This is a genomic window from Kitasatospora sp. NPDC001664 (genome assembly GCF_053596675.1).
On the sequence record NZ_JBSFGS010000003.1, the window covers coordinates 57,449 to 112,676 of the forward strand.

Annotated in this window: 53 protein-coding genes and 1 tRNA gene (2 of these 54 cut by a window edge); 27 read left to right on the forward strand and 27 right to left on the reverse strand. The window is 73.9% G+C overall.

Annotation, left to right across the window (positions count from 1 at the left end; translation table 11 throughout):
* Window positions 1-195: the 5' portion of a carbohydrate binding domain-containing protein gene (locus ACWCYY_RS05045; protein WP_449795144.1), read on the reverse strand. It extends 1,470 nt beyond the left edge of the window; 195 of the gene's 1,665 nt are visible here — the first part of the coding sequence; the start codon lies at window positions 193-195; the stop codon falls past the left edge of the window.
* Between the two features lie 252 nt (window positions 196-447).
* Between ACWCYY_RS05045 and ACWCYY_RS05050 the strand changes: the two genes are divergently transcribed.
* The 3 genes from ACWCYY_RS05050 (at window position 448) to ACWCYY_RS05060 (ending at window position 4,945) form a co-directional block, all read left to right on the forward strand.
* On the forward strand, window positions 448-2,730 hold the full coding sequence (locus ACWCYY_RS05050) for a glycosyl hydrolase family 18 protein (RefSeq protein ID WP_449795145.1): 2,283 nt from the start codon (window positions 448-450) through the stop codon (window positions 2,728-2,730).
* 119 nt (window positions 2,731-2,849) lie between these two features.
* A complete protein-coding gene (locus ACWCYY_RS05055) occupies window positions 2,850-3,422 on the forward strand; it encodes a LemA family protein (protein ID WP_345281074.1) in 573 nt (190 codons plus the stop codon).
* Complete coding sequence (locus ACWCYY_RS05060) at window positions 3,419-4,945, forward strand: DUF2207 family protein (RefSeq protein ID WP_449795146.1); 1,527 nt, start codon at window positions 3,419-3,421, stop codon at window positions 4,943-4,945. Before ACWCYY_RS05055 ends, ACWCYY_RS05060 begins: the two co-directional genes overlap by 4 nt.
* A gap of 60 nt (window positions 4,946-5,005) precedes the next feature.
* Here the strand turns inward: ACWCYY_RS05060 and ACWCYY_RS05065 are convergent, their stop codons facing one another.
* Window positions 5,006-5,893 (reverse strand): ATP-grasp domain-containing protein, encoded by an 888-nt coding sequence (locus tag ACWCYY_RS05065; RefSeq protein WP_345281078.1) that lies wholly within the window; start codon window positions 5,891-5,893, stop codon window positions 5,006-5,008.
* Window positions 5,894-6,113: 220 nt separating this feature from the next.
* Between ACWCYY_RS05065 and ACWCYY_RS05070 the strand changes: the two genes are divergently transcribed.
* Both ACWCYY_RS05070 and ACWCYY_RS05075 read left to right on the forward strand, forming a co-directional pair.
* Window positions 6,114-8,684, forward strand: coding sequence for a collagenase (locus ACWCYY_RS05070; protein ID WP_449795147.1), 2,571 nt, complete (start codon window positions 6,114-6,116; stop codon window positions 8,682-8,684).
* A 150-nt stretch (window positions 8,685-8,834) separates the two neighbouring features.
* The gene (locus tag ACWCYY_RS05075) at window positions 8,835-10,133 is read left to right on the forward strand and encodes a YhgE/Pip domain-containing protein (protein ID WP_345281082.1); all 1,299 of its coding nucleotides are present in this window, start codon (window positions 8,835-8,837) and stop codon (window positions 10,131-10,133) included.
* Window positions 10,134-10,168: 35 nt separating this feature from the next.
* On the opposite strand, the gene ACWCYY_RS05080 is transcribed toward ACWCYY_RS05075, so the two are convergent.
* The 4 genes from ACWCYY_RS05080 to ACWCYY_RS05095 all read right to left on the reverse strand — a co-directional run bounded on the left by ACWCYY_RS05080 (window position 10,169) and on the right by ACWCYY_RS05095 (window position 13,889).
* Window positions 10,169-11,320 (reverse strand): DUF5685 family protein, encoded by a 1,152-nt coding sequence (locus tag ACWCYY_RS05080; RefSeq protein ID WP_345281083.1) that lies wholly within the window; start codon window positions 11,318-11,320, stop codon window positions 10,169-10,171.
* Window positions 11,321-11,370: 50 nt separating this feature from the next.
* On the reverse strand, window positions 11,371-11,739 hold the full coding sequence (locus ACWCYY_RS05085) for a DUF6188 family protein (RefSeq protein WP_345281085.1): 369 nt from the start codon (window positions 11,737-11,739) through the stop codon (window positions 11,371-11,373).
* Between the two features lie 128 nt (window positions 11,740-11,867).
* On the reverse strand, window positions 11,868-12,341 hold the full coding sequence (locus ACWCYY_RS05090) for an N-acetyltransferase family protein (RefSeq protein ID WP_449795148.1): 474 nt from the start codon (window positions 12,339-12,341) through the stop codon (window positions 11,868-11,870).
* Window positions 12,342-12,482: 141 nt separating this feature from the next.
* Complete coding sequence (locus tag ACWCYY_RS05095) at window positions 12,483-13,889, reverse strand: NAD(P)/FAD-dependent oxidoreductase (protein ID WP_345281089.1); 1,407 nt, start codon at window positions 13,887-13,889, stop codon at window positions 12,483-12,485.
* A 239-nt stretch (window positions 13,890-14,128) separates the two neighbouring features.
* On the opposite strand from ACWCYY_RS05095, the gene ACWCYY_RS05100 reads away from it, so the two are divergent.
* Window positions 14,129-14,905 (forward strand): hypothetical protein, encoded by a 777-nt coding sequence (locus ACWCYY_RS05100; RefSeq protein ID WP_345281091.1) that lies wholly within the window; start codon window positions 14,129-14,131, stop codon window positions 14,903-14,905.
* Between the two features lie 51 nt (window positions 14,906-14,956).
* On the opposite strand, the gene ACWCYY_RS05105 is transcribed toward ACWCYY_RS05100, so the two are convergent.
* On the reverse strand, window positions 14,957-16,282 hold the full coding sequence (locus tag ACWCYY_RS05105) for a UDP-glucose dehydrogenase family protein (RefSeq protein WP_449795149.1): 1,326 nt from the start codon (window positions 16,280-16,282) through the stop codon (window positions 14,957-14,959).
* A 305-nt stretch (window positions 16,283-16,587) separates the two neighbouring features.
* Here ACWCYY_RS05105 and ACWCYY_RS05110 point away from each other — a divergent pair, with 305 nt between their 5' ends.
* The 3 genes from ACWCYY_RS05110 (at window position 16,588) to ACWCYY_RS05120 (ending at window position 19,490) form a co-directional block, all read left to right on the forward strand.
* A complete protein-coding gene (locus ACWCYY_RS05110) occupies window positions 16,588-18,006 on the forward strand; it encodes a sporulation protein (RefSeq protein WP_449795150.1) in 1,419 nt (472 codons plus the stop codon).
* 102 nt (window positions 18,007-18,108) lie between these two features.
* Window positions 18,109-19,158: a terpene synthase family protein gene (locus ACWCYY_RS05115; protein ID WP_345281094.1), complete on the forward strand. Its 1,050-nt coding sequence runs from the start codon at window positions 18,109-18,111 to the stop codon at window positions 19,156-19,158.
* Window positions 19,140-19,490 (forward strand): hypothetical protein, encoded by a 351-nt coding sequence (locus ACWCYY_RS05120; protein WP_345281096.1) that lies wholly within the window; start codon window positions 19,140-19,142, stop codon window positions 19,488-19,490. The genes ACWCYY_RS05115 and ACWCYY_RS05120 overlap by 19 nt, the downstream gene beginning before the upstream one ends.
* Before the next feature lie 28 nt (window positions 19,491-19,518).
* On the opposite strand, the gene ACWCYY_RS05125 is transcribed toward ACWCYY_RS05120, so the two are convergent.
* A tRNA-Lys gene (locus ACWCYY_RS05125) sits at window positions 19,519-19,590 on the reverse strand.
* 97 nt (window positions 19,591-19,687) lie between these two features.
* Between ACWCYY_RS05125 and ACWCYY_RS05130 the strand changes: the two genes are divergently transcribed.
* Window positions 19,688-20,506: a hypothetical protein gene (locus ACWCYY_RS05130; protein WP_449795151.1), complete on the forward strand. Its 819-nt coding sequence runs from the start codon at window positions 19,688-19,690 to the stop codon at window positions 20,504-20,506.
* A 50-nt stretch (window positions 20,507-20,556) separates the two neighbouring features.
* On the opposite strand, the gene ACWCYY_RS05135 is transcribed toward ACWCYY_RS05130, so the two are convergent.
* Complete coding sequence (locus tag ACWCYY_RS05135) at window positions 20,557-21,063, reverse strand: SgcJ/EcaC family oxidoreductase (RefSeq protein ID WP_449795152.1); 507 nt, start codon at window positions 21,061-21,063, stop codon at window positions 20,557-20,559.
* 321 nt (window positions 21,064-21,384) lie between these two features.
* On the opposite strand from ACWCYY_RS05135, the gene ACWCYY_RS05140 reads away from it, so the two are divergent.
* Both ACWCYY_RS05140 and ACWCYY_RS05145 read left to right on the forward strand, forming a co-directional pair.
* Window positions 21,385-22,068 carry a Type 1 glutamine amidotransferase-like domain-containing protein gene (locus ACWCYY_RS05140; RefSeq protein WP_449795153.1) on the forward strand — a complete coding sequence of 228 codons (684 nt, stop codon included), beginning with the start codon at window positions 21,385-21,387 and terminating at the stop codon, window positions 22,066-22,068.
* Between the two features lie 144 nt (window positions 22,069-22,212).
* Window positions 22,213-23,265: a S1 family peptidase gene (locus tag ACWCYY_RS05145; protein ID WP_449795154.1), complete on the forward strand. Its 1,053-nt coding sequence runs from the start codon at window positions 22,213-22,215 to the stop codon at window positions 23,263-23,265.
* A gap of 70 nt (window positions 23,266-23,335) precedes the next feature.
* Here the strand turns inward: ACWCYY_RS05145 and ACWCYY_RS05150 are convergent, their stop codons facing one another.
* Together ACWCYY_RS05150 and ACWCYY_RS05155 are read right to left on the reverse strand one after the other, a co-directional pair.
* A complete protein-coding gene (locus ACWCYY_RS05150) occupies window positions 23,336-23,530 on the reverse strand; it encodes a YegP family protein (protein WP_449795155.1) in 195 nt (64 codons plus the stop codon).
* A 161-nt stretch (window positions 23,531-23,691) separates the two neighbouring features.
* Window positions 23,692-24,228: a hypothetical protein gene (locus tag ACWCYY_RS05155; RefSeq protein WP_449795156.1), complete on the reverse strand. Its 537-nt coding sequence runs from the start codon at window positions 24,226-24,228 to the stop codon at window positions 23,692-23,694.
* 566 nt (window positions 24,229-24,794) lie between these two features.
* Between ACWCYY_RS05155 and ACWCYY_RS05160 the strand changes: the two genes are divergently transcribed.
* Together ACWCYY_RS05160 and ACWCYY_RS05165 are read left to right on the forward strand one after the other, a co-directional pair.
* Entirely contained in the window at window positions 24,795-25,151 is a 357-nt protein-coding gene (locus tag ACWCYY_RS05160) for a hypothetical protein (RefSeq protein ID WP_345281109.1), read from the forward strand.
* A gap of 49 nt (window positions 25,152-25,200) precedes the next feature.
* Window positions 25,201-25,512: a hypothetical protein gene (locus ACWCYY_RS05165; RefSeq protein ID WP_449795157.1), complete on the forward strand. Its 312-nt coding sequence runs from the start codon at window positions 25,201-25,203 to the stop codon at window positions 25,510-25,512.
* 18 nt (window positions 25,513-25,530) lie between these two features.
* On the opposite strand, the gene ACWCYY_RS05170 is transcribed toward ACWCYY_RS05165, so the two are convergent.
* The 4 genes from ACWCYY_RS05170 to ACWCYY_RS05185 all read right to left on the reverse strand — a co-directional run bounded on the left by ACWCYY_RS05170 (window position 25,531) and on the right by ACWCYY_RS05185 (window position 31,027).
* Entirely contained in the window at window positions 25,531-26,988 is a 1,458-nt protein-coding gene (locus ACWCYY_RS05170; protein ID WP_449795158.1) for a hypothetical protein, read from the reverse strand.
* 25 nt (window positions 26,989-27,013) lie between these two features.
* Window positions 27,014-28,180, reverse strand: a complete 1,167-nt coding sequence (locus tag ACWCYY_RS05175; protein WP_449795159.1) for a winged helix DNA-binding domain-containing protein — start codon at window positions 28,178-28,180, stop codon at window positions 27,014-27,016.
* A gap of 84 nt (window positions 28,181-28,264) precedes the next feature.
* Window positions 28,265-29,416: a hypothetical protein gene (locus ACWCYY_RS05180; RefSeq protein WP_449795160.1), complete on the reverse strand. Its 1,152-nt coding sequence runs from the start codon at window positions 29,414-29,416 to the stop codon at window positions 28,265-28,267.
* Window positions 29,417-29,593: 177 nt separating this feature from the next.
* On the reverse strand, window positions 29,594-31,027 hold the full coding sequence (locus tag ACWCYY_RS05185; protein WP_449795161.1) for an MFS transporter: 1,434 nt from the start codon (window positions 31,025-31,027) through the stop codon (window positions 29,594-29,596).
* Between the two features lie 281 nt (window positions 31,028-31,308).
* Here ACWCYY_RS05185 and ACWCYY_RS05190 point away from each other — a divergent pair, with 281 nt between their 5' ends.
* A complete protein-coding gene (locus ACWCYY_RS05190) occupies window positions 31,309-32,379 on the forward strand; it encodes a polysaccharide deacetylase family protein (protein WP_345288717.1) in 1,071 nt (356 codons plus the stop codon).
* Window positions 32,380-32,391: 12 nt separating this feature from the next.
* On the opposite strand, the gene sph is transcribed toward ACWCYY_RS05190, so the two are convergent.
* Complete coding sequence (gene sph / locus ACWCYY_RS05195) at window positions 32,392-33,369, reverse strand: sphingomyelin phosphodiesterase (RefSeq protein WP_449795162.1); 978 nt, start codon at window positions 33,367-33,369, stop codon at window positions 32,392-32,394.
* 252 nt (window positions 33,370-33,621) lie between these two features.
* Between sph and ACWCYY_RS05200 the strand changes: the two genes are divergently transcribed.
* From ACWCYY_RS05200 to ACWCYY_RS05210, 3 genes are all read left to right on the forward strand, one after another.
* Window positions 33,622-34,161 carry a SigE family RNA polymerase sigma factor gene (locus tag ACWCYY_RS05200; RefSeq protein WP_345288715.1) on the forward strand — a complete coding sequence of 180 codons (540 nt, stop codon included), beginning with the start codon at window positions 33,622-33,624 and terminating at the stop codon, window positions 34,159-34,161.
* Entirely contained in the window at window positions 34,154-34,897 is a 744-nt protein-coding gene (locus ACWCYY_RS05205) for a L,D-transpeptidase (protein ID WP_449795163.1), read from the forward strand. The genes ACWCYY_RS05200 and ACWCYY_RS05205 overlap by 8 nt, the downstream gene beginning before the upstream one ends.
* 235 nt (window positions 34,898-35,132) lie before the next feature.
* Window positions 35,133-36,980, forward strand: coding sequence for a hypothetical protein (locus ACWCYY_RS05210; RefSeq protein WP_380148424.1), 1,848 nt, complete (start codon window positions 35,133-35,135; stop codon window positions 36,978-36,980).
* Between the two features lie 7 nt (window positions 36,981-36,987).
* Here ACWCYY_RS05210 and ACWCYY_RS05215 read toward each other — a convergent pair whose 3' ends face one another.
* The 3 genes from ACWCYY_RS05215 to ACWCYY_RS05225 form a co-directional block, all read right to left on the reverse strand.
* Complete coding sequence (locus ACWCYY_RS05215) at window positions 36,988-38,022, reverse strand: SDR family oxidoreductase (protein WP_449795164.1); 1,035 nt, start codon at window positions 38,020-38,022, stop codon at window positions 36,988-36,990.
* A 113-nt stretch (window positions 38,023-38,135) separates the two neighbouring features.
* Window positions 38,136-38,708, reverse strand: coding sequence for a TetR/AcrR family transcriptional regulator (locus ACWCYY_RS05220; RefSeq protein ID WP_380148427.1), 573 nt, complete (start codon window positions 38,706-38,708; stop codon window positions 38,136-38,138).
* Window positions 38,709-38,909: 201 nt separating this feature from the next.
* Window positions 38,910-40,148, reverse strand: coding sequence for a glycerophosphodiester phosphodiesterase (locus ACWCYY_RS05225; RefSeq protein WP_380148429.1), 1,239 nt, complete (start codon window positions 40,146-40,148; stop codon window positions 38,910-38,912).
* A 315-nt stretch (window positions 40,149-40,463) separates the two neighbouring features.
* On the opposite strand from ACWCYY_RS05225, the gene ACWCYY_RS05230 reads away from it, so the two are divergent.
* The 8 genes from ACWCYY_RS05230 (at window position 40,464) to ACWCYY_RS05265 (ending at window position 48,702) form a co-directional block, all read left to right on the forward strand.
* Window positions 40,464-40,766 (forward strand): urease subunit gamma, encoded by a 303-nt coding sequence (locus ACWCYY_RS05230; protein ID WP_380148431.1) that lies wholly within the window; start codon window positions 40,464-40,466, stop codon window positions 40,764-40,766.
* 53 nt (window positions 40,767-40,819) lie between these two features.
* Window positions 40,820-41,128 carry an urease subunit beta gene (locus ACWCYY_RS05235; RefSeq protein WP_380148679.1) on the forward strand — a complete coding sequence of 103 codons (309 nt, stop codon included), beginning with the start codon at window positions 40,820-40,822 and terminating at the stop codon, window positions 41,126-41,128.
* Window positions 41,125-42,846, forward strand: coding sequence for an urease subunit alpha (locus ACWCYY_RS05240; protein WP_449795165.1), 1,722 nt, complete (start codon window positions 41,125-41,127; stop codon window positions 42,844-42,846). Before ACWCYY_RS05235 ends, ACWCYY_RS05240 begins: the two co-directional genes overlap by 4 nt.
* A 341-nt stretch (window positions 42,847-43,187) precedes the next feature.
* Window positions 43,188-43,892 carry an urease accessory protein UreF gene (locus tag ACWCYY_RS05245; RefSeq protein WP_449795364.1) on the forward strand — a complete coding sequence of 235 codons (705 nt, stop codon included), beginning with the start codon at window positions 43,188-43,190 and terminating at the stop codon, window positions 43,890-43,892.
* Between the two features lie 46 nt (window positions 43,893-43,938).
* Entirely contained in the window at window positions 43,939-44,571 is a 633-nt protein-coding gene (gene ureG / locus ACWCYY_RS05250) for an urease accessory protein UreG (protein WP_380148683.1), read from the forward strand.
* A complete protein-coding gene (locus ACWCYY_RS05255) occupies window positions 44,568-45,317 on the forward strand; it encodes an urease accessory protein UreD (RefSeq protein ID WP_449795166.1) in 750 nt (249 codons plus the stop codon). The genes ureG and ACWCYY_RS05255 overlap by 4 nt, the downstream gene beginning before the upstream one ends.
* Before the next feature lie 79 nt (window positions 45,318-45,396).
* Window positions 45,397-47,325: a protein kinase domain-containing protein gene (locus ACWCYY_RS05260; RefSeq protein ID WP_449795167.1), complete on the forward strand. Its 1,929-nt coding sequence runs from the start codon at window positions 45,397-45,399 to the stop codon at window positions 47,323-47,325.
* Window positions 47,326-47,376: 51 nt separating this feature from the next.
* On the forward strand, window positions 47,377-48,702 hold the full coding sequence (locus tag ACWCYY_RS05265; RefSeq protein WP_449795168.1) for a DUF2254 domain-containing protein: 1,326 nt from the start codon (window positions 47,377-47,379) through the stop codon (window positions 48,700-48,702).
* A gap of 36 nt (window positions 48,703-48,738) precedes the next feature.
* Here the strand turns inward: ACWCYY_RS05265 and ACWCYY_RS05270 are convergent, their stop codons facing one another.
* Window positions 48,739-49,638 carry a hypothetical protein gene (locus ACWCYY_RS05270; RefSeq protein WP_380148440.1) on the reverse strand — a complete coding sequence of 300 codons (900 nt, stop codon included), beginning with the start codon at window positions 49,636-49,638 and terminating at the stop codon, window positions 48,739-48,741.
* A 66-nt stretch (window positions 49,639-49,704) separates the two neighbouring features.
* On the opposite strand from ACWCYY_RS05270, the gene ACWCYY_RS05275 reads away from it, so the two are divergent.
* Window positions 49,705-49,992, forward strand: coding sequence for a hypothetical protein (locus ACWCYY_RS05275; RefSeq protein ID WP_380148442.1), 288 nt, complete (start codon window positions 49,705-49,707; stop codon window positions 49,990-49,992).
* A 39-nt stretch (window positions 49,993-50,031) separates the two neighbouring features.
* Here the strand turns inward: ACWCYY_RS05275 and ACWCYY_RS05280 are convergent, their stop codons facing one another.
* The 7 genes from ACWCYY_RS05280 to ACWCYY_RS05310 form a co-directional block, all read right to left on the reverse strand.
* The gene (locus ACWCYY_RS05280) at window positions 50,032-51,507 is read right to left on the reverse strand and encodes a peptide MFS transporter (RefSeq protein WP_449795169.1); all 1,476 of its coding nucleotides are present in this window, start codon (window positions 51,505-51,507) and stop codon (window positions 50,032-50,034) included.
* The gene (locus tag ACWCYY_RS05285; protein ID WP_449795170.1) at window positions 51,504-52,307 is read right to left on the reverse strand and encodes an SAM-dependent methyltransferase; all 804 of its coding nucleotides are present in this window, start codon (window positions 52,305-52,307) and stop codon (window positions 51,504-51,506) included. The genes ACWCYY_RS05280 and ACWCYY_RS05285 overlap by 4 nt, the downstream gene beginning before the upstream one ends.
* A gap of 48 nt (window positions 52,308-52,355) precedes the next feature.
* On the reverse strand, window positions 52,356-53,609 hold the full coding sequence (locus tag ACWCYY_RS05290; RefSeq protein WP_449795171.1) for a cytochrome P450 family protein: 1,254 nt from the start codon (window positions 53,607-53,609) through the stop codon (window positions 52,356-52,358).
* Window positions 53,606-53,953 (reverse strand): antibiotic biosynthesis monooxygenase family protein, encoded by a 348-nt coding sequence (locus ACWCYY_RS05295; RefSeq protein WP_380148450.1) that lies wholly within the window; start codon window positions 53,951-53,953, stop codon window positions 53,606-53,608. Before ACWCYY_RS05295 ends, ACWCYY_RS05290 begins: the two co-directional genes overlap by 4 nt.
* Complete coding sequence (locus tag ACWCYY_RS05300) at window positions 53,950-54,276, reverse strand: antibiotic biosynthesis monooxygenase family protein (protein ID WP_380148452.1); 327 nt, start codon at window positions 54,274-54,276, stop codon at window positions 53,950-53,952. Before ACWCYY_RS05300 ends, ACWCYY_RS05295 begins: the two co-directional genes overlap by 4 nt.
* Complete coding sequence (locus ACWCYY_RS05305) at window positions 54,276-55,025, reverse strand: SDR family NAD(P)-dependent oxidoreductase (protein ID WP_380148454.1); 750 nt, start codon at window positions 55,023-55,025, stop codon at window positions 54,276-54,278. The genes ACWCYY_RS05300 and ACWCYY_RS05305 overlap by 1 nt, the downstream gene beginning before the upstream one ends.
* Before the next feature lie 79 nt (window positions 55,026-55,104).
* On the reverse strand, window positions 55,105-55,228 hold the final stretch of the coding sequence (locus ACWCYY_RS05310) for an SDR family NAD(P)-dependent oxidoreductase (protein ID WP_380148685.1). It continues 644 nt past the right edge of the window; the window shows 124 of its 768 coding nt (coding positions 645-768); the start codon falls outside the window, past its right edge; it ends in the stop codon at window positions 55,105-55,107.

Sequence of the window (55,228 nt, forward strand, 5' to 3'; positions counted from 1 at the left end):
GGAGCCGCCGTGGACGGGGCTGGAGACCACCGAGCCGAGGCCGCCGGTGCAGGACCAGCCGGAGAGCGTCCCGGTCTCGAAGCCGGGGTTGGTCAACAGGTTGGCCGCCTGGGCGGTGGTCGGCACGGTGAGTGCCGCCGCGGCCGCCAGGATGCCGGCGCCTGCCACGGAGAGCAGGCGGATACGGGTACGCAAGACGAGTACCTCCAGTGGGGGATGGTTGGTACCGAGCGGACGGACCGTCAGGACATGGGGGGCCGGGGCATGGTCGGTGCACGCCCCGGGGCTTGACGGCGTCGCGCAAATGGTATGGACCTGTTGACGCTGTGGTCCAGTCCTCCTACATTCATCCTCACATCGCCCAGTGCGATTCGGCCGTCACCCGACCGGACGGCAAGCACGGTTCTGCAACCCCCTGTACGGAACCCCCACACCCACAGGAGAACCATGCCCACCCATCTCAGGAGCAGGCTGCTCGCGTTGTTGAGCACAGCGCTGCTGCTCCCGGTCGCCCTCCTCGCCACGCTCGCGGCCCCACCCGCGCACGCGGCCGGACGGCTGACCGCCACCTTCACCACGGCCGACAACGGCTCCTGGTGGAAGGGCACCTTCATCGTCCGCAACGCCACCACCACCGCCGTGACCGGCTGGACCCTGGAGTTCGACCTCCCGGCCGGCGTCACCATCAGCGGCAGCTACAACGGCGACGCCACCGTGACGGGCCGTCACGTGGTGGCCAAGAACGCCTACTACAACGCCACCGTCCAGCCGAACGCGACCACCGAGCCGTACAGCTTCTGGTTCGTCGCCAACGGCCCGATCGGCACGCCGACCGGCTGCACCGTCAACGGCGACAAGTGCGACGGCACCCCCGACGTGCCGCCGGGCGCTCCCGGCAAGCCGGTGGTCACCGCGCTGACCACCAAGTCGGCCGCGCTGAGCTGGCCCGCCGCCACCCCCGGCGACTACCCCGTCGCCTCCTACGAGATCCTCAACGGCTCAACCGTGGTGGGGACTTCGACCGGCACCTCGGGCACCGCGACCGGGCTCACCCCGGCCACCGCGTACGGCCTGACCGTCCGGGCCAAGGACACCCGGGGCAACGCCGGACCGGTCAGCCCGGTGGTGCAGTTCACCACGACCGACCCGGCCAGTGACCCCGTGCCGCCCACCGCGCCCACCAACCTCCGTGCCACCACGGTGACTTCGGGGTCGATCGCGCTGGCCTGGAACGCCTCCACCGACAACGTCGGAGTGGTCTCCTACGACGTGTACCGGGACGGTGCGCTCACCCAGAGCGTCACCGGCACCACGGCGACGGTGAGTTCGCTCGCCCCCGCCACCTCGTACACCTTCACGGTGCGGGCCCGGGACGCGGTGGACAACCTCTCCCCGCTCTCCGCCCCGCTCACCGCCACCACCGGTGACCTGGCCGGGCCGGGCAAGTACACCCGGGTCGGCTACTTCACCCAGTGGGGCATCTACGGCCGCCAGTACTTCGTCAAGAACCTCGACACCTCCGGCTCGGCCGCCAAGCTCGACGTCATCAACTACGCCTTCGAGAACATCGACCCGGTCAACCTGACCTGCCTGGCGGGCGTCACCAAGGGCACCACCGCCAACCCGCAGGATCCGGACCAGGGCACCGGCGCGGGCGACGCGGACGCCGATTACGGCCGTCCGTTCAGCGCCGCCCAGTCGGTGGACGGGGTGGCCGACGACGGCTGGGGCAAGCTGCGCGGCAACCTCAACCAGCTGAAGAAGCTCAAGGCCAAGTACCCGCACCTCAAGGTCGTGGTCTCGCTGGGCGGCTGGACCTACTCCAAGTACTTCTCCGACGTGGCGGCCACCGACGCCTCCCGGCAGAAGTTCGTCAAGTCCTGCCTGGACGTCTGGATCAAGGGCGACCTGCCCGCCTACAACGCGGCCGGCGGCCCGGGCGTGGCGGCCGGGATCTTCGACGGCATCGACCTGGACTGGGAGTGGCCGGGCTCGCCGGACGGCCACGCCGGCAACCACTGGAGCGTCAACGACAAGGCCAACAACACCGCGCTGCTGGCCGAGTTCCGCAAGCAGCTGGACGCGCTGGGCGGCTCGCACAAGCTGCTCACCGCCTTCACCCCCGCCGACCCGGCCAAGATCAACCAGGGCTGGGACCTGTCGCAGATCTTCAAGTACCTGGACATCGCCAACGTCCAGGGCTACGACTTCCACGGCGCGGGCAGCGACAACTCCTGGGAGCCCAACCGGGCCGGCCACCAGGCCAACCTCTACGCCGACGCCCAGGACCCGTACCCGGTGAAGTTCTCCACCGACGCGGCGGTCAAGGCCTACCTGGACGCCGGGGTGAACCCGCGCAAGCTCACCATCGGCTTCCCGTTCTACGGCCGGGGCTGGCAGGGCGTCACCGACGGCGGGGTGAAGGGCGAGTGGCAGGCCGCCACCGGCGCGGCGCCGGGGCAGTTCGCCGAGGAGGCCGGCACCCGCGGTTACAACAATCTGGTCACCACCTTCCCGGGGATGACGGTCGTCCACGACGAGCAGTCCGTCTCCACCTTCGGCTACACCGGGGCCGGCGGGCAGTGGTGGACCTTCGACGACGCCTGGTCGATCGGCAAGAAGGCGGCCTACATCAAGAACAAGAACCTGCTCGGCGCGATGATCTGGGAGATGACGGGTGACACCCCGTCGGGCACCCTGATCAACGCGCTCGACAGCGGCCTCAAGTAGCACCGCGCACCGGCCCGGAGGAAACCCCCTTCGGGCCGGTGTCCCCGGCGTGATATCCATGGGATCTTTGCCCGACCTCCACGGAGTGCGAGGTCTCTTCCCCTCTGGAGGTCGACACCGTGGGTGTCCTCATCGGTGTGCTCGTCGCGGTCCTGGTCCTGGTGGTGCTCCCCGTGTGGTGGGTGGTCCGGACCTACAACCGGTTGGTGCGGCTGCGCAACCAGACCAAGGCGTCCTGGGCGCAGATCGACGTCCAGCTGAAGCGCCGTCACGAGCTGATACCGAACCTGGTCGAAGGTGCCCGCGGGTACGCCGCGCACGAGCGCGCCACCTTCGAGGCGGTCATCGCGGCCCGCGGTGCGGCCACCGGCGGCGGCCTCACCGTGGCCGGCCAGGCCGCGGCGGAGGACGTGCTGACCGCCTCGCTGGGCAAGCTGCTGGCCCTCGGCGAGAGCTACCCGCAGCTCAAGGCGGACCGCCAGTTCTCCAACCTCCAGGCGGAGTTGACCGTGTCCGAGGACAAGATCGCCTACGCCCGGCAGTTCTACAACAGCGCCGTGCAGAGCTACCACAACGCCCTGGAGAGCTTCCCGGCCAACCTGGTCGCCGGCATCGGCGGCGCCCACGGCCACCGCGAGTACTTCGAGGCCGGTCCGGTCGCCGACGCGCCCACCGAGGTGAGGTTCGCGTGAGCCTGGAGACCCAGCTCTACTGGGGCGCGCTCGGGCTGGCCGTGCTCTGGTTCGCGGTGCTCGCCGCCGCGCTGGCCGCGACCCGGAACGGCGCCGTGCGGCCCGGCCCCGCCACCCAGGAGTTCGGCGAGGACCCCGAGCGGCCCGCCCTGGTCGCCCTGCTGGCCAACGGCTGGCGCTCCGTGGACAACGCGGCCGCCGCCACCCTGCTCGACCTGGCCGCCCGCGGCCACCTCGAACTGCGCCAGCCCGGCAACGAGCCGGCGCGGACCACCGTCCACCTGACCGGCAAGGCGGCCGAGGACCTCACCCCCTACGAGCGCCGGGTGCTGCTGCGCACCGCCGAGCGGGCCGGTGCCGACGGCGCCCCGATCGGGGCCATCGCCTTCCGGGCCGAGGAGCGTTCCAAGGCGTGGAACGCCGCGCTGCGCAAGGAGATCGTCACCGAGGCCTGGCAGCGCGGGATCTCCCGCCCCCGGTTCGGCCCGGTGCTGATCGGCCTGCTCGGCGTGCTGGCCTGCCTCCCCGGAGCGTCGCTCGCGGGGGCCGGACTGGCCGGTCACCACGGCATCCGCGGCGTGGTCGCCGCCGCCCTGCTCCCGCTGGTCCCGTTCAGCTGGGTGCTCACCCGGGTGCTGGGCCACGAACGCGCCACCCCGCGCGGCCTGGAGCGGGCCGGCCACTGGGCCGGCGTCCAGGGCTGGCTGCGCGCCCACGAGGAGTTCGGCGCCCTGCCGCCCGCCGCCGTCACGGTCTGGGACCGCTACCTCGGCTACGGCGCCGCGCTCGGCGTCACCAGCGACGCGGCCCGGCTGCTGGGTTTCGACTCCGGCGACAAGCGCCGGGTCTGGTCCTCCTACGGCGGCACCTGGCGACCGGTCCGGATCCGCTACCCGAGGCTGCACCCCGGCTTCGGTGCCGGCACCGGCAAGCTGCTCCAACTCGCGGGCGCCACCGCCCTGGTGGTGGTCTGCCTGGTGCTGTTCGCGGCGCTGCGCCGCCCCGAGTGGGCGGTCACCGGGCCGGAGGCGGAGCACTCGCTGCGCCGGGCCGGCCTGCTGCTCACCCTGGGCTGGGTGGCGATCGCCCTGGCCGCGATCGCGGTGGCCGAGAAGTTCGGCCGCTGGACGCTGTTCGCCGCCTTCCTGGCGACCATGCCGGGCAACTTCGCCAGCGGCAACGGCTGGATGGAGCACGCCTTCGAGACGCCGGGCCCGCTGCTCGGCGAGAGCGTGGCGATCGCCGCCTTCTCGCTCCTGACGGTCTGGTACCTGGTGCTCGCCGTCCGGGAGCGGGGCGCTCCGCTGGTGCTCACCGGCGAGGTGCTCCGGGTGGAGCCGCGCAAGGACGAGGACGCCCCGCTGTTCCTGGCCCTGGACACCGGCGACGCCGAGCGCACCACGGCCTGGGCCCTGCCGGCCCGCCGCGCCACCGTCGTCCCCGGCACGGTGGTCCGCCTGACGGTCTCCCCGGCCACCCGCACCATCCGCACCATCGAGGCGGCGGCGCCGGCCGCCGTCTGACCCCGTCCGACGCCGCCGACGCCCGGCTGACGCACCCTCAGCGCCCCGTGACCGCCCCGGTCACGGGGCGCCGTGGTGTGCGAGGGAGGTGACGGCGGCGGCGAAGCGGCCGAGGGCGTCGGGGTGGTGGGCGAGGAAGAGGTTGGGTTCGATCAGCTCCAGCTCCATCACCACCGGGCGGCGGTCGTCGTCCAGCGCGAGGTCGACCCGGGCGAGCAGCGGGGCGCCGGGGGCGGGGACCACCGCCAGTGCGGCGCGGGCGGTGGCGAGCTCCTCGGGGGTGGGCTCGTACGCGCTCACGCCGGGGTGGGCGGTGCGGTCGTTGTCGATGACGTTCGGCTCGGTGAGCACCGGGCCCTTGCGGATCGCGTGGCTGAAGGCGCCGGCGAAGAAGACCAGGGCGCGCTCGCCCTCCTCGATCAGGCGCAGGTAGGGCTGGACCACGGCCGCGCGCCCCTGCCCGGTGAGCATCCGCACGTGCCGCAGGGCGTCCCCGGCCCGCCCGGCCTCGTAGCGCGCGGTGTCCACGGCGCCCGCCGAGACGGCGGGCTTGACCACCACGCCCCGCCCGGTGGGGAGGTCCTCGGGGCCGAACTCCCCGCCCGGCTCGGCGAAGCGGGTGGGTGCGGTCGGCACGCCCCGGGCGGCGAGCTCGGCGAGGTAGTGCTTGTCGCTGTTCCAGCGGACCGTGGCCGCGGGGTTGAGCAGTCGGGTGGCCCGGCCGGCCCGCTCGGTCCAGGAGAGGAAGTCCGCCAGCCGCTCCGAGTAGTCCCAGGTCGAACGGATCACCGCGAGGTCGTACCGCCCCCAGTCCACCGAGGGGTCGTCCCAGATGAGAATTTCCGCGCTCGCGCCGGCCGCCCGCAGGGCCTTCACCACCTCGGGCAGGTCGGCGTCCAGCTCCAGGCCGATTCCGCTGGTCACGACGGCTACGGAGGCTGCGGTCACGGTACTGCTCCCTCGGTCGGGTAAGGGCTGCCCGGTCAGAGCGGCTGTGACCCGAAGCGTACGGGGGTGTCCGTGGAGGGGCCGCGCCGGGGAGGTCCGAGGTATGTCATATGAACTGTGACATTGTTCTATCGCTCCGGTGGTGGCAGGATGCATGCCAATTCCCCCATCAGCCCGCCTGACGTCCCGTGAGTTACCCCCACAAGAAGAGGACTTGGCCGTGCGTCTGCGCATACCCCTGCCCACCCTCGCAGCAGGCCTGGTGGCCGGCTGTATCACGGCGGGCACCCTGATGCCCGCCGTCGCGACCGCCGCGCCCGCCTCGGTCGGCGGCAAGCCGTCGGCCGTCACCGCCCCCGCGACCCCCAAGCCCGCGGGCGCCCTCACCGACACCGTCGAGGCCACCGAGCGCTTCGAGGAGTCGACCGCCCCGCTCTCCCCCGAGGTGCTCAGCCAGCCCAGCGAGCTGAAGAGCACCGGTGCCGTGACCAAGGCCGCCGAGCCCGCGGGCAAGCCGGCCGGCAAGGCCGCCGGGCTGGCGGCCGCCGCCGGTGCCGCGGCCAGCTGCACCCCCGCCGACTTCAGCTCGCGCACCGGCGCCGCCCTGGTCGACTTCGTCCTCAACTCGACCACCGACTGCGTCTCGACGCTCTTCGAGGGCGTCAACGCCACCACCGCGCCCGGCGTCTTCAAGCAGTCCCAGATGCTGCCGGTCGCCGCCGCGTACAAGGAGAAGGCCACCGCCTACAACGGCACCAACGCCAACGGCGTCCAGCAGCTGGTGCTGTTCCTCCGGGCCGGCTACTACGCGCAGTACAACTTCGCGAACGCGGTGGGCAGTTACGACTCCACCCTGACCAACTCGGTCAAGCTCGGCGCGGACGCCTACTTCGCCAACCCGCGCTCGATGGACGTCACCGACGCCAACGCCGACATACTCAAGGAAGCGCTGGTCCTCACCGACAGCATCAACCTGCAGGGCAGCTTCCTCGACGTCTACAAGCGCTACCTGAACGCCTACGACAAGGCGTACGACGCCAGCGTCAAGATGTCGAGCGCGGTCAACACCATCTTCCGCACCCCCACCTGGCGCGGCGCCTCCAACCCGCAGTTCGTCAACGCGCTCACGGCCGACACCAGCCTGCTGGTCACGATGGCCGACTTCGCGGTCAACCACCGCGACCTGTTCGCCGGTGCGAACGGCGCGCTGGCCGCCAACTCGGGCAACAACCTGGCCAAGCTCTCCGGTGCCAACGCCACCATCGCGGCGGTCGCCCGCCCGCAGGTCAAGCGGGTGCTCGACGCCTCCCCGATCCCCGGCCCGTACGGCGCCCTGTGGGTGAAGACCGCCTACCAGATCAGCGTCAGCTGGCCCGGTGACTGCGGCACCTACGGCACCTGCGACCTGCCGGCCGTGATGACCGCCAAGGTCCTGCCCAACCAGCTCACCTGCGACAACCGCATCCTCAAGGCCCAGGCGCTGTCCCGCGCCGAGCTGGACGCGGTCTGCGCCAGCCTGCGCGGCCAGGACGCCTTCTTCCACAACGTGGTCAAGGACAGCGGCGCGATCCCGAACCAGTACGCCAAGACCGTGGTGTTCGGCATCTTCGCCAACAAGGCCGACTACACCACCTACTCGTGGCCGATCTTCAACAACGGCACCGACAACGGCGGCCAGACCGTGATGGACGCCACCGACCCGGCCAACCAGGCCCGGACCGTGATGTACCAGAAGGCCTGGAACGTCAACGACACCGCGCGGGTGTGGAACCTCAACCACGAGTACACCCACTACCTCGACGCGATCTACGACATGAAGGGCAACTTCTCCACCCAGATGTCGGTCCCGACCATCTGGTGGGTCGAGGGCCTGGCCGAGTACACCTCCTACACCTACCGCGGCGCGACCGACGTCGACGCGATGGCGCAGGCGGCCAAGCACACCTACAAGCTGAGCGAGCTCTTCCAGACCACGTACGGCAACGCCGACTCCACCCGGGTCTACCCCTGGGGCTACCTGGCGGTCCGTTACATGCTCGAGAAGCACCCCGCCGACGTGAAGACGATCATGGACCGCTTCCGGGTCGGTGACTACCAGGGCGCCTACGCCTTCTACAACGGTCTCGGCACCTCCTACGACGCCGACTTCACCACCTGGCTGGACGCCTGCGCGGCCGGCGCCTGCTACGCCCCCGGCCCGACCTCGGTGTTCGACCAGACCGTGAACGGCGCCACCGTCTCGCTGACCGACCGCTCGCTGCAGACCGGCTCCGGCCGGATCGTGAAGTGGAGCTGGTTCTTCGGCGACGGCACCCCGGCCTCCGAGGAGCGCAACCCGAGCCACACCTACGCCAAGGCCGGCTCCTACACCGTCGCCCTGACCACCACCGACGACACCGGCCGCTCGGCCACCACGCCGACCACCGTCACCACCCTGGTCGACGGCGGCCCGGTCACCCTGCCGGCCTGCACCCAGGCCCGGCTGGACGAGCTCGGCAAGAACTGCTCCCGGTCCGACCGCGCCCGCACCAAGGGCAACACCGACTACATGTACCTCTACCTGCCGGCCGGCACCACCACGCTGAAGGTCACCACCTCCGGCGGCACCGGCACCGCGGCGCTGTACTACAACGCCGACAACTGGGCTTCGCCGAGCGCCTTCACGGCCTCGTCGACCCAGACCGGCACCACCCAGTCCATCACCGTGAACAACCCGACGGCTGGCTACCGCTACGTCAGCCTCCACGCCGTCACGGACTTCAGCGGCGTCACCGTCAGCGCGCAGTTCTGACCCGACACCCCCTCAGTCCCACCGCGCCCGGCGGTCGGTGCCCCGTGCACCGGCCGCCGGGCGCGGCTGTGTCGTGCCGGGGGAGGGCGGTGGCGGCCGCCTATGGTCGAGGGAAGCGGCGACCGTCGACCTCCGAGCACGTGGAGTGGAATGTCCAGCGCGATCCCCCCGAAGGCCCCCGGACCGCAGGCCACCGCCGGGCGGGTGCTGCGCCGCTGGAAGCTCTGGATCGCCCCCGGGGTGCTGAGCGCGCTGGTCACCCTGCTGCTCTCGCTGCTCTACATGGGCGGCATCCTCACCCCCTCGGAGAGCCTGGACCGGCTGCCGATCGCGCTGGTGAACTCCGACACCGGGGCCCCGCTGCCCGGACAGCAGGCCAACCTCGGCACCCAGGTGACCGCGGCCGTCACCGGCGGCACCCCGGCCGGACAGGTCGACTGGCGGCTGCTCGACCGGGCCCAGGCCCAGGACCAGCTGGACTCGGGCAAGGTCTACGGCGCCCTGGTCGTCCCCACCGACTTCACCGCCACGGTGGCCGGGCTGACGACCGCTCAGGCCACCGCCCGGCCCGCCCTCACCGTGCTGACCAACCCGGGGATGGGCAGCCTCGGCTCCTCGCTGGCCGCCCAGATCACCCAGCGGTCCGCCCACCAGGTGTCGCTGACGGTCGGCAAGCAGCTCACCGCCTCGCCCGCCCTGGCCGGGGCGAGCGCCACCACGCAGCTGCTGCTCGCCGACCCGGTGGAGGTGAGGACCCAGGTCGGCCACCCGATCGGCGCCCACACCGGGCTCGGCCTGAGCGCCTTCTACTACACCCTGCTGCTGGTGCTGGCCGGCTTCCTCTGCGCCAACATCGTGCACAGCGGCGTCGACACCGCGCTCGGCTACGCCGACACCGAGATCGGTCCCTGGCACACCCGCCGCCCGACGGTGCCGATCAGCCGCACCCAGACCCTGGTGCTGAAGATGGCGATGACCGCCGGGCTCTCGGTGCTGACGACCAGTCTGGTCATGCTCGCCACCATCGCGATCCTCGGCATGGACGCCCCGCACGGGGTGCTGCTCTGGCTCTTCTCCTACTGCGCCTGCCTGTCGGTCGGGCTCGGCGTGCAGGCGATCAACGCGGCCTTCGGCAGCATCGGGCAGCTGGTCGCGATGTTCGTCTTCATCGCGCTGGCCCTGCCCTCCTCGGGCGCCACGGTGCCGCTGGAGGCCGTCCCCGGCTTCTACCGCTTCCTGGCGGTCTTCGAGCCGATGCGCCAACTGGCCGCCGGGGTCCGGTCGATCCTCTACTTCGACGCCCGGGCCGACGCCGGACTGACCCGGGGCTGGATCATGATCGCGATCGGCTTCGTGGTGGCCCTGGCCTTCGGTTTCGCGATGACCCGGTACTACGACCGCAAGGGCCTGGACCGGATGGTCCCGCAGCCGGGCCCGCACCCCGCCTGAGCGCTCCCGGGTGCGGGCCCCGATCCTGTAGGCCCTCAGCAGTCGCAGCCGCAGCCGTCGCACCCGTCGCAGCAGCACCCGTCCGAACAGCAGCTGCAGCAGTCACCGCAGCCGCTGCAGTCGCAGTTGCCGCAGTCGGCGTTGGCGCAGGCACCCTCCTTGCGCTGCCCGCTGAACGGGTCCTCGTGCTCGCAGCAGAGCAGCTGGCAGGTGCAGGCCATGAAGGCCCACATCGCGCAGGCGGCGGGGAGGGAGCGGTTCGGGCGGGGCGGCTCGGGCGCGTGCGGCGGTTGGCCGGGCGCCTGCGGCGGGGCCTGGTGGGGGTGGGAGTGCGCGGTGGGCGTGAAGACCCGGTCGACCGCGCGGCCGGTCTCGTGCACCAGCAGCCGGTGCGCCAGTGCGGGGGAGGTGAACTCGACCTCCGCGAGGGCCAGCCGGATCCCGTGCACGGCGTCGCGGCAGAGACGCTCGGCCTCCGCGCGGTCGGTGCCGGTGGCGGTCAGCGGGTTCCAGGCCCCCGTACGGGCGTCCTCCGCCTGGTCCTCGGCCGCGTCCAGCAGGTGCGCCAGCCGGCCGAACAGCCGGCCCACCTCGTGCAGCGCGGCCGCGTTCCCCGGACGCCCGGCCAGCACGGCGGTGTGCGCCACCGCCTCGGCGGTCGCGGTCTCGGTCGGTTCGGTGACGGCCAGCACCGGGCTGCCGAGACCGGCCGAGCGCTCCAACGCGCCCTGCCGCTCGGCGGCCCGGACCAGCACGGCGGTGTCGAACCCGACCGCCCCGCCCGTCCGCCCGCTCTGCCGCCCCCAGCGCCGGGCCACCATCCCGGCGGCCCCCGCCACCGGCCGGCGGGCGAACGCACCGTCACCGTCCAGCACGTGGTCCTCGACCTTCACCGCCGCCAGTGCCAGCGAGACCGCCGCCGCCAGCCGCGCCCCCTCGCCCCTGGCCACCGAGGCGCCGCGCATCCCGCGCAGCGGGCAGGGCCCGGCCTTGCGGCGGTCCGGGCCGGCCGTGGACTGGGCCTCGACCAGCACGGAGATCACCAGGCCGTCGTAGTTGGTGGCGGTCCTGGCCAGCTGCCCGTGGTCGTCGCGCAGGGCCAGGCAGAGGCCGCAGAGGTGCGCCAGCCACTCCGTGCGCAGCGATTCGGACAGGCTGTGGCGGCACGGTCTGATGATCCCGAACATGCTGGTGCTTCCCCCGTTTGACCCCGTGCGATGACGCTCCGTCAGCGTCCTCAGCCCGTAAGGTACCCGCCCGGCTCGGCGGTGAACAACGGGCCGGCTGGGCCGGACACCTGCCACGGGCGGTGCACGGTGTCGGCGGGCACCGAGAGCCTGCGCCCGCAGTCGAAAGCCAGCTCCAGACCCCCGGCCGGGGTGACGGTGGTGTCGGTGACCCGGGCCCCGGCCAACTCGGCGAGGCCGCCCGCCACGTCGGCGCCCAGGTGCGGGTAGAAGTGCTCCACCCCGCCGGGGGTGCGCAGCCGGAAGTCGCTGTCCACCAGCACCGTCAGCCCGTCGTCGAGGTCGAGTCTGACCTGGCCGCCGCCGCGCACCCGCTCCACCCGACGGCCCGTCAGGGCCTCGGCGATCGACTCGGTCATCCGACCTCCAGGCACTCGCTCACGCCCCGGCTCTCGCTCGTACAGGGGGCCATTGTCATGCCCCGCCCCCTCCCGGTCACGTACCCGGGCCGGAGGCCGGTGAAGCGGTGACGGGTGCGACCCGCGCGTCAGGGGGTGAGGGTGAGGTCCATGCCCGGGTAGGCGCCGTCCACGAACCCGGCCGCCCGGTAGACCGGTGCGCCGGCCTCGCTGGCGTGCAGCTGCACGTAGTGCACCCCGAGCGAGCCGAGCCAGGCGGTCAGCGCGTCGACGATCCGGCGGGCGTGGCCGTGGCCCCGGGCGGTGACGTCGGTGACCATTCCGTCGACGTAGCCCCGGCGCCCGTCCGGGCGGGGCGGGGAGGGCAGGTGGTAGGTCACCCAGGCCAGGCCCGTCGCGGCCAGCCGTTCCCCGGGGTCCCCGCCCACCACCAGGCAGCGCAGGTCGTCCCGCCCGGTCAGCCGCTCGGCGAACCAGCCGCGCGCCGAGGCCCGCCACGGCGCGTCCTCGGGGCCCGGGTCCACGCCGAGGCCTTCCAGCGCGACGGCGCGCAGGCGTACCAGCTCGGGGATGTCGGCGGGGGTGGCCGGGCGCGGATCCATCGGGTGCTCTCCTCGGGGCGTCTCCTGTGCTTCCTTCCGGCAGCCTAGGCGGCGGGTCGTGGACGACCCGAAGCGGGCCCCCGGACGAGCACTTGACGGCGGGTCAGCGCCCGGCGATCGGGTCAGTGCCCGGCAGCCAGGTCAGCGCCCGGCGATCCGGTCGGCGGCGCGGGCGATGGGTGAGGTGGTGGTGCGGCCGTCCGCCTCCTGGCGGTCGGCGGCGTGGTAGGCGGCGTACATGCCGTGCACGCCGAGCCAGCGGAGCGGCTCCGGCTCCCAGCGGCGGACGGAGTGGCCGACCCAGGGGAGCGAGGTCAGCTCGGTGTGCTCGCCGAGCACGAGGTCGCGCAGGGTGCGACCGGCCAGGTTGGTGGTGGTCACGCCGGAGCCGACGTAGCCGCCCGCCCAGCCGAGGCCGCTGCGGCGGTCGAGCTCGACGGTGGAGCACCAGTCCCGTGGCACGCCCAGCACTCCCGCCCAGGCGTGGTCGATCCGGGCCCCGGCGGCGGCCGGGAAGAAGCGGTCCAGCACCTCGCGGAGCTGACGCACCGTCTCCTGCTGGGTGCTCCCGTCGCTGTCGGTCCGCGAACCGAACCGGTACGGCACGCCGCGCCCGCCCAGCGCGATCCGGTCGTCGGCGGTCCGCTGCGCGTACATGTAGGCGTGCGCGAAGTCGCCCAGCACCTCGCGCCCCTCCCAGCCGGTCTCCGCCCAGAACTCCGGCGGCAGCGGCTCGGTGGCGATCATCGCGGAGTTCATCGGCAGCCAGGTGCGGCGCTCGCCGCGCAGGCCGGCGGTGAACCCCTCGGTCGCGCGCAGCACGTGGGTCGCCCGGACGGTGCCGTACGGGGTCTCGGCGCTCGCGGAGGCCGTCCCGCGCGCCGGGTGGATCGCGGTCACCGGCGTGCCCTCGTACACCTCCACCCCGAGGCCGGTCACGACGGCGGCCAGCCCCCGGGCCAGCTTGGCCGGCTGGATGCGGGCGCCGTGCGGCGTCCAGGTCCCGCCGAGGACCCCGGCCACCCCGATCCGGGCGGCCGCCTCACCGGCCGTCAGCACCTGGAGGTCGGTCTCGCCGTAGCCGTGCTCCTCGGCCGCGAAGGCCGCCAGTCGCTCCAACTGGGCCGGGGTACGGGCGACTTCGAGCACGCCGCCGCGGACGATGTCCGCCTCGATGCCCTCGGCGGCGGCCACCGCCACCACCTCGTCGACCGCCTGGTCCATCGCCCGCTGCATCGCCTGGGCGCGCGGCTTGCCGTAGCGGCGGGCGAAGGCGCCGCGGCCGGCGAAGCCGTTGTACAGCCAGCCGCCGTTGCGCCCGGAGGCGCCGTAGCCGCAGAACCGCTGCTCCAGCACCACGATCCGCAGGGTCGGCTCGGCCTTCTTCAGGTAGTACGCCGTCCAGAGCCCGGTGTACCCGCCGCCCACGACGCACACGTCCGCCGTCCGGTCGCCGTCGAGCGGCGGCCGCTGCTCCGGCAGCCCGAGGGCCGAGTACCAGAACGACACACCCCCGTTGACCACGGGACCGTTGGTTGCGGAACTCACGGTGCTCACCGCTGCGACCTGCCTTGCCTCGACGTAGTCCCGGGAGGCTACCCCCTGCCACCACCCCCTGTGACCCGACACCCTGTCAACTCCGGGGCCACCGATGTGTCAGGGTGTCGGGGCGGTACGTGACGGCAGGAACGGCACCACTCGGAACCCGGATGCGGCGGGGCGCCGCCCTGCGACAGGATGCGGTTCCGCAGCTGCTCAGCTGCTCGATGAACGAAGAGGAATGTCTGGTGTCGAAGTACGACATGCTGGTCGTCCTGCCGACGATGCCACCCGAGCGCTACGACGAGGCGGTCGTCGCGGCCCTGGCGCCCTACTACAGCGAGCTCGAGGTGCCCGAGTACCGGGACCACGAGGCGGCGGATCCCAACGACGTGTACTGGGTACGGGTGAACAAGGAGCGGGGCGTCCTGCCGGACCGGGCGGACCTCCGCTGGAGCGAGGTCGCCGAGGTGATGAATGCCTGGGCGGGGACGGTCCCCGGGGACGACGGTCATCTCTACGTCGACGAGGCCGGGCGCGGGTACCACCTCTCCACCCGCAACCCGCGCGGCGAATGGGACGCCCTGAGCCTGCGCATCGGGGGCCCGCGGCTGCTGCACCGGCCGGACGCCGCCGACGATCCGCTGCTGGCCCGGTACGAGTACGGCGAGGTGCCCCGGCACCGCGACCTCCTGGCCGGCCTGCCGAACCGCTGCGACGGCGGCCCGCGCGGACTGCTGGACTTCGAGGCGCTGCGCGCCGCGCACGAGCGCCTCGCCGGGGAGCGGCACGACGCGTGGGTGGCCGGTGGCGAGGAGCCGGCCGACTGGCCGTTCCGGTTCACCGAGGACCGGGCCGGGAACCTCGCCCTGGCCCGCGCCAACGCGGTGCCCGGCTACGCGCTGCTGCGGCTCGACGGGAGGTGGACCGACATGCGCGAGGACGGCTACCTGCGGGACGCCAACGCCTACCTGGACGCCCTCGACCCGGAGTCCGTGGTGCTGGACGTCTCCTGCCACTGCTGACGGGACGCCACGTGCCGCCGTCTGCGGGCCACCCGCGGGCGGGGGCCGGCCCTACGGGCGGCCGAGGGCGCGGTACGTCCAGCCGGCGGTGCGCCAGGTGGCGGGGTCGAGGGTGTGGCGGGCGTCGAGGACGCGGGGGGTGGCCGGGAGCGGGGCGAGGGCGGCCGGGTCGAGGTGGGTGTAGTCGGGCCACTCGGTGAGGTGGAGGAGGAGGTCGGCGCCGGTGAGGGCCTCGGTGGGGTCGTCGAGGTAGCCGAGGTGGGGGAGGGCCTTGCGGGCGTTGTCGAGGGCGCGGGGGTCGGAGACGGTGACGGTGGCGCCCGCACGGTGGAGGGCGTCGGCGACGGCGAGGGCGGGGGAGTCGCGGATGTCGTCGGTGCCGGGTTTGAAGGCGGCGCCCCAGACGGTGATCCGGCGGCCGGCGAGGGTGCCGTCCAGCAGCTCGCGAGCCAGCTCCACCGTCCGTTCGCGGCGGCGGGTGTTGACCGCCCCGACCTCCCGCAGGAGTGTCACCGCCGAGTCGGCGCCCAGTTCGGCGGCCCGGTGGCCGAAGCCGAGCAGGTCCTTGGGCAGGCAGCCGCCCCCGAAGCCCAGCCCGGCCCGCATGCCCCGCCGCCCGATCCGCACGTCGTACCCGAGTGCCTCGGTCAGCACCTCCACGTCCGCGCCCGCGGCCTCGCAGACCTCGGCCATCGCGTTGACGAAGGAGATCTTGGTGGCCAGGAAGGCGTTCGCCGCCGACTTGGCGAGCTCGGCCGTGGCCAGGTCGGTGACCACCACCGGGGTCCCGGCCGCGATGACCGCCTCGTACGCCTCGCGCACCAACGCCTCGGCGCGGCGGCCTTGCCCGGTGCCTCCGCTGCGGCCCGCGAAGCCGAGTACCAGCCGGTCGGGCCGTAGGGTGTCCTGGACGGCCCGGGACTCGCGGAGGAACTCCGGGTTCCAGCACAACTCGACGTGGTGCGGGGCGTCCTGGAGCAGGGCGAGCAGCTCGGCGGCCGTGCCGACCGGGACGGTGGACTTGCCGACGACCACCGCCGGTCCGGTCAGCCGGGCGGCGAGGCCGCGGACGGCGGCGCGCAGCGCGCCGAGGTCGTAGGCGCCGTCCGGGCCGAGCGGGGTGCCGACGCCGAGGAAGTGCAGCTCGGCGAAGGCCGCGGCCTCGTCCCGGTCGGTGGTGAACCGCAGCCGCCCGGAAGCGGTGTGACGGGCCAGCAGCTCGTCGAGGCCGGGCTCGTGGAACGGGGCGCGGCCGGAGTTCAGGGCCGCGACCTTGTCGGGATCGAGGTCCAGGCCGAGGACTTGGTGGCCGAGTTCGGCCATCGCGGCGGCGTGGGTGGCGCCGAGGTGGCCGCAGCCGATCACGGTGAGCTTCACGGGGTGGATCCTTCCGTCGGGGCTCGGACGCTCCTCAGCCAACCCGGAGGGCCCGGGTCGAGGGAGGGCTCGCAGGGAGGCTCACGGCTCGCGGCCCGCCGCGTGCGCCTGGTGGTGGCGGACGGTGCCACTCGTTCCGGGCCGGACCCACCGGATCGGCAGGGGGCTCACACGGGGGCTCGCACGGTGCGCGGGAACCTCACCGGGCCCGCGGAGGTCCTAACCTCGGTGATCCGGCATCAGCCGCCGGACGTACCAACCCCCGTGCCGGGTGTGGCGGGGGCGGAGCAAGGGAGACAGCGACCGTGGGGACGACCGCGCGCAGGGCCAAGCCGCCGAACGAGGCGCTGGCCCGGATGATCGAGGCCTGCGACGGGGCCAGCCGCAAGGCGCTCGCCCACCGGGTCAACCAGTTGGCGGCCGGGGCCGGGCTGACCACCCGGTACACCCACACCTCGGTCGCCAACTGGTGCCGCCGGGGCATGGTGCCGGAGTGGCCCGTCCCGGCGCTGCTGGCCCGGGCGATCGGTGAACGGCTCGGCAGGCCGGTCGCGTTGGCCGAGATCGGGATGGCGGAGGCCGGGCCGGAGCCGGACGCGGCGGCGGGACTGGACTTCCCCCGCGACCCCGCCGAGGCCGTCCGGGTGGCCACCGCCTTCTGGAGCTCGGTCAACCGGCGCGACTTCCTCACCGGCACCGGCTTCGCGGTCTCCTCCTTCGCCACCCCCGTGACGCGCTGGCTGGTCAACCCCGCCGACGAGGACGCCGCCCACCGGGGCCGGAACACGGCGCGGGGCCGGGTCGGTGCCGCCGACCTCGCCGAGCTGGGCGAGGCCGCCGAGGAGGCGCGGCGCTGGGACTCCAAGTACGGCGGCGGGAGTTGGCGCGCCGGCTCCGTGACCGCCTGCCTGCGGGAGCGCGCCGTCCCGCTGTTGAACGGTTCCTTCGACGACCGGGTCGGCCGCCGGCTGTTCTCCGTCACCGCCGAACTCTCCCGGCTGGCCGGCTGGACGGCCTTCGACACCGGCCAACACGACGCCGCACAGCGGCACTTCATCCAGGCCCTGCGGCTCGCCCGGGCGGGCGGCGACGTCCAGTTGGGCTGCTACGTGCTCACCACCATGGCGATGCAGACCCTGCTGCGTGGCTTCGCGGGCGAGGCGGTGGACATGACCCAGGGCGCCTTCGAACGGGCCAAGGGCCGCTCGGCCCCGCGGGTGCTGGCCTTCACCAAGCTGATCGAGGCCCGGGCCCACGCGCGGGAGGGGGACGCCCGGGCCGCCTCCGCCGCGCTCGCCGCCTCCGAGCGCCTGCTCGACCAGTCCCGCGTGGGCGGCGGTGCGGGCGAACCGGCCTGGATCGACTTCTACGGCCCCGCCCGGCTCGCCGCCGACGCGGTCGAGGTCTTCCGCGACCTCCGCAACCCCGCCGCCGCTCTGGGCTGGAACGACCGCACGGCAGCGATCCCCACCGGCGCCTTCACCCGCTCCGTCGGCCTGCGCCTGACGGTCGTCGCCACCGCGCACCTCCAATCCCGGGAGCTGGAGCGAGGCTTGACGGTCGGTCACCAGGCGCTGGACGTCCTCGCCGGGGTCCGCTCCGCCCGCGCGGTCGACTACGTCCGGGACTTCGGTGCGGCGCTGGGGCCATGGCGGCGGGAGCCGGGGGTGGGGGAGTTCATCGAGCGGGCCCGGGCCTCGTTCGGAGCCGCTGCGGCAGCCTGAGGTGCTCTGCGCGGGCTCTTCTGTGATGTGTTCAGGCCAACTTCTGGCCGATCTTCGATCGAAGTCGACCACGGAGTGCGGCGGTACGGGAGGCTGCCGATCATGGACATCCTCGCGCGGCCGACGTTCCACATGCCGTTCCGCTCCCGCCTCAACCCGAGCGTCGACCAGGCCCGTTCACGTGCTCTGGAGTGGGCGCGGCGGATGGGCATGTTCGACCAGGAGTACCTGGCGTGGCCCCGGCGGTGGAGCGAGGAGACCTTCCGGCGGGCCGACTTCCCGCTGTTCATCGCCCTGACCCACCCGGACGCCGACCCCCGCGAGCTGGACCTGGTCACCGCCTGGCACGTCGCGCTCTGGTTCGTCGACGACCTCTTCCTCCCGCTCTCGAGACGCGACCACGACCGGGTGCCGGCCGAGGTCCGGGCCGAGCGGCTGATGCGCTTCCTGCCGCTCGACGGTTCGCCGCACCTGCCCGTCCCGGCCAACCCGGTGGAGCGGGCCTTCGCCGAGCTCTGGCCCGAGACCGCCGCGGCCGCGAGCCCCTTCTGGCGCGAGCGCTTCGTCGGGAGCGTGCGGCGCTTCCTGGAGGGCGTGCTGTGGGAACTGGAGCACGTCGACCACGCGGTCGACGACCTGGTCGAGTACCTCGGCGCCCGCCGCGACTTCGGCGGCCTGCAGTTCACCGCCCTGCTGATGGAGCACGCGGGCGGCGAGCTCCGGCCGGAACTGCTGCGCGACCGTGAACTGCGCTCCGCCCTGGACGCGTTCGTGGACGCCGTCAGCCTGCACAACGACCTGGTCTCCTACGAGCGGGAGATCGAGGAAGGCTCCGTCGGCAACAACGGCGTCGAGGTCACCCGCAAGGCCCTCGGGATGCCCCTGCGCGGCGCCGAGGACCTCGTCGACGCGCTGCTGACCGCACGGGTGAACACCCTGGCCCGGGCGGCGGCGGCCGTGCCACCGGACGCGGTGGCCTTCGTCGAGGCCCTGCAGGAGGCCCTGGCCGGCTCGTACCGCTGGCACGAACTGACCGGCCGGTTCCACCGGGGCCAGGAAGCCGGGAGGCCGGAGGCCGGAGGGCAGCGGGCCGGGAGCGAGGGTGGCGTGGGCCAGGGAGTTAGGGTTCGGGCATGCCGATCGTCGACGTGACCCACGCCCCCACCGTCCCGGAGTCCCAGCTGCGCGAACTGGCCGCAGTGCTGCCGCACTTGGTGTCCCTGGCCGTGGAGTGTCCGGAGGAGCCGTACGACGGTGACCTCCAGCCCGGGGACGTGGACGTCCGCTTCCGCGCGTTCGGCGCGCTGGACCGTGGCGGCCTGCCCGTGGTGATCGAGATCAGGTCGAAGTGGTTCCCGAGCCGGGACGCCAACCGCCAGGAACGGGTCGACACCCTCCACGAGGCCATCGGCTCGGCCACCGGTCTCGACGACTTCGGGATCTACCTCTCGCTGCCCCGCGCCGCCTGGTCCCAGGGCGACTGACGCCTCGGGCCGGACGCCTGGGGTGCGGAACGGGTGGAGGGACTTGAACCCCCGACCTGCTGATTAAGAGTCAGCTGCTCTGGCACTGAGCTACACCCGTCCGCGGAACCGATTGTGGACCGCCGGGGACTTCCGGGGCACCAGGTTTTTCCGGGATCGGTCCTCTACGGAGCGGACGGCGCGGCTAGGTTGAGCCCATGTGCGTCTCTTCGGCCCGGGCCGAGTTCTCCGGCACCACCCTCTTCGTCGGACGGCGGAACCACCCGCTGCACGGGCTGATCCACGTCCTGGGCTACCAGAACACGGCGGTCAACCTCGCCTCCGGCCCCAACGCCATGCTGCTCCACCTGCCCGCGCGGTCCGTGACCCAGGGGAACTTCCTCTCGGCGGGCGGGTGCTCCACCATCCTGGAGAGCATGGTGGAGGCGTTGCTTCCGGTCAGCCGGGGTGTCGGGCCCGTACAGATGGACAGTCGGACGCGGGGGGCGGTCGAGGTGTTCGACCACGACATCTACACGGTGGTGCTCGCCGACGACCCGACGCTGATCCGTGCCGCCCTCGGCCGGGTGCCCGCGCGCAAACGGCCCGCGCTCGACCCCGAGCTGCTGCGCTTCTACGCCGACCACTACCCGGACCACACGATCGCGCTGTGCTGCTTCGACAACACCGAGGCGAGGAAGGCCAAACCGCTCCTGCTCTGGTACGAGCCCCTGGACCCGGACCTGCTCGTGGCCCCGTCCCTGGACAGTCACACCGGTGGGGCCCCGGACCTCGACGCGCGCGTACCCGTCGACCACTGGCTCCTGTTCGGCACCGACGAGGCACCGGACGGCTGGGGCTCGCCCGTGCGCTACCCCTTCGACATGCCGACCGCGCTGCACGAGTACCTCCCGCCCACGGTCATGGGCACCCACGCCGGGTACATGAGCCTGGCGAACGGTGACTTCGCCATCGCCCACGAGGACCTCCTGGCCGGCCACCTCGGCCGGATCGGCAGGCTGCAGCCGAGCGCCTGAGCCCGTACCCCGAGGTCCGGACGGCTACTCGCCCGGACCTCGGGGACTGTTCACGGGCGGGCGGCCAGGGTCTCCGGGTCCTGGACGGTGGTGTTCTGGGCGGCGGCGATGCGCCAGGTGCCGTCGTCCTTGGCGAGGACGTAGGTCGGGTTGCCGGGGCGCGCCTCGGGGTGCTCCTGGGCGAGGGCGGCCGGGTCCGGGTGGCCGCGGAAGATCTCGTCGAGGTGGCGGCCGTCGGCGCGGTTCAGCGGCCGCTGACGGACCTTCACGGCGGCCAGGTCCGGCCGGATGAAGAGGATGTGGGCGACGTCGTAGCTCGCGGTGACCGGGGCGGTGGCGGTGGGCGGCAGCACGGCGCGGGTGAAGGCGGCGATCTCCTCCAATCCGATCATCAGCTTGCCGTGCCCGGTGGTCCAGATCGCGTCGGGCCGGAAGTGCGCGAGGAAGTCGTCCGGGGCGGCGGCCTGTTGGGCCTTCTCGACGGCGGCGACCAGGCCGACGATCGCGTCCACGTCCTGCTGCGGCGCGGCGACCCCGGTGATCTGCGGCTGCTCCATGACGACACCCCTCCTCGACTGCCCCGGGCTTCCCGGGAGCTGTGCACCATCCTTCAACTTGAAGTGCACTTGAGGTCAAGCGATCACTGGCGACCCGTCGGACGAGCGTGTCCTCGAGTGGGGTGGCCGTGTCGAGGGCGTTGGCGAGGGGACGGGCCAGTCGGCGGTGGCGTTTGGGTGGGCGGGGGTGGGCGTTGCGAGGCCGTCCACGATCTCGAGGGCGGAGCAGCGGCTCTCGGACCAGGAGTCGTACTGGTCGGCCGTGACCAGGGTGGTCGAGCTGTCCGCGGAGGCTTCCGGGCGGGTGGCTAGTGTGGGCGGATGCGACTGTATCTGTCTTCGTTCCGGCTCGGTGACCGCCCGGAGGAGTTGGTGGGGCTGCTCGGGCGGGTGGGGGCCGGGTGCCCGGTGGGGGTGGTGGCGAACGCGATGGATGCCGCGCCGGGGGAGGTGCGGCGGGCCGGGGTGGAGCGGGAGTTCGCGGCGTTGGCGGGGTTGGGGCTGGCGCCGGTGGAGGTGGATCTGCGGAAGTGGTTCGGGGGTGAACCCGGAGCCCTCGCGGAGGAGTTGGCGCGGTACCCGGTGGTGTGGGTGAGGGGCGGGAACGTCTTCGTGCTGCGCGAGGCGCTGGCGCGCAGCGGGGCGGACGTGGTGCTGACCGGGATGGTGCGGCGGGACGAGCTGGTCTACGCCGGGTACAGTGCCGGGCCGGCGGTGCTCGGGAGGAGCCTGCGGGGGCTGGAGGGGTGCGACGACCCGGCGGACGTGGCGGTGGCGTACGGGGACGTGGCGGCCGTGCGGTGGGACGGGCTGGGGGTGCTGGACTACGTGGTGGTGCCGCACGTGGATTCCCCCGGGCATCCGGAGAGCGAAGCGCTGGGGCGGGTGGCCGCGGAGTACCACCGGACGGGTGTGCCGCACCGTGCGCTGCGGGACGGCCAAGCGCTGGTGGTCCGGGGCGGTGTGACCACGCTGCACCCGGACGGAGCAGAGCGGCTGGGGTAGCGACGGAAGGTGAACTCTCGTGAGGCAACGGCGAGTTGACGGGCGGATTGGCAGGGCGGCCCGGATTGACGTGTGCATGGGGCGGCCGGATGGTGGAGGGGAGGAAACGCCTCCCCCGGCTCCTGAACCCCCACGGAGAGACCCATGAGGAACCGCCGCCCCGCCGCCCTGCTCGCGGCCACCGCCCTGCTCGCCACCACCGCCGCACTGGCCGCACCCACCACCGCCACCGCCCGCCCGGCCCCCACCGGCGACCAGGTCACCGCCCTCGCCGAGGGGCTGCAGCAGAGCCTGGGCGAGGGCCGCACGGCCGGCTCCTACCTGGACGACAGCGGCCGCCTGGTGGTCAACGTCACCGACCCGGCCGCCGCGCAGCAGGTGCGGGTGACCGGTGCGCTGCCCCGGTTGGTGAGTCGTAGTGGTGCCGAACTGGCCTCGGCCACCTCCGAGTTGGACCGCCGGGCCGCCGTCCCCGGGACGGCCTGGGCGGTCGATCCGGTGAGCAACCAGGTGGTGCTGACGGTGGACGACAGCGTGGGCGGGGAGCGGCTGGCCCAGGTCGCCGGAGTGGCGGAGCAGCTCGGCGGGGCGGTGCGGGTCGAGCGGGTGCCCGGGACCCTGAGCATCAAGCTGGCCGGGGGCGACGCCATCTACGGCGGCAGCTTCCGCTGCTCGCTCGGCTTCAACGTGCGCAAGGGCACCACCTACTACTTCCTGACGGCCGGTCACTGCGGCAACGACGCCCCGTCCTGGTACACCACCTCCGGGCACACCACCAAGCTGGGCGACACCACCAACTCCCGTTTCCCGGGCGACGACTTCGCCATCGTCAAGTACACCAACGGCTCGGTGCCGCCCTCCAGCGTGGACCTCTACAACGGCACCACCCGCCGGATCACCGCCGCCTCCACCCCGACGGTCAACACCACCGTCACCCGCAGCGGCAGCACCACCAAGGTGCACAGCGGCAAGGTCACCGCCCTCAACGCCACCGTCAACTACGCCGAGGGCAGCGTCCGCGGCCTGATCAAGACCACCGTCTGCGCCGAGCCCGGCGACAGCGGCGGCGCCCTCTTCTCCGGCAACACCGCCCACGGCCTCACCTCCGGCGGCTCCGGCAACTGCAGCGGCGGCGGCACCACCTTCTTCCAGCCCGTCACCGAGGCGCTCGCCGCCTACGGCGTCAGCGTCTACTGACGGACCGTCGCGCACGCGCACCGGAGGCCGGCCCACCTCGTCGTCGTGGGCCGGCCTCCGGTGCGGCGGACTACGCCGGTGCCGCCGCGGTGGCCTCGGAGACCTTCGCATACGGCGCGGCCTTGCGGATCGACTCGATGCTCTTCATGCACTGTTCCTGGGTCTCGTACGGTTCGCTGGTGATGATCACGGCGCCCGTGCTGGCCTTGAGACGGAACCGGTGCACGCCCGACTCATCGGTGTAGAGCTCGAACTTCGCTGCCATGGAACTGCTCACCTCTCGTAGGTCCGCCCCCACCCCGGCACCGTAGGACGGCCCGTCGGCGCGCCGCACCCGCAGCGCTCCGATCGGGTGGCGGGTCGTCAGGGGGGCTGCCGGAGGCTCGGTTGGAGAACCCCGGCCGAGCCTCTGCGCAGACCGTCCGCTTATTGCGACATCTCCGGATTCGTCCGTTTCCGAGGCGTATGTTCATGAGATTGTCGGCCCGAATCGTCGGGGTCTTTCAGGAGCTGAATAATTTTACGGGCCGGTTGTGCTACTTCGGTTTCCAGGGATGACGCCAGCTTTTGCAGGGAGGGTGCGGCGTCGTGGAGTGCGGAGCGGCATGCACGTTCCCAGTCCAACGGTTCCGCGTAGTTGCCGGCGCGATCCGACGGCATGGCTGCCGCTGCGTTGCTCCATTGGTTGGCCCGTGCGATGCTCAGCAGCAGATCAAGAATCTCCGGCCTGCACTGGATGTGTGGCGCTTCGGCCAATTCCACCAGGAAGGGAATGGCCGGAGCGGTCGCCTCTCTCACGACGAAGCCGAGTTCGCAGATGTGGTCCTTGAGGCGATCGATTGCATCCCGAGAGCTCGGAGCGTCGCCCCAGGCTGCCCGTGAGAGCAGGTCGGGAACGTCCCGGGCGGGGCCGCAGGCATCCTGGAGCTCATGCCATCGAACTGCGTGGATGCCTTTTAGCATTGGTCAGCCCTCCCTTGACAGCGTCCTTCGTGGCCATGGCTGGATTTCGTACAGAAGGTCGAGGCTGCACCTCAGGGGTCGACCATGCTTGCCCGGCGATCTCGAGAAAGTACTCGGCGGCGCGGTGCAATGCACTGTCCAGGGCTGGAAGCCCTTCGCTCGTGCGCCATTCGTCGGTGCCTGATTCGCACGCCTCCCAGGCGCTCACATAGGATTGCTCGACGGCAGCGGTTCCGAACATGAGATCAGCGAGGAATTCATCAGGACATTGATTTTTCGGTCTGAGTAGAGAATCCGGTTGCTCAGCTCGGCCCTCGCCACCAGTAGTTCGCCGACTCGCCTCAGGTGAATCACTCCCACATTCGCGCTGATGACGATCTCGGAAAGAGTACGCAGGGCTGCAGTTGGCTTGTGCATGAAGTGAGGTTTTCCTCCTCGCTCTGTTGATGACGGCCAGGATGTCACGTGGCGGCGAGACTGAGGTGCCCCGCCCGGATGACGGGGCGTCAGGGGGGGTAGTCTCCGCGGTCGGATGAGTCGTGAGTTGTAGAGCCATCGGGGGACACGTGAAGTTCGACCAGGACGAACCGCAGGGCGTGCGGGAGCGGCGGCTCGCCGGGGAGCGGGCGGCGGCGAAGGTGGCGGCGCGGGAGAGGCGGGCCGCGGTCAGGGAGGAGCGGAGGGCGGCGCGGCTCGCGGCGCCGCTCGACCTCGGGTGGGCGCACGTCGGGGCGGTGGGGGTGGCCGGGGCCATGGCCCTCTCCGCGTATCGAGGCGTGCTGGAGTTCGTGTGGGTGCTCGCCGCGGTGATGCTGCTGGTGTACGTGCTCAACCTCGCTGTGGCGCGGAGTGACGGCGAGGAGTGGCCGGTCGCCGTCAGGCGTGCGTACCGTTCCACCTTCGGTCGGCGGCGGGCCCGCTGACGTAGCCTCGTGTGCGATCGATCCCCGAGCAGACTTTCCGAGAGGCGCCGTGTACTTCGACCAGGACGAACCGCAGGACGTGCGGGAGCGGCGGCTCGCCGAGGAGCGGGCGGCGGGGCGGGTGGCGCGGGCCGAGGCGCCGTTGAAGTTGGGGGACGCTCACCTCGGGGCGGGGCTGGTGGTCGTCGCGGTGGTGCTGTTGGCGTGCTTCGGGACGTTCGTCGTGGTCGGTGTCGTGCTCGGGGTCTTCGCGGTGTGGTTCGCCGTCGCGCGGGCCTGGGTGCAGTACGACGGCGGGCGCGGGTGGCACGCGATGGGGCGGGCGTACGGGCTCACCTTCGGCTGGGGCGGGGGCTTCTGAGGGCGGGTCAGGGGTGGGTCAGGGACGGGGCACACCGGCGGCGTCGAGGAGGGCGTGGAGACGGGGGCCGGTGAGGGAGGGGTTGGCGGCTGCCGGGCGGGCGAGGTCGGGGTCCTGGAGGAGGGTTTCCAGGACGTCGGTCGGGAGGAGGGGGTTGGTGGCGGCTGCCCGGCGGACTTCGGGGGACGGGTCGTCGAGGAGGGCGACCGGGGGCTCGGGGAGGGTGGGGTCGGCGGCGGCCAGGGCGCGGACGCCGGGGTCCTGGTGGGCGAGCAGGTGCCCCAGGCCGGTGCGGGGGAGACGGGTCGTCAGGTGGAGGGTCTCGCGAAGGTCGGGCCGGGCGACGAACGCCTCCAGGACGGTTTCGGCGGGTGCGTTGCCCTGGTACTCCGCGAGCAGGTGGCGGACCGACGCGTCGGGGTCGGCGGCCAGCAGCGGGATCAGCTCCGGCGGGAGCATCGGCGAGCCGGCCACGGCCTGACGGGCCAGCAGGTGGGGTGAGGTGGCGCAGGCCCGGTACCAGGCGGTGAGTTCGGGGCCGGCCGGGGCGGGGGGCTGCCACCCGGGGGAGCTGTGCGGTCGGGCCTGGAACAGTGGGCGGACCGCTGCGTGGGCGCGAACCTCCTCGTCCGGGTCCTCTGCCAGGAGGGCCAGCACCTCGGGGCCGACGTCGTTCCGCTGCGCGACCGCGAGGCGGACCGTGCGGTCGGGATCGCGGGCCAGGCGGTCGACTGCGTCGGCGGGGGTGTGCCGGTTGGTGGCCAGTGCCCAGAGGTCGCGCCGATCGGCGAAGCACCGGTCGATCACGGACTGCGGGAGTGCGTGGTGGAGCAGGATGTGGACGCGGGCGTGGCAGTCCCGTTCGGGGAGGTCGGCCTCGGTCGCGGCCGGGTCGTACTCCCGGTCGCCCCGCTGCGCGGAGGCCCGGACGGCCGGGTCCGGGTCGGCCCGGAGGGCCTCGCGCTGGTCGTCGGTGAGGCTCTGCCAGGTGAAGGTGGCCTGGATGCGCAGCTTGGGGTTCGGGTGGGTCGGCAGGCTGCGGTAGTAGGAGTCCGGGATCTGCCGGGAGAAGGGGAGTGACGAGGCGATCTCGTCGGCGGTCACCAGGTCGTCCGGGTCGGTCGCGGCCGTCATCAGCTTCACCACCACCTCCTCCGGCAGCGGCGTGCGGGGCCAGACCCACTCGCGCGGCCCGGTGGCCATCCAGGCCCGGACCATGGCGGAGGGGTCGTCGGCCAGCAACCCGCGCAGCTCGGGCGGGATGCGGCGGTTGCGGCCCAGGTGCCGGCGGACCCGGAAGTCCGGGTGGTGGCGCGCGGCTTCCCAGACCTCCGGCGGCAGGTGCCCCTCGCCGCAGAGCGTCATGCGTGCCTCACCCGCTTCGGGGGCGGCGAGCAGACGGAGCAGGACCTCGGCAGGGGCGGCCGGGTTGACCGCGATCCCGTGGAGCCAGGACTCGTGGAGGGGGGAGGGCATCGGGTGATCCTCCCAGGCGGTGGTGTCAGCTGACCAGTTCGCGCTCCAGCGGGGTGCGGAAGCGCGGGGTGACGCGGACGGGGCCGAGCCAGGAGGCGAGGCGGGTGGCCTCGGCCTCGATGGCGGTGCGGGCCTCGGTGCCGGGGTCGGTGAAGAGGCGGTGGACCAGTTCGCCGTCGGGGCGTTGGGCCCAGCCGCCGATGATGCGGCCGTTCCACCAGACGGTGGGGCCGGCGTTGCCGGCGCGGTCGTAGAGGGCGGGGACGTGCGCGGGGTCGAGGTACCAGTCCCGGCCGCGCCAGCCCATGGTGGTCGGGTCGAGGCCGGGGAGCAGGGCGGCCCAGGGGCCGGTGGGGTCGGGGGTCTCCTCGTCGCCGGGGAGGACCAGGCCCACCGTGCCGTCGGCGAGCCGGACCTGAACGGCCGCCAGGTCGGCGAGGGCCTTGCGGGTGTCGCCGAGGGTCCAGCCCGTCCACCACTTGAGGTCGGCCTCGGTGGCCGGGCCGAAGGCCGCCAGCCAGCGGCGGGCCACCTCGGCCTTGGCCTCCCGGACCGGGACGTCGGGCAGCTGCGGGACCGGTGCCCAGGCGTAGCTGCTGCTCAGCCAGGAGCCGCGCGGGCGGCAGCGGCGCACGTGCCCGTCGGAGGCGAGCAGGCGCAGCAGGCGGCTGCCGATGCTCTGGTGGCCGCCGTACGACTTGCCGGGGTTCATCAGGATCGTCTCGCGCAGGGCCGGGAGGTCCTCGGCGAGCTGGGAGGTGGTGGCCTGGCCGCGTGCGGCGAGGGCGGCCAAGGCGTCGCGCTCGGTCTCGGCGAGGCGGGCCTCGTCCCAGCCCTCGGCGCCCTCCCGCAGGTGCTTGAGGAGGGTGGCCCGCTCCTTGACCGCGATGGCCTTGGCCGTCGAGGAGTTGACGTACGGGGCGAACTCCTCGGTCACCGCGAAGATGGTGCGCCGCATGGAGAGCAGCTTGACCAGCGAGACCTCCTCGTAGAGGGCCCGGTCCACGGCCTCGGCGGAGGGCTCCGCGAGGCGGGCGCAGACGGAGAGGTAGACCGTCGCGGCGTCGGTGGAGTGCAGGCCGGCCAGGGCGTCGGCCACCGGGGGGACGGTGGCCGCCCGGTCGGCCGCCCGCAGGAGGTGGCGGTGGCCGAGCCGGGAGCGGCGCTGCTCGTCGGTGATCAGGAGGGGCATGGGGCGAGACTAGCCTGATGCTCTGTCAGGTCGGCCGGTTCGATCGTCAGGTCGGGGAGGGTCGTGGCGGGGGCGGGGCGGGGATCAGGCGGTGGGCTCGTCGTCCTCGGAGGGCGGGAAGGGGTGGCTGAGGCCGAGTGCGTCGAGGAGCTCCTGGCCGACCGGGGTGGGCTGGGTGAGGGTGCCGGAGGCCTTGGGCTGGCGGCCCTTGAGGCCGAGGCCGCGGGCCAGGCCGGCCGGGTTGGTGACCGGGGGGAGCTGGAAGTGGCGCCAGCCGGGGCGGCGGCCGCTCTGGGTGACCTCGAAGAGGTCGGGCTTGCGCCAGGCGACGAAGGTCCAGTTGCCGCTGGCCTCGTCGACGGCCCAGGCGCCGACCGGGCCGGTGAGCTCGGTGCGGCCGATGGCGTCCAGGGCCGCGCGGGTGAGGTCGGGGAAGCGGCCGTGGACGGAGAGCAGCAGGCGCGAGTGCTTCTGCGCGCTGGCGTCGCCCGCCTCGGCGATGGCCTCGACGGCGCGGGTGACCGGGTCGAGGAGGGTGTGGTTGGCGAGATCCATGACGTGGTCCACGTCGACCATCACGCCGAAGGCCTTGGCGAGCTCCGGGGAGACGTAGGCGGTGATGCGCTCGGGGGAGGCGGCCAGGATGAGGGTGCCGAAGGACTCCACCAGGTGCTCGTAGCGGGCCTGCTCGGAGCGGTCCGCGGCCTGGAAGTCGAGCACGGAGAGCACCAGCACCGCCAGGCTCGCGGTGGCCTCCAGCTCCTCGCCCGGGAGGGTGTCCGGGTCGAGCAGGCCGAGGGGGTCGACGGCGGCCGAGAGCAGGGCGAAGGGGGAGCGGTCGCCGGGCGGCCAGGTGCCGCGGGCGACGAGCTCCAGCAGCAGACGGACCGTCAGGAGACGGGGCATCAGCGGGAGGGCGGGGGTGGCCTTGGCGATCCGGGCCGCGAGGCGGCGGCGGTCCGCGACGGTCTTCTCCTCCTCCGGGCCGCCGCTCTCCCCGGTGGGGGCGAACTCCCAGACGCCGAGGGACTCCGAACGGGGTGGCCGGCCGAGGGCGAAGCCGGTCAGCGGGCCGCCGATCCGCCGTTCGACGGGCGCCGCGCCGCCCTCGGCGTCCAGCGTCTGGAGGAGCCGGGCCAGCTCCTCCATCGCCGGGTGCCGGGCGAACAGTTCTGACGGTTCGGTCCCCTGACCACCCTCGGCCGGAACGGCGTTCGGAACTCCGCTGACATCCACGCGACTTCCCCCTCTGCGACGTGCTCTTCGAACCAGGCGTGTCGCTGCCTGCACGCACCGTACCGAGCACCGCCACGTGCACCGATGACCGTCCGCGCTGCAACGGGTGGATCGTAACCCGACCGGCCCCGGACCCGACGGCCGACGTGGGGTCGAGCGGTCGGAGGGGAGTCGGGGTCAGCGGATCGGAGTGAGGTCCGGGAGGGTGCGGCGGTCGGAGGGGCGGGTGGGGCGGTAGGGGGGTCGGGTGCAGGGGTGGGGACGGGGCGGGGTGTCGGAGGGGGTGCGGTCGAGGTGTGGCCAGGCGGGGTGGAGGGCGGCCAGGAGGACGGCGAGGGTGGAGAGGGCGGCGGCGGTGAGGAGGGTGGGGGTGGTGCCGGCGGTGGTGACGGCCAGGCCGCCGAGGAGGCCGCCGAGGGGGATGCCCGCCCAGACGACGGAGTCGCGGACGGCGCGGACCCGGCCGAGCAGGTGACGGGGTGTCCGTTCGAGCAGGACGGCACCGACCACCGGGTTGATGAAGCCCGCGCCGCAGCCGCCGAGCGCGAAGACGGCGAGTACCAGCCCGAGCGGGGCGTCCAGGGCGAGCACCAGGAAGGGCGGGGCGCCGGCGAGGAGGTGGCCGAGGAACAGGACCGGGCGGCGGGGGAGCCGGGGCCCGACGGCGGCGGCCAGCAGGCTGCCGAGCAGGGCGGTCAGGCCGAAGGCGCTCCCGGCCAGGCCGATGCCGGCCGGCCCGTGGCCGGACTCGCGGGCCCAGACGGGGAGCAGCACTCCGGTGAGTGCCGCGTCCACCAGGTTGGTGAAGGAGACCAGCAGGGTGAGGAGCAGGAGCAGCGGCTGGGTGCGTAGGAAGGCCAACCCCTGGGCGCGGCTGGGCCGTTCGGGTGTGGCGGTCAGAGGTGCGGTGATCAGCGGTGCGGTGGTCGGAGGTGTGGCGGTCAGCGGTGCGGTGGTCGGAGCTGCGATGGTCGGAGGCGTGGTGGGGGCGGGCGCGGGGCGGCCGACGGGGTCGGGCAGCAGGGCGACCAGCAGGGCGCCGAGGGCGAAGGAGGCCGCGTTGACCGCCAGGCCGGTGAGCGGGCCGGTGAGGGCGGTGAGCAGGCCGCCGAGGGCGGGGCCGGCGGTGTCGGCGAGGCGGTGGACGGCGCCGAGCAGGCCGGTGGCCCGCTCGATCGGCACTCCGGCGCGGTCGGCCGTGTCGGGGAGCAGGACGTCCTTGGCCAGGTCGCCGGGCCCGCGGACCGCGCCGGTCATCGCGACCAGGACGAGCAGCACGGGCAGCGGGAGCAGGGACAGCCAGTGCAGGAGCGGGATCAGCCCGGCGGCGAGGGCGCTGGCGGCGTCGGTGGTCCAGGAGACGGCGCGGGCGCCGTGCCGGTCGACCAGGCCGCCGCCGAGGCCCTTGCAGAGCACGTACGGGACCAGTTCGCAGAAGGCGGCCAGGCCGGTGGCGGCGGCGCTGCCGGTGCTGACCAGGACGAACCAGGGGAGCGTCACCAGGGCGATCGCGGTGCCCAGGTGCCCGGCCGTCACCGCGGTGAGGACGCCGGTCAGGGGTCTGCGGTCGGGCCCGGGTTCGGGGGCCGGGAACGGACTGTCGCGGGTCATGAGGGGTCCTCGGGAGTGGGACGGGCCGGGGGAGGGCGCGGCGGATCGGCACCGCGCGGGGCGCGGCGCTCGGTCCGAGGCGTATGAGCGGCACTGTAGGACGGCGGCAGGGGGCCGTCGCAAGCGAATTGGGTGTTGTTGGTGAGTCGTCAGTTCGTGTGCGGGGTGGGTGAGTTGGACCGGATCGTGATGTTCCGGGAGGGGCGGTATCCGGCCACTCGCTCCTATGATCGGGATCGCCCGGGGGTGCCGGGGTAGGCGGAGCCCGGGGAGGGCGTCGGATGTGGTTCGCCGGTGTGGGCCTGGCCCGGGACGGCTATCGGATCGCCCTGACGGACGGCGCCGGCCGCCGGGTGGGCCCGGAGGAGCTGTACGGGCGGTGCGGGCCGGAGCGTCCGGTGGCCCGGCTGGCGGAGCTCGCGGCACGGGCGCCGGAGGGTCTGGCGGTGGTGGTGGACAGTGCCAACGGGCTGCTGGACGGCCTACTCGCCGAGGCCGGGGTGGCGGTCTACCGGGCCGATCCGCCGTTGCTGGCGGACGGCCGGGACTCGGCCGACGAGCTTGCCCGACTGGGGAGTTCGCGGTTCGGCGAGCTGGTGCCGCTGGGGCTGGGCAGCTGGATCATGAGCGGCCGGGAACGGGAGATGACGGAGGCCGAGGCCGCCTCCGGGCCGGTCGAGCGCACTCTCGTCGAGGCCGGGCGCTGCCTGCTGGGCGGGGAGGCCGAGGGGGTCGAGCCGACCGTGGCGCTCACCTTCGACGACGGGCCGCATCCCGAACACACGCCCCGGGTCCTGGAGTTGCTCGGCGGGTACGGCATCCGGGCGGCCTTCTTCTGTATCGGCCTGCACGCGCTGGCCCACCCGGAGCTGGTCCGCCGGATCGTGGCGGAGGGCCACGTCCTGGGCAACCACACCTGGTCGCACGCCTACCTGCCCGACCTCGGCCCGGCCGGGCTGCGGCACCAGCTGGGCTCCACCGGGGAGGCGCTGGCCGAGGCCTCCGGGGCCGGCCTGCCCACCCTGATGCGGCCGCCCTACGGCGGGCGCAGCCCCGAACTGATGGAGCGGGTGGCCGAGTTGGGGCTCACCACGGTGCTGTGGGACGTGGAGACCAACGACTGGGCCAGGCCGGGAGCGGAGGTCATCGCCGACCGGGTGCTGCGGCAGGTGAGGCCGGGCTCCGTGGTGCTGATGCACGACGGTGGCGGTGACCGCTCGCAGACGGTGGCGGCACTGCCGCTGGTGGTCGACGGCCTGCGGCGGCGGGGCTACCGCTTCGTCACGCCGGACGAACTGCTGCGCCCCCGGAGCCGCGTGCAGGCGGTTCCGGGGGCGGTCAGGTCAGGCTGAGGGCAGGGCCGTTCAGCCGCCGACCACGGGGTAGTGGTCGGAGAGGTCGTTGTAGGTGTAGCTCTTGCCCCAGCTGGAGACGGTCCACGGGTTGCTGTGGAAGCGGACCACGTTGTTGGTGTAGCTCTGCGGGCGGGCGTGGTCGGCCCGGTAGAGGACGTAGTCCAGGTCCTCCTTCGGCTCGCCCGGGTAGCGGTAGGCGGCGATGGAGTTGTCAGCGGTGTCGAAGGAGTTGACCCAGCCGGTGCGGCTGGTGGCCGGGGCGAGGTTGCCGTTGGCCAGCATCGACGGGTACTCGGAGTCGTGCGAGTTGACGTTCAGGTCGCCGGTGACGATGACCGGCTCGCTCGCCGGGATGTTCTTGGCGTCGATGAAGTTCTTCATCGCGGTGAGCTGGGCGGCCCGGACGGTGGCCGGCTGGCCGCTGGAGCAGCCCGAGTCGGTGGACTGCAGGTGGGTGCCGACCACGTGGGTGCGCTGGCCGTTGACGTTCAGCACGGCGTACACGAAGCCCTTGTTGGACCACCAGTCGGCGCCGCAGGCGTCCTTGTAGACGTACTGCTCCTTGCGCAGGATCGGCCACTTGCTGAGCAGGGTGACGCCGCCGTCCTCCGGGGTGGTGGAGGAGTAGCTGCCGGAGGTGGCGTCCCAGCCGGAGGTGGAGCGGCCGACCACCGGGGTCTGGTACGGGTAGGCCGCCTTGGCGAGCGACTGGAGCTTGTCGGAGGCGGCGTTGTCGAACGCCTCCTGGAGCACCACCACGTCGTTGCCCTGGAAGAAGGAGGCCGCCGCGATCTCCTTGGCGCGCAGGTCCTGGCCCCAGTTCGGGTACAGGCTGGTGCTCATCAGGAAGACGTTGTAGGTCAGCACCTTGAGCGGGGCGACGGTGACGGGCGCCGACTCGGCGTGCGCGGAGGGGACGGCCAGGGTGCCGAGCACGGCGGCAGCGGCGGCGGCGGTGACGGCACGGCGGAGGGACCGGTGGGGCATCGAGGCTCCGAGGTGAGAGGGTCTGAGGGTGACGGGGGCTCGTCAACGGACGAGGTGTTGTGCAGTCAACTTGTGGCCGGTCACCGGCGGCAAGACGCCGGGAGAGCATCAGATGAACTCGGCTGGAACTAGACCTACTGTCCAGTACGAACGATCTGTCGATCCGTTCGAAGCCGGTGCAACCTTCCTCCGGGGCCGTGCGTAGACAGGTGTGCAGGCAGGTCGGAGAGAACGAACGGGGCGGGACGGAAGATGACGGACGAGGAGTACGGCGCGTTCTACCGCGCCTCCTTCGCCCTGTTGGTGCGTCAGCTGTACGCGATGACGGGCGACTTCGGGGAGGCGCAGGACGCCGTCCAGGAGGCCTTCGTCCGGGGGTGGGACCGCAGGTCCAAGCTCAGCCGGGACGAGGGCGGCCCGGAGGCCTGGATCCGCACCGTCGCCTGGCGGCTCGCGGTGAGCCGCTGGCGGCGCGCCCGGCGCGGGCGCGAGCTTGAGCAGGAGCGGATGCGGTTCGCCCCGCAGGTCGCCGCCGCGCCCGGCCTGGAGCACACCGAACTGGTCGCCGCGCTGCGGCGGCTCCCCGCACCGCAGCGGCAGGCGGTGGTGCTCCACCACCTCTGCGACCTGTCGCTGCAACAGATCGCCGCGGAGACCGGAGCGGCCCTCGGCACCGTCAAGGCCCGGCTCTCCCGCGGCCGGGCGGCGCTGGCCGAGCACCTGCGCGAACAGCCGGACCAACTGACCGTGGTCGAGGGCGGCCGCCGGACGGAGGCGAACCACTGTGCATGACAGCGACGCGACGCCGGAGCTCGACGAACTGACCGTCCTGATCCGGGGAATGGCCGCCGAGGCGCCGACCGCGCTGCCCCTGCCGTACGAGGCCCTGCGCCACGCCGGGCGGGCCAGGCGGCGACGGCGGCGGACCGGGATGGCCGCCCTCGGCACGGCGCTGGCGATCGGCGGGGGCGCGGTGCTCTGGCCGGGGAGCGGACCGGCTGTCGAGGAGCTGAGCGGGCGGCCGGCGCCGGTGGTCTCGACGGCGTTCGGCACGCCGCCGCCGGCCGACCGGCCCTTGGAGGTGGCGGCCCAGCCGGTCCCGTCGGCGACCGAGGACCCGGGGCCGGAGCCGTTGCCGCCCGGCCAGGTGCGCGCGGTGGTCGACCTCTCCTCGTTCGACGTGCGCGTCAACGGGACGGACGCCGCCCGGCCGTGCAGCGTGGGCGGACCGGGCTCCCCGACCCCGTCCGGGCGGATGACCGTGATCTCCCGTCAGGCGGTGGTGGTGATGGACTCGCAGACCGGCCCGTTCCTGACCGTGGGTGACAAGAGCACGTACCACCTCGAACTGAACTGGGCGGTGAAGCTCTCCGCCCCCGACGGCACCTCGGTCTGGATCGCCGAGATGCCCTGGCGCGCGCCGGGCTCCAGCGGGTCCACGGCCGGGGACATCGGTCTGGGGAGGGGGGACGCGCGCTGGTTCTACGAGCGGGTGGCGGTCGGGGACACGGTGGAGGTGCGGAAGTAGCGCCGGGGGCACGCGCGGCCGGGCCGGGGTCGCAGCGGAACGGCAGCGCGTGCCACCGGCTGAGGTGCCCCGAACTCACGCGCGCCGCCTTCCGGTTCGCGCCCGCGCGGCGGAGCCGCCGATCAGCAGGGCCCCGCGCCCCTCGTGGCCCCTCGGGCCACGGTTGGCGTAACCGTCGGATGATCCGTGTCGTTGGACAAGTAGGTCAGGGACGGTGCGACGTGGGGAGCTGAGGGTGCTGGGGCTGAGCGGAGAATCGGTCCGCCTCACCGATGCCGAGGCGGCGTTGGTGGCCAACTACCCACGGCTGGTCGGGATCGCCCGGTTCGTGCTGCCGGACGGCAGGACGCGGCACCGGCGGGTGCTGGCCGCCCACGCGGCCGTGCAGCGTGCGCTGCCGCTGCGGGGCCCGGAGACGGAGAACCCGGCGCAGACGTACGCCGTGCTGCGGCTGCGGCTGCTCCGGGGCGTGCTGCGGCCTCGGCGGCGCGACCGGCTGCGGCCGGGGCCGGTGGTGCTGGGGCTGCGGCTGTTCAGCATGGGCGGCGACCCGGACGAGCTGATGCTGGACCGGGAGTTGGGGGCGCTGCCCCGCCCCGCGCGGGCGGCGTTCGCGCTGGGGCTGGTGGACGGTCTGACGCCGGACCGGGTGACCGGGCTGCTGGTCGAGGCCGGGGTGGCGGAGGCGGAGGCGGCGCGGGCCGTCCGGGCGGCCGGGCCCGCGTTGGCGGCGGCCCGGGCGCGCGGGGACGGGCCGGAGCACTGGCCGGGGTTCGACGCCTGCCGGGTGCGGGTGCAGCCGAGCGACCTGCTGCGGCGGCGCCGGGTGGCCGGCGGGGTGGCCGGGGTCCTGGTACTGACCGCCGCGGGGTTCGGGGTGGCGGCGCCCTCGTCGACCACGGCGGTGCGGCCGCCGTCCGCCCCGCCGCCGATGGCCGCGGCGGCGGCCCGGTCGGAGGTGGTGCGGGTCGCGGACGACCTGTGGCGGCGGACCGCCCGGGTCGACTTCACCGCCTGGCCCGGCCGGGGGGACCGGCGGACCGACGGGGCGTTGGTGGACCGGGCGGTGGCCGCCTGGCGGGCGGCGGGTCCGGGGACGGCGGTGGAGGCCGGTACGGTGGCCCGGCCGCCGGTGGAGGCACCGCACCTGCTGTACGCCGGGACGGTGGACGGCACGACGGTGGTGCTGCTGTTCGACGGTGCCCGGCTGGCCCGGTACACCGACGGGCCGACCGGTGGGCTGCTGCTGGGGCGGGCCGAGGACTCCGACGTGACCAGCGCGGCGGCCGTGGTGCTGACCAGGACCGCCGCGGGCGTTCGGTACCTGCTGGCGCCGTGGATCGACGGCAGCGAGACCCGGCGGATCGACCAACCGGCGGTCGCGGCACAGCCGTTGGCGAAGGCGGACGGGGTCACCGGGCCGGTCCCGATGGTGGCGGTGGCGACCGGTTGCCCGGCGCCGATGGTGCTCCAGCTGCGCTCGACCCCGGTGGTGGCCGAGCAACACGCCTTCCTGCTGGCCGACTTGGGAGGGCTGCGGCCGGCCCGGCTGAGCTACACCCCGCCACCGGAGCAGGGACCGGCGCGGTCGCCCCGGGAGGCGGTGAGCGCGGAGGCGCTGCGGCTGTGGGCGTCGGCCGGCTGTGTGGCACCCGATGTCACAGCGGGAGTACGGCAGTTGAACCTGTGGGCGTTCGCCGGGCAGGCGCTGCCGGAGAACGCCGGGCGGGCGGAGTGGCTCTGCCTGCGGGCCGACCGGTGGGGCGGGGACGGCAGCGCGGCCACCGCCGTCCTGCTGCCGGGTGCCAAGACGGCGCAGCGGACCGGGCGGGCGGAGGGGCGGGCCTGCAGCCGCTACGAGCAGGACACCCTGGGGTGGACCTGGTGGCGCTCGCCGCAGGGCGTGGAGTACGTGCTCGCGGCGGCCAGCCGGCGGGTGGAGCGGATCCGGCTGAGCGGCCCGGGCTGGGGGGTGGAGCAGGCGCCGGCGGACCGCACGCTGGAGGTGGTGCGGCCCCGCCGCGAGCAGGTCACGGTCGAGGCCGTCCAGCGCAACGGCACCTTCCTCGTCCCACTGCCCTGAGCCTCCGTCAGGCACCCGCCCGGCGACCGAAGTCCTCGGCGACCAGGCGGTCCGCCCAGCGGCGCAGGACGTCCGCGACCGGTGCCTGTGCAAGGCCGGCGGCGCGGGCCAGCCGGTCCGCGGAGGCGGTGTCGTAGCGCTCCTCGGACAGGAAGGACAGGGTCTCCGGGTCGGCGCCGGTGAGGGCCTGCGGGAGGCGGCGGACCAGGCCGACCGGGATCCGCAGCCGGGGCGGGCGGACGCCCAGGTGAGCGGCCAGGAGGCCGATCAGCTCCGGGAGTTCGGGGGTGGTGGGGTCGAGCACGGTGTGCCGGGTGAGCGGTTCGCTGTCGTGCTCGGGAGTGGCCGCCAGAAAGCGGGCCAGGTGGTCGACGGCCACCACCGGGACGAAGGTGCGGCGGCTGCCCGGCAGGGCGGGCAGCCGGCCCCGGTGCAGCTGGTCGACCAGGGTGGCCAGGCCGAGGTACTGCCCGGCCTCCCCTGTGGTGGAGTGTCCGACCACTGCGCTGGGGCTCACCACGCTGAGCGGCAGGCCGAGTTGCGGTGCCAGGGCGCGCAGGGCCGAGTCACCCTCGGACTTGGAGGCCTCGTAGGCGCCGAGCGTGCGGTACAGCCGGTCGGCCTCGGCGGGCGGCAGCGGGACGGGGCGGTCGCCGACCCGGTAGCCGGAGAGGTGGACCAGGCGGCGGAGGCCGGGGCGGGCGGCCGCCCAGCGGGCGACGTGCAGCGCTCCGTCGTGGTTGGCGGCCCGGGCCTCGGGGCGGCCGAGGCCGAAGCGGTAGAGCGCGGCGAGGTTGTGGACGTCCCGGACGTCGTGGAGGCGGGCCTCGTCGGCGGGGGAGAGGCCGAGGTCCGGGCGGGTGATGTCGGCGGTGACGGTGGTGAGGCGGTCGGCCGGGGCGTCGTGGGCGGCGAGCCAGTCACGGAGGGCGGCGGCCCGGCCGGGGCGGGTGGCGGCGGCCACGGGGCGCCCCTGGGTGAGGAGTTCGAGGACCAGCCAGCGGCCGATGAAGCCGTTGGCGCCGAGGACGAGGGTGGACATGGGTACTCCTTATGAGTGGACCGGTCTACATATTCTGTGGACGTGGTGGACGACGTGGTGGACGTGGACGTGGACGTGGACGTGAGTGGGTGCGGGTCGGTGCTGAGGGTGGATCAGGCCAGCAGGAGGGCGGCCGAGCGGGCCGCCTGGTCCAGCGGGAGGCGGCTGTGCTGGACGCGGGCGAGCAGGAGGGCGCCCTCGATCAGCGCGAGGACGGCTCCGGCGGTCGCGTCGGCGGCGGCCCGGTCCCGGCCCTCCTCGGTCAGCAGCTCGGCGAGGGTGGACTGCCAGTCCGCGTAGGTATCGGCGCAGAGGCGGCGCAGCGGCTCGTTGGTGGCCGCCACCTCCAGTGCGACGGTGGCGATCGGGCAGCCCTTGCGGTAGTCGGACTGCTCCATCCGCTCGGCCAGCAGGCCGACCAGGGTGGTCACGGTCGCGGCGGCGTTCTCCGGGTGAGAGGCGCCGACGGTCTCGATCATGGCGCCGATCTCCTGGCCGGCCTCGGTGAGCGCCTGGGCGACCAACTGGTCCTTGCCGGACGGGAAGTGGAAGTAGAGCGAACCGCGGGGGGCTCCGCTCTCGGCCAGCACCAGGTTGAGGCCGGTGCCCGAGTATCCGTGCGCCTCCATCAGGTCCCGGGTGGCGCGGACCAGCCGCGCCCGGGTCTCCTCGCCCTTGGCTCCCATGGGCAGCAGAGTAGACCGGTCGTCATATTCGCGTCCAGTGGACGAGGGCCGTGGTGCCGGTAGGCGCCCCGCAGGGGCGCGAGGAACTGCGCGGTTCGGGAGGCGACGCACCTGCAACCTGAGCCCCGTCAGCCGGTTGCAGGTGCTGCCGTTCCCCCGCGCAGAGTTCCTCGCGCCCCCGGGTTGACCACTTCCGCCAGGTCAGGAGGAGATCCCCTTCGCCGCCCAGAAGTCGGCGCGGGCGAGGCGGCTGGTGTCGGTCTGGTCGGTGAAGAAGCCGTCGACGCCCTGGTCCATCAGGAAGCGGGCCCAGGCGATGGAGTCGCCGTAGGCGTTGGGGTCGGTGCCGCGGCGGAAGTCGGCGGGGAGGAAGGCGTTCTCGTTGCGCAGGGTGTACGGGTGCAGCAGGAGCCTGGCGGCGTGGGCGTCGGCGACCAGGGTGGTGACCGGGCGGAGCTTGCCGGTGGCGGGGTCGACCGGGGCGATCAGGTTGGTGGTCGGGCCGATGCCGTGGGCGTAGCCGGCGATCCAGCGCAGGCCGGCCGGGGTGACCAGGTCGGCGACGGTGCGCGGGTCCTTGGCCAGGACGAAGTCGTAGGGCTGGGTGCCGGCGTCGCTGAGCAGCTGGATGCGCGGGTTGTCGACCAGCTTGGCCAGGCGCTGGAGGCTGCTCGGCTCGAAGGACTGCAGGACGGCCCGCCCGTTGCGGCCGGCCAGCCCGGCGCGCCGGAGCTCGGCGGCGAGGCGCTCCTCGAGCGGCAGGCCGATGGAGCGGAAGTAGGAGGGGTGCTTGGTCTCGGGGTAGAGCCAGACCTCGCGGCCGGTGGTGCGGGCGCGGCGGGCGGCGAACTCGGCGACCTCGCGGAAGGTGGGGATTGCCCAGCGGCCGTCGTAGAGGGTGTTGTGCTGGCGCTGGAGCGGCAGCCGCTCCTTGGCGCGCAGGGTGCGCAGCTCGGCGAGGGTGAAGTCCTCGGTGAACCAGCCGGTGACGGCCTTGCCGTCGATGGTCTTGGTGGTCCTGCGGGCCGCGAACTCCTTGTGGTCGGCGACGTCGGTGGTGCCGCCGATCTCGTTCTCGTGACGGACCACCAGGTGGCCGTCCTTGGTGGGCACCAGGTCCTGCTCGATCACGTCGGCGCCGAGGTCCAGGGCGTGCTCGTAGGAGCCGATGGTGTGCTCGGGGCGGTAGCCGCTGGCGCCGCGGTGGGCGACCACCAGGGGGTGGGGGAGCCGGTCCAGGCCGGTGCCGGTGCGCACGGCGGGGCGGGTGCCGGGGGTCCGCAGGGCCTCCGGGGCCTCCTCCGCGCCCTGGTGACCCTGGCCGTCCGCGGCGGCGGCCGGCACGATGCCGGACCCGAACGCGGCGGCGCCGACGCCGACCGCTCCGCCCGCCCGGAGGAACCAGCGGCGCGAGGTCTCTGGGCTGTGAAGGTCCGTCATGTCGTCTCCCCGGTCGGTGTCCTGTCCGTCCGTACGGTAGGAGGCGGGCGTCGCCCTGTCGGTGCCCACCGGGCGAACCCTGTGGAAAGCTCCAGTGACGGGCCGGTGGGGAGGGCGGGGCGGCTGGAGGATCCGTGGTCCGGGTCAAAGCTTCGCAATCGCCTCGGGAATGGTGTTGAGAGGGTCTGGAAATCGCTTGGAAATCTGATCGTAAATTCCCCTAAAAGAGCGTCAGATGCCCTGGTGGGAGCGGGTGGTGCGTGCTCCGAAGGTCCGCTACGGTGTGCCGAAAAATCTCTCCCGAGGTGTGTGCAGATGAGGCTCACTCCCCATGAGCAGGAACGCCTGCTCATCCACGTCGCGGCCGACGTGGCCCGTTCCCGGCGGGCCCGTGGCCTTCGGCTCAACCACCCCGAGGCGGTCGCCCTGATCACCTCACACGTGCTGGAGGGCGCCCGGGACGGCCGGACCGTCGCCGAGCTGATGGAGTCCGGCCGCGAGGTGCTCGGCCGCGAGGACGTCATGGAGGGGATCGCCGAGATGATCCCGGACGTCCAGGTGGAGGCCACCTTCCCGGACGGCACCAAGCTGGTCACCGTGCACGGGCCGATCCGGTGAGCGCGCCGGTGGCCGCGCGGGTGGCCGCGCCGGTGACGACGGCGGCCGAGGCCCTGACGCCTGGTGAGGTGCTGTACGGGGAGGGGGAGATCGGGCTGAACGCCGGTGCTCCCGTGACCGGGCTGACGGTCCTGAACGTCGCCGACCGTCCCGTGCAGGTCGGCTCGCACTACCACTTCGCCGAGGCCAACCCGGGGCTGGAGTTCGACCGGCAGGCCGCCTACGGCCTACGGCTGAACGTACCGGCGGGGACGGCCGTCCGCTTCGAGCCGGGGATCCCGGTGGCGGTGGAGCTGGTGCCGATCGGCGGGCGGCGCGAGGTGCACGGACTGCGCGGAGAGGTCGGAGGGGCGCTGGCATGAGCGGGTACGCGCTGAGGCTGAGCCGGGAGCGGTACGCCGCGCTGTACGGGCCGACGGTCGGGGACCGGATCCGGCTGGGCGACACCAATCTGCTGATCGAGGTCGAGGAGGACCGCTGCGCCGGCGGCGACGAGGCGGTCTTCGGCGGCGGCAAGGTGATCCGGGAGTCGATGGGCCAGGGCCGGGCCTCCCGGGCCGAGGGCGCCCCCGACACGGTGATCACCGGTGCCGTGGTGCTGGACCACTGGGGCGTGGTCAAGGCCGACGTGGGCATCAGGGACGGCCGGATCACCGCCCTGGGCAAGGCCGGCAACCCGGAGACCATGGACGGCGTCCACCCGGAGCTGGTGATCGGCCCGGAGACGGAGGTGATCTCCGGCAACGGGAAGATCCTCACCGCCGGGGCGATCGACGCCCATGTGCACTTCATCTGCCCGCAGTTGGCGGACGAGGCGCTGGCATCCGGCATCACCACCCTGGTCGGCGGCGGCACCGGGCCGGCCGAGGGGACCAAGGCCACCACCATCACCCCGGGCTCCTGGCACCTGGCCCGGATGTTCGAGGCGATGGACGGCCTGCCGGTCAACGTCGGTCTGCTCGGCAAGGGCAACACCGTCAACACCGAGGCGATGCGCGCGCAGCTGCGCGGCGGCGCCCTGGGATTCAAGATCCACGAGGACTGGGGCGCGACGCCGGCGGCGATCGACGCCTGTCTGCGGGTGTGCGAGGAGAGCGGGGCCCAACTCGCCATCCACACGGACACCTTGAACGAGGCCGGGTTCGTCGGGGACACCCTGGCGGCGATCGCCGGGCGGGGCATCCACGCCTACCACACCGAGGGTGCGGGCGGTGGCCACGCCCCGGACATCATCAGCGTGGTGTCGGAGCTGAACGTGCTGCCCAGCTCGACCAACCCGACCCGGCCGCACACCGCGAACACCGTGGCCGAACACCTCGACATGCTGATGGTCTGCCACCACCTCAGCCCGCACGTGCCGGAGGACCTGGCCTTCGCGGAGTCGCGGATCCGGCCGTCGACCATCGCGGCGGAGGACGTGCTGCACGACCTGGGCGCCATCTCCATCATCAGCTCCGACTCGCAGGCGATGGGGCGGATCGGGGAGGTGGTGCTGCGGACCTGGCAGACCGCGCACGTCGGGAAGGCACGGTGGGGCGCCCTGCCCGGGGACGGCCGGGCGGACAACCACCGGGCGCGGCGGTACGTGGCCAAGTACACGATCAACCCGGCGGTGGCGCAGGGGCTGGACGGGCTGGTGGGCTCGGTGGAGACCGGGAAGCTGGCGGACCTGGTGCTCTGGTCGCCGGCCTTCTTCGGGGTCAAGCCGGAGCTGGTGGTCAAGGGCGGGCAGATCGCCTGGGCCCAGATGGGGGACGCCAACGCCTCCATCCCGACGCCCCAACCGGTGCTGCCGCGGCCGATGTTCGGTGCGATCGGCCGGGCGCCGGCCGCGAACTCGGTCAACTTCACGGCGCCGGCGGCGGTCGAGGACGGCATCGCCGAACGCCTTGGCCTGGGCAAGGCGTTCGTCCCGATCGGCAACACCCGGGGCGTCACCAAGGACCACCTGGTCAACAACACCGCCCGGCCGGACGTCCGGGTCGACCCGGACACCTTCACCGTCACCATCGACGGTGAGGCCGTCACGTCCGAGCCCGTCACCGAACTGCCGCTCGCCCAGCGGTACTTCCTGTTCTAGGGGGCCGCGGGATGACGGACACGGAGACCGGCTCCCGGGTGCCGCCTGCGGCGGGCCCGGAGGGGGTCACGTGGGGGCGAGGAAGCCCGCAGGGGGCGGGATCAGGGGGCAGCGGGATGACGGACACGGAGACCGGCTCCCGGGTGCCGCCCGCGGCGGGTGAGGCGGCGCTGCCGGCCGGGCAGTGGCTCGCGCCGGGGCCGGCGGAGACGTTCCCGGCCCGCTCCCCGTCCGGGCAACCGCCTGCGGCGGGCGCGGGGGAGGCTGTTCGGGTGCACGGAGCCCCGCCGGGGGCCGGGCCACCGCCTGCGGCGAGCCGGCCCGGGCGGCCGCCGGACGGCCTGGCGTCCGAACCGGCGCCGGTCGCGGGCGGGTTCGGCCCGGGCGGGGGCGTCGCCGCGTTGTTGCTGCTCGCCGACGGGCGGTTCCCCGCGGGGGGGCACGCGCACTCCGGCGGGGCGGAGGCCGCGGTGCGGGCGGGGCGGGTGCGCGATGCGGAGAGCATGGCGGCCTTCCTGCTGGGACGGCTGCACACCGTGGGGCTGACCTCGGCCGCTCTGGCCGCCGCCGCGGCGCTGGAGCCGGAGCGGGTGGACGCGTGGGACGAGGCCGCCGAGGCGCGGACCCCCTCGCCCGTGCAGCGGGCGGCGAGCCGCAAGCTCGGCCGGCAGCTGCTGCGGGCGGCCCGGGCGGCGTGGCCGCACCCGGTGCTGGACGGCCTGCGGGAGCGTCACCCCGGCGGCGTGCACCAGCCGGTGGTGCTCGGCGCCACCGCCCACGCGGCCGGCCTCGGCCCGCGGGAGGCGGCGGCGGTGGCCGTGTACGAGAGCGTCAACGGGCCGGCCACCGCCTGCGTCCGGCTGCTCGGCCTGGACCCGTACCAGGTCACCGCCCATCTGGCCCGGCTCGCGCCGGACCTCGACGCCGTCGCCGCCGCCGCGGTGACGGCAGCCGGCCGGGGGGAACTCCCGGCCGCTTCGGCCCCGTTGCTCGACGTCTACGCCGAGCGGCACAGCTCCTGGAAGGTGCGTCTCTTTGCATCGTGACCACGTCGACCCCTACGACGTCTCCGTCCACCACACCCACTCCGCCGTGTCGGAGCGGCCCCGGACCCCGCGCGCGCTGCGGATCGGCCTCGGCGGCCCGGTCGGCTCCGGCAAGACCGCGACGGTGGCCGCGCTCTGCCGCGAGCTGCGCGAGGAGCTCTCGCTCGCGGTGGTGACCAACGACATCTACACCACCGAGGACGCCGAGTTCCTGCTGCGCAACGCGGTGCTGCCGCCGGAGCGGATCACCGCGGTGGAGACCGGCTGCTGCCCGCACACCGCGATCCGGGACGACATCTCGGCCAACCTGGAGGCGGTGGAGGAGCTGGAGGCCGCCCTCGGCCCGCTCGACCTGATCCTGGTGGAGTCCGGCGGCGACAACCTGACGGCCACCTTCAGCCGGGGCCTGGTGGACCACCAGGTCTTCGTCATCGACGTCTCCGGCGGCGACAAGATCCCGCGCAAGGGCGGCCCCGGCGTCTCCACCTCCGACCTGCTGGTGGTGAACAAGACCGACCTGGCCCCGCTGGTCGGCGCCGACCTGGCGGTGATGGCCCGGGACGCCAAGGCGCAGCGCGGCGAACTGCCCACGCTGTTCACGGCGTTGACCGCGCCGGACGGGATCGCGCCGGTGGCGGCCTGGGTCCGGGCCCGGCTGGCCGAGTGGCAGCGGCGGTGACCACCGGGGCCGTCCTGGCCGGCCCGGCGGTCACCCGGATCACCGCCGAGCCGGACGGCCGGGGCGGGACCGCGCTGCCCGAGCTGGCCGGGAGCGGCCCGATCGCGGTGCGCCGCACGCTGGGCGCCGCGCCCGGTGCGCACGTGGTGCTGGTCGGGGCGATGGCCGCGCCGCTGGGCGGCGACCGGCTGGCGGTGCGGGCCACCGTCCGGCCGGGCGCCGCGCTGTACGTCACCAGCGCCGCCGCCACCGTCAGCCTGCCGGGGCGGGAGGGCGGTGAGGCCCGCTACGCCGTGGAGTTGACGGTGGGAGAGGGTGCGCTGCTGGACTGGCGGCCGGAGCCGGTGGTGGCCGCGAGCGGCAGCCACCTGGTGCTGACCACGGTGGTCGAGCTGGCCGCCGGGGCCCGGCTGCGCTACCGGGAGGAGCAGGTGCTCGGCCGGGCGCACGACTGGAACCGGGGAGCCCCGCCCGGCCGTCTCACCTCCCGTCTGACCGTCCGTCAGGCGGGCCGGACGGTCCTGGACCAGCAGACCGACCTGGGCCCCGGCGCTCCCGGTTGGGACGGTCCGGCCTGCCTGGGCGGGCACCGGACGGCGGGCCAGCTGCTGACCGTCGGGCTGCCCGCTCCAGCCGTCCCGGAGGGGGTGGACGCGGTGCTGATGGTGCTGCCGGGGGAGGCGTCCTCGCTGGTCACGGCGGTGGCACCGGACGCCCTGGCACTGCGGGGGCTCCTGGGGGGTTGAGGCCGGAGGGGCTTCTGGCAGACTGTGCGCGAATTGACGGTCGGTCAGTAGTCCGTACCGGCCATGACAAGGGGGCGGCATGTGGGGTCGGGGGACCGTGCTCGGGGAGCGGTACAAGCTCACCGAACGGGTCGGCGGCGGCGGGATGGGCGACGTCTGGCGGGCCGAGGACGCCGTGCTGGAGCGCGAGGTCGCGGTCAAGATCATGCACCCCGGCCTGCTGGAGGACCGCAACTTCACCGAGCGGTTCCGCCGCGAGGCCCGCATCCTCGCCACCCTCAAGCACCCCGGCATCGTGCACGTCCACGACTACGGGGAGCCCGGTGAGGGTGAGGGCGAGCGGATCGCCTACATCGTCATGGAGTTCATCGACGGCAAGCCGCTCAACGAGGTGCTCACCGCCGACGGCCCGATGGTCCCCGCCAAGGCGCTGGGTCTGATGGCCGACGCCCTGGACGCGCTGCACGCCGCCCACCAGCGGGACATCGTGCACCGCGACATCAAGCCCTCCAACCTGATGCTGCGCAGCGACGGCGGCGTCACGGTGACCGACTTCGGCATCGCCCACGCGATGGCCGGCACGAAGATCACCACCACCAACTCGGTGCTCGGCACCGCGCTGTACATCGCCCCCGAGCAGGCCGACGGAGGCTCCTCCTCGCCGGCCTCCGACCTGTACTCGCTCGGCGTGGTGGCCTTCGAACTCCTCACCGGGCAGCTGCCGTTCACCGGCGAGACGGTGCTGGAGATCGTGCTCAAGCACATCCAGCAGCCCGCGCCGCAGCTCGGCGAGTCCTTCCCCGAGCCGGTCCGGGAGTTCGTCGCCAGGGCCCTGCGCAAGGACCCGGCGGAGCGCTACGCCGACGCCGCCGCGATGGCCGCCGCCGCCCGGGCGGCCGCCGGGCGGCCGGAGGCCGCCGAGCCGGTCCGCGAACCGACGGTGATCGCCAGCGCCTTCGTCCCCGTCCGTCCCGGTCAGGCCGAGACCCCGGTGACGGTCTCCAACCAGCCGCAGCAGCCGCAGCGCCGGCGCACCCGGGTGCTGGTGCCGATCGTGGTGCCCCTGCTGGTGGTCGGCGGCGCCGGGGGCGCGTACCTGATCGACAAGGCGCCCTGGCACGCGGAGGCGGCGGGGACCAAGCCCTCCGGGGCGGCGAGCGCTCCGCAGGCGGCCGGCACCGGCACCGGCGCGGCGACCGACAGCGGCTCGTCCGCGGCCTCGGGCAGCCCCTCGCCCTCGGTCGACCCGAACGCCACGGCCTCCCCGCAGGCCACCCCGGGCGGACCGGAGAACACCCCGGGGCCGACGAACGGTCAGCAGCCGAACGCCGGCGGCGCGGTGGGCGGCGGTGGCGCTGCGGGCGGCGGCGCGGCGGGTGGTGCGGCGGCGGGCGGTGCGGCGGCGGGCGGTGCCACCAAGGGCGGTGCGGCCGGGGGCGGCTCGGGCAGCGGCGGCGCGGCGAGCGGTGGGTCGGCCAGTGGCGGTGCGGCGGCCGGCGGCTCCGGCAACGGCGGCAACAACGGCGGCGGCACGACCGCGCAGCCGCCCACCCAGACCACGCCGCCGCCCGCACAGCCGGGCGGCCCGCCGCAGGGCTGCGGCGGCACCGGCTGGGGTGCCATCACCAACGGGCAGAGCGGCCGCAAGCTCGGCCTGTCCACCGGCACCCCCGAGGGCGGCGCGGCCGTGGTCTCCGGCGGCACCACCTCCTACGGCTGGGTCCGCTCGGGCGCGGACTCGGGCGGTTGGTACGAGATCCACCCGTGCAGCCTGGACAAGCCGTCGATGGTGCAGGACTTCAACCCGGGCGGCACGTACACCGTCTCGCTCAGCACGGGCTTCAGCTTCACCTACCGCTGGTCGATCGTCTCGGCCGGCTCCGGGCGGTACACCCTGCGGGACCACGGGGGCCAGACCTGCCTGACGGACAACGGCGCCGGGGTGCAGACCACGATGCTGACCTGCACCCCCGGCAACAAGGCGCAGGAGTGGTCGCTGCCCTGGTAGCCCGGGCGCGTTGAGCGGGGGCGGGGCCGCCGGGCGGGCTAGCGTGGGCGGATGACCGACCGTCAGCCGACCAAGCCGCCCGGCCGCCTGCGGCACCGGCCGCTCTCCCCGCTCCGCGAGCACCTGCGCGAGTCCTTCTGGGTGGCGCCGCTGGTGACCTGCGTCGGGGCGGTGCTGCTCGCGCTGGGCACCAGCTGGATCGACTCCGAGGTGGTGAAGGAGGAGATCAGCCAGACGGGCAGCGCCGAGGGGCTGCTGAGCTTCGCCAGCGGGGCCAAGGCGGTGGTCTCGACGGTCAGTTCGGCGATGCTGACCTTCATCGGCGTGGTGTTCTCCATCTCGCTGGTGGCGCTCCAGATGGCGGCCAGTCAGATGAGCCCCCGGGTGCTGCGGCTGTACGTCCGCTCCCGGATCACCAAGGCCACCTTCTCCACCTGCCTGGCCACCTTCCTCTTCACCCTGCTGGTGCAGCTGGGCTACGACGACACCACCGACCCGACCAAGGTCACCACGGTGCCGGTGGTCTCCACCCTGGTCGCGATCCTGCTGGTGCTGCTGAGCCTGGGCCTGTTCGTGCTCTACGTGCAGTCCACCATGCGCCTGCTGCGGGTGCCGCACGTGATCGACCGGGTGACCCGGGAGTCGGTCGGGGTGCTCACCACCTACCGCTGGATGGCCCCCGAGACCGGGCCCCGGCTGGACCCGCCGTCGGACGCCGTCACGCTGCTGCACCAGGGCGACTCGGGGGTGCTGCGGGACGTCAGCCTCGGGCGGCTGGTGCGGATCGCCCGGCGGCACGGCGCGGTGCTCCACCTGGTGCCCCGGATCGGGGACTTCATCGCCCCCGGCACTCCCACGGTGGTGGTCTCCGGCGGCACCGCGCCGCGGCCGCGCCGGATCGCCGGGGCGCTGAACATCGGGGTGGACCGCACCATGCACCAGGACCTCAGCTTCGGGTTCCGGCAGCTGGTGGACATCGCGATCCGGGCGCTCTCCCCGGCGGTCAACGACCCGACCACGGCCGTGCAGGCGGTGGACCGGATCCACCAGCTGCTGGCCCTGCTGGCCGGGTACCCGTTCGGCGAGCTGCGCTACCGGGACAATGAGGGCGCCGTCCGGCTGGTGCAGCCGATCCCGGACTGGCAGTGCACGGTGGACCTGGCCTTCACCGAGATCCGGATCTGCGGGGCCGGCCAGCCGCAGGTGACCCGTCGGCTGGCCGCCGCCCTGGACGACCTGCTGCGGATCACCCCGGACGGGCGCCGCCCGCCCCTGCTGGCCCAACGGGCGCTGCTGGAGCGGGCGGTGGCACAGCACGTGGCCGACGCGGACGACCGCGGGTTCGCCCTCACCCCGGACCGCCAGGGCATCGGCTGAGGCGGGTGCCGGGGCGGTCCGGGGGCTGACGGGAGATCAGGACAGCACGACCACCTGGTGCATCCCGAGGAAGGCGTGCGGCAGACCGTTCTCGTGGTCCGGCACGAAGCAGAGCAGCACGTAGGTGCCGGGCGGCAGGCCCTCGGCGTGGTAGAGCGCGCTGCGGCCGGGGGAGATGGCGCCCAGGCCGATGATCGGCTGCTGGGGGCCGGGCGCCGGCGGGTTGCCGGAGAGGATGGCGTCGTAGACCGCCTGGAGCTGCTCGTCGGTGGTGCCGTCCGGCACCCGCTGCAGCGCCATCTCGTGGATCTCGTCGGAGGCGTTGCGGACCAGGTAGTGGCCGTCGGCGCGGGTGACGCCCTCGGTCAGGAAGCGCGGGCCGCCCGGGGTCTCGTGGGTGATGACGATGCCGTCCGGGTAGTGCGCCAGGGTGGCCGACGGTCCGTCACAGAGCTCCAGGGAGCGCAGCACGGGGTGCTGCGGGTCGCTCAGGAAGGAGGTGAAGTCCACCAGGTAGACGGTGCCCGGGGTGATCTCGGTGGTGGCGGTGCCGGGGACGGCCGGGGTGGCGTGGACGCCGCCGAGCGCCTCTCCGCGCTGCTGGGCGAGGGTGATGCCCTGGGCGGCGGCGGCCGGGTCCGCCGAGACCGCCTGGGCGAGGCCCGCCAGCAGCTCGTCGATGCTGGAGCCGTCCTTCGGGCGGAGTACCTGGAGGGAGCGGCCGGCCGGATCGGCGGTGGTCAGGCGGAAGGCGACCAGGCCGCCCGGGGCGCTGTCCGGCGCCTGGATGCCGTCGGGGCCGATGGTGACCTCGACCGGGACCGGTGCGGTCTCGGGCGCGGCCGTGGACGCGGTGGCACCGGTCAGGGTGGTGGTGAGGGCGAGGGCGGCGACGGCCGCGGCTCTGAGCCCTCGGTGGAGCAGTGCGGTGGGCATGGATCTCCTTCGGGTACGGGTCGGGACGGACCCCCTCCGGCAGGTCACCACCCGCGGTGCGGGGACGTGCTCCGACGCGCGGACGGACTGGCCCGGCCGGACCAGTCCGTCCACCCGTCGGTCGGCGCGTCACGGGTGCTGCTGCTCGGGCCTGGCCCGTCGGGGGAGCAGGAAGGCCAGGGCGAAGGCGGCCGGCAGGGCCAGTGCGCCCAGGCCGAGGGTGCGGCCCGCGCCGGGCGTGGAGCCGTCGGCGGCGGCCCAGGAGAAGAAGGCGGTGCCGAGGACCGCGACGCCGTGGCCGGGCCGGCCCGCCGGGCCGCGACGGCCGAAGCCCCCGGCGCGAAGGCTCCCTGACGGGGGCTCCGGCGATGGGGGACCGGGACCGGCGGGGCGTCAGGTCCCGGCGGGAGGAGCGGAGCTGACGCGCAGGCGGGGCGCGGCGAGGGCGACCGCGGCGCCGACGCCGAGCACGAAGGTGCCGAGCAGGAGGAAGTAGAGCGGGAGCGGCAGCACGGCGGTGAGGCGGAACAGCTGGCCGCCGGCGACCACGCCGACGGCGGCGAACAGGCCGTTGAGGGCGAGGAAGCGGCCCGTGCTGCCGGGCGGGGCGACGGTGGCGGCCAGGGCCAACGCGGCCGGGGCGAGGGAGAGTTCGCCGAGCGAGTGGAGTAGGTAGACCAGCAGCAGCCAGTGCGGGCCGACCGGCGTGCGCAGGGCGAGCAGTGCCGCGGTGGCCATCAGGAGGAAGCTGAGCCCGGCGGCCGCCAGGGCGGCGGCGAACTTCACCGGGGCGTCGGCCCGCTCCCCGGCCCGGCGCCACCAGCGGGCCACCAGCGGGGCGGCCAGCAGGACGAAGAGCGGGTGCGCGGACTGGAACCAGCTGGCCGGGACCTCGAAGCCGAGCACCTGACGGTCGGTGTGCCGCTCGGCGAACAGGCCGAGCACCGAGCCGCCCTGGGCGAACAGCATCCAGAACGCGGAGGAGGCGGCCATCAGCGCGGTGAACCCGCCGAGCCGCACCTCCGGGGAGCGGCGGCGCAGCGCGCGCAGGTACCAGAACGGGAGCAGCACGGTGCCCAGGCCGAGCACGGCGAGCGCGACGGGCACCGCCCCGGCCGCGGCGGCGGCCGCCGCCAGGCCGCCGGCGAGGCAGACGGCCGGCACCGTGCGGCGCAGCGTCCGCACCGCCTCGGCGCGGGGGAGCGGGCGCGCCGGGCGCAGCCCGTGCTCCCCCAACCCCGGTGACCCAAGGGCGAACTGGACCAGGCCCGCCAGCATGCCGACGGCGGCCGCGGCGAAGCCCAGGTGCCAGGCGATCTTCTCCGCGAGCAGCCCGGTGACCACCGGAGCGATCAGCGCGCTGGCCTGGATGCAGAGGTAGAACCGGGCGAAGGCGGCCTCCCGGCGGCCCGGGTCGGGGCCGCTGACCGAGGCGACCAGGGCGGCGATCGCGGGCTTGACCAGCCCGGTGCCGGCCACCACCAGCAGCAGGCCGCCGTACAGCGCGGCGCCCCAGGGTGCCGCGAGCACGGCGTGCCCGGCGGCGATCAGCGCGCCGCCGAGCAGGACGGCGCGGCGGCAGCCGAGCACCCGGTCGGCCAGCCAGCCGCCCGGCAGGCCGGCCAGGAAGCCGAGGGCCATGAACGCCGCGAACACGGCGGTGGCGTTCTGCGCGGTCATCCCGGCTCCGCCCCGGTCCTGACCGTCCGTCAGGTAGAGCACCAGGATCGCGGCCATGCCGAAGAAGCTGAACCGCTCCCAGAGGTCGACCGCGAGCAGGGTGCCGAGCCCGCGCGGCCGGCCGGCCGGGGCACCCGCCCCGGCGGCCGGCCGCGCCGGTCCGTGCAGCGAGGTGTCCACCCCGCTCACCCGCCGGCCTTGACCGCCACCCCCGCCAGCATCGGGAGCTCCGGGTCCGGCAGTTCGCCGGGCTCGGGCCGCCAGAGCGGGGCCCGGACGACGCCGGGTTCGAGCAGCTGGTGCCCGGCGAACAGGGCGGCCAGCTCCTCCGTGCTGCGCCAGATCACCTGGCTGACGGCGCTGCGGTAGTTCTCGGCGGCCTGCGGTGCGGTCCGCGGCACCTGGTCCGCGCCGGCGTGCGAGAGCACCAGGTAACTGCCGGGCGCCAGCCGGTCGGTGTACTGCCGGATCAGCTTCAGCGGGTCGTCCCCGTCGGGGACGAAGTGCAGGACGGCGGCGAGCAGCAGGGCGACCGGCCGGTCGAAGTCGATCAGCTCCAGGGTCTCCGGGGCGGTCAGGATCCGCTCGGCCTCGTAGAGGTCGCCCTGGAAGACGGCGGCCCGCGGCTCCTCGGCCAGGATGGCCCGGCCGTGGGCGACCGCGACCGGGTCGATGTCCACGTAGACCACGGTGCTGTCCGGGTGGGCGGCCAGGGCGACGTCGTGGACGTTGCCCTCGGCCGGGATGCCGGAGCCGATGTCCAGGAACTGACGGACGCCCAGGGCGGACAGCTCCCGCACCGAGCGGCGCAGGAAGGCGCGGTTGGCCCGCAGGGTGCGGACCAGGTCGGGGTTGCCCGCCGAGACCCGCTCGGCGAGTTCGCGGTCGACCGGGAAGTTGTGGGTGCCCCCGATCCAGTAGTCGTAGACCCGGGCGATGCTCGGGGTGTCGATGTCCACCTCGGGCGGTGCCCAGTGGGGACGTGCCATGGGAGTCTCCTGGCTGTGAGTGCGGGCGGGGGTAGGGGCGGGCCGGGGTCAGGCGAGATGGACGGGGAGCTCCTCCAGGCCGCGCATCATCAGGCTCTGACGGTGGCGCAGCTCGCCGGGCTCCCCGGCCAGCCGCAGGCCGGGGAAGCGCTCGAAGAGCCGGCCGATCACGATCTGCCCCTCCAGCCGGGCCAGCGGGGCGCCCAGGCAGTGGTGGATGCCGTGGCCGAAGGCCAGGCCGGCGGCGTTCGGCCGGTCGAGGTCGAAGCGGTCCGGGTCCTGGTGACGGGCCGGGTCGCGGCCGGCCGCGGCCAGTGAAATGGTGACGAACTCGCCTTCCGGGATGAGCACGTCACCGACCTTCACCGGCTCGGTGGTGAAGCGCCAGGTGGCGTTGGAGACCGGCCCGTCGTGGCGCAGGAACTCCTCGACCGCGGCGGGCCAGAGCGAGGCGTCGGCGGCCAGCCGGGCCCGGGCCGCGGGGTGGGTGAGCAGGGTCAGGGTGCCGTTGCCGATCAGGTTGACGGTGGTCTCGTGCCCGGCGACGAGCAGCAGGAAGGCCATCGGGACCAGCTCCTCGGCCGCCAGCCGCTCGCCCTCCTCCTCGGCGTGCACCAGATCGCTCAGCAGGTCGTCGGCGGGCGCCGCGCGCTTGGCCGCGATCAGCGCCCGGAGGTAGCCGATCATCGCCACGTTGGCGTCCCGGACCTCCTCGGTGCCGGCGCCGGAGACCAGCAGGTTGGACCAGCGGCGGAACTCGGCCCGGTCGTCCGGCGGCACCCCGAGCAGCCAGCAGATCACCGTGAACGGCACCGGGAAGGCCAGCGCCTCCATCAACTCGACCCGGTCCTGCCCGGCGAGGCCGTCCAGCAGCTCGTCCACCAGGGCGGTGATCCGGGGCCGCAGCGACTCGACCCGGCGGGCGGTGAAGGCCCGGCCCACCAGGCGGCGCAGCCGGGTGTGGTCCGGCGGGTCGCTGTCCAGCATGTGCGCGCTCAACTCCTGCGGGAACTGGCTGCGTTCGCCCGCCTCCCGGAGGAACGCCTCCCGCGCGGCCGGGTCCGCGAAGTTCTTCGGGACCAGCTGGAAGCCGACCCGCATGTCCTTGCTCAGCCGCGGGTCGGCGAGCAGTGCGCGGGCGTCCTCGTAGCGGGTGACCAGCCAGGTGCGCAGTCCGTTGGGGGTGAGCACCGGGACGGCCCCCGCCGCCTCGCGCAGTTCGGCGAGGACGGCGTACGGGTCCTGGTGGAAGGCGGGCGTGAAGAGGTCGAGCGGCGCCGCCGGGGTGGCCGGGTGGGTCATGCGCTGGCTCCTGTCGGGTCCGGCTCGCGGCTGGCCGCGCCGTAGCTGGCGAGCTCTCGGTAGATCTCGAACGGCCGCTCGCGGGCGGTGTCGCGGAAGGGGCGCAGCGGGGCGGTCTGGTCACGGTGCCGGGCTCCGCCCTCCCAGCGCTCGAAGGCCTCCCAGTCGGCCCAGCGGCTGACCACCACGAAGCAGTCCGGGCGGCCGGGCGCGCCGAGCAGCCGGTTGCCGAGCAGGCCGGGGGTGCCGGCCATCCGGCGGCTGGACTCGTGGTACGCCGTCAGCACGGCCGCCGGGTCGTCGCTCAGGTGGTATAGCACCACCTCGACGGCGCCGGCCGTCACGGCGCGCCGCCGGCCGCGCCGGCCAGCGCGGCGACCACGTGCATGGTGGTCATCGAGCCGGCGCTGCGGTACGGGTGCAGCTTCTGCCGGTGCGTCAGGTGCCGGTCGCTGGTCTCGAACTCGCGGAACCTGGGCTCGTCGGTCCAGTCGCTGACGATCCAGTAGACGCCGCTCTCCTCGGCGCTGCGGGACAGCCACTGGCCGAGGTTGGCCGGGTGGTCGGTGACCGAGTCGCCCACCTCGCGCCAGACCCGCTCGAAGTCGCCCTCCATGCCGGGGTTGATCTGCATCCGCAGCATCACCCGGAACACCTGCTCGCCCATCAGATGCCCCCGTCCACGTTGAGGGTCTCGCCGGTGACGTACCCGGACAGGTCGCTGAGCAGGAAGAGCACGGGGGCGGCCAGTTCGGCCACCGTGCCGAGCCGGGCCAGCGAGGTCTTCTGCGCGTAGGTGGCCCGCAGCGCCTCGGCGCGGTCGGCGGGCATGGCCTCGAAGGCCTCGGTCTCGATCACGCCGGGCGCCACCACGTTGACCCGGATGCCGCGCGGGCCGAGCTCCTTGGCGAGCGAGCGGGTCAGCCCGGTCATGGCCGCCTTGGCGGCGGTGTAGTGGGCCCGCAGCGGGATGCCGGCGGCCGCGCCCCGGGAGCCGATGTTGACCACGGAGGAGCCGGCCCCGAGCAGCGGCAGGGTCTGCTGGATCACCCGGTAGGCGGCGGTCAGGTTGGTGTCGATGACCCGGGACCACTCGTCGGCGGGCAGCTCGGCGAACGGGACGTGGCTGATCACGCCGGCGTTGTTGACCACCCCGTCGAGGCGGCCGTAGTGCTGCCTGGCGAGCGCGGCCAGCCGGTCCACCTCCTCGATCCGGGCCAGGTCGGCGCGGATCACGTGGTGCTCGCCCGGGGTCTCCTTGAGCTCCCGGACCAGGCTGTCCACCGCCTCGCCCTCCTGGCGGTGGCAGGTGAGCACGTCGGCGCCGGCCCGGGCGGCGGCCAGCACGATGCCGCGGCCGATGCCGCGGGTGCCGCCGGTGACCAGGATCTTCTTGCCGTGCAGTGCGAATTCCATCGGGATCTCCTCCTGAGGCCTGCCGGACGGATCGGGTCCGGCGGGCCGGGGTCGGGTGGGGCGGGGGCGTTGGGTGGGGTCAGACGCAGCCGTCGGCGTGGATGTCCTGGCCGGTGATGTACGAGGCGTGCTCGCTGCCGAGGAAGAGCACCAGCCGGGCGATGTCCTCGACGGTGCCGAGCCGGCCGAGCGCGGTGAAGGAG

What these genes read in the sequence shown, in the direction of transcription:
- ACWCYY_RS05285 (WP_449795170.1), bottom strand. Translation starts at nt 52,307, where the DNA reads ATGGCACGTCCCCACTGGGCACCGCCCGAGGTGGACATCGACACCCCG.
- ACWCYY_RS05140 (WP_449795153.1), top strand. Translation starts at nt 21,385, where the DNA reads ATGCGACTGTATCTGTCTTCGTTCCGGCTCGGTGACCGCCCGGAGGAG.
- ACWCYY_RS05085 (WP_345281085.1), bottom strand. Translation starts at nt 11,739, where the DNA reads ATGACCGAGTCGATCGCCGAGGCCCTGACGGGCCGTCGGGTGGAGCGG.
- ACWCYY_RS05185 (WP_449795161.1), bottom strand. Translation starts at nt 31,027, where the DNA reads ATGACCCGCGACAGTCCGTTCCCGGCCCCCGAACCCGGGCCCGACCGC.
- ACWCYY_RS05120 (WP_345281096.1), top strand. Translation starts at nt 19,140, where the DNA reads ATGCCGATCGTCGACGTGACCCACGCCCCCACCGTCCCGGAGTCCCAG.
- ACWCYY_RS05290 (WP_449795171.1), bottom strand. Translation starts at nt 53,609, where the DNA reads ATGACCCACCCGGCCACCCCGGCGGCGCCGCTCGACCTCTTCACGCCC.
- ACWCYY_RS05130 (WP_449795151.1), top strand. Translation starts at nt 19,688, where the DNA reads ATGTGCGTCTCTTCGGCCCGGGCCGAGTTCTCCGGCACCACCCTCTTC.
- ACWCYY_RS05260 (WP_449795167.1), top strand. Translation starts at nt 45,397, where the DNA reads ATGTGGGGTCGGGGGACCGTGCTCGGGGAGCGGTACAAGCTCACCGAA.
- ACWCYY_RS05300 (WP_380148452.1), bottom strand. Translation starts at nt 54,276, where the DNA reads ATGGGCGAGCAGGTGTTCCGGGTGATGCTGCGGATGCAGATCAACCCC.
- ACWCYY_RS05170 (WP_449795158.1), bottom strand. Translation starts at nt 26,988, where the DNA reads ATGCCCTCCCCCCTCCACGAGTCCTGGCTCCACGGGATCGCGGTCAAC.
- ACWCYY_RS05190 (WP_345288717.1), top strand. Translation starts at nt 31,309, where the DNA reads ATGTGGTTCGCCGGTGTGGGCCTGGCCCGGGACGGCTATCGGATCGCC.
- ACWCYY_RS05135 (WP_449795152.1), bottom strand. Translation starts at nt 21,063, where the DNA reads ATGGAGCAGCCGCAGATCACCGGGGTCGCCGCGCCGCAGCAGGACGTG.
- ACWCYY_RS05145 (WP_449795154.1), top strand. Translation starts at nt 22,213, where the DNA reads ATGAGGAACCGCCGCCCCGCCGCCCTGCTCGCGGCCACCGCCCTGCTC.
- ACWCYY_RS05175 (WP_449795159.1), bottom strand. Translation starts at nt 28,180, where the DNA reads ATGCCCCTCCTGATCACCGACGAGCAGCGCCGCTCCCGGCTCGGCCAC.
- ACWCYY_RS05270 (WP_380148440.1), bottom strand. Translation starts at nt 49,638, where the DNA reads ATGCCCACCGCACTGCTCCACCGAGGGCTCAGAGCCGCGGCCGTCGCC.
- ACWCYY_RS05150 (WP_449795155.1), bottom strand. Translation starts at nt 23,530, where the DNA reads ATGGCAGCGAAGTTCGAGCTCTACACCGATGAGTCGGGCGTGCACCGG.
- sph (WP_449795162.1), bottom strand. Translation starts at nt 33,369, where the DNA reads ATGCCCCACCGGTCCCTCCGCCGTGCCGTCACCGCCGCCGCCGCTGCC.
- ACWCYY_RS05075 (WP_345281082.1), top strand. Translation starts at nt 8,835, where the DNA reads ATGTCCAGCGCGATCCCCCCGAAGGCCCCCGGACCGCAGGCCACCGCC.
- ACWCYY_RS05090 (WP_449795148.1), bottom strand. Translation starts at nt 12,341, where the DNA reads ATGGATCCGCGCCCGGCCACCCCCGCCGACATCCCCGAGCTGGTACGC.
- ACWCYY_RS05080 (WP_345281083.1), bottom strand. Translation starts at nt 11,320, where the DNA reads ATGTTCGGGATCATCAGACCGTGCCGCCACAGCCTGTCCGAATCGCTG.
- ACWCYY_RS05115 (WP_345281094.1), top strand. Translation starts at nt 18,109, where the DNA reads ATGGACATCCTCGCGCGGCCGACGTTCCACATGCCGTTCCGCTCCCGC.
- ACWCYY_RS05220 (WP_380148427.1), bottom strand. Translation starts at nt 38,708, where the DNA reads ATGGGAGCCAAGGGCGAGGAGACCCGGGCGCGGCTGGTCCGCGCCACC.
- ACWCYY_RS05305 (WP_380148454.1), bottom strand. Translation starts at nt 55,025, where the DNA reads ATGGAATTCGCACTGCACGGCAAGAAGATCCTGGTCACCGGCGGCACC.
- ACWCYY_RS05265 (WP_449795168.1), top strand. Translation starts at nt 47,377, where the DNA reads ATGACCGACCGTCAGCCGACCAAGCCGCCCGGCCGCCTGCGGCACCGG.
- ACWCYY_RS05155 (WP_449795156.1), bottom strand. Translation starts at nt 24,228, where the DNA reads ATGCTAAAAGGCATCCACGCAGTTCGATGGCATGAGCTCCAGGATGCC.
- ACWCYY_RS05050 (WP_449795145.1), top strand. Translation starts at nt 448, where the DNA reads ATGCCCACCCATCTCAGGAGCAGGCTGCTCGCGTTGTTGAGCACAGCG.
- ACWCYY_RS05225 (WP_380148429.1), bottom strand. Translation starts at nt 40,148, where the DNA reads ATGACGGACCTTCACAGCCCAGAGACCTCGCGCCGCTGGTTCCTCCGG.
- ACWCYY_RS05230 (WP_380148431.1), top strand. Translation starts at nt 40,464, where the DNA reads ATGAGGCTCACTCCCCATGAGCAGGAACGCCTGCTCATCCACGTCGCG.
- ACWCYY_RS05200 (WP_345288715.1), top strand. Translation starts at nt 33,622, where the DNA reads ATGACGGACGAGGAGTACGGCGCGTTCTACCGCGCCTCCTTCGCCCTG.
- ACWCYY_RS05215 (WP_449795164.1), bottom strand. Translation starts at nt 38,022, where the DNA reads ATGTCCACCCTCGTCCTCGGCGCCAACGGCTTCATCGGCCGCTGGCTG.
- ACWCYY_RS05240 (WP_449795165.1), top strand. Translation starts at nt 41,125, where the DNA reads ATGAGCGGGTACGCGCTGAGGCTGAGCCGGGAGCGGTACGCCGCGCTG.